This window comes from Variovorax boronicumulans (assembly GCF_019352895.1).
GTDB classification, from domain to species: domain Bacteria; phylum Pseudomonadota; class Gammaproteobacteria; order Burkholderiales; family Burkholderiaceae_C; genus Variovorax; species Variovorax boronicumulans_A.
This window is the reverse complement of the sequence record NZ_JAAAFX010000014.1, coordinates 1-54,724: the sequence shown is the minus strand read 5'-3', so window position 1 is coordinate 54,724 and position 54,724 is coordinate 1. Positions and strand designations below refer to the sequence as shown.

Annotated in this window: 55 protein-coding genes and 1 riboswitch (1 of these 56 cut by a window edge); of the genes, 38 read left to right on the top strand and 17 right to left on the bottom strand. The window is 68.5% G+C overall.

What is annotated here, in order from left to right; all coding sequences use genetic code 11:
* On the top strand, positions 1-88 hold the final stretch of the coding sequence (locus K0H49_RS26600) for an SWIB/MDM2 domain-containing protein (protein WP_219220351.1). Its footprint begins 359 nt before the window's first position; the window shows 88 of its 447 coding nt (coding positions 360-447); its start codon lies off the left edge, out of view; its stop codon occupies positions 86-88.
* A gap of 82 nt (positions 89-170) precedes the next feature.
* Here K0H49_RS26600 and K0H49_RS26595 read toward each other — a convergent pair whose 3' ends face one another.
* Positions 171-1,886, bottom strand: coding sequence for a thiamine pyrophosphate-binding protein (locus tag K0H49_RS26595; RefSeq protein WP_219219324.1), 1,716 nt, complete (start codon positions 1,884-1,886; stop codon positions 171-173).
* Between the two features lie 118 nt (positions 1,887-2,004).
* Between K0H49_RS26595 and K0H49_RS26590 the strand changes: the two genes are divergently transcribed.
* The 10 genes from K0H49_RS26590 to K0H49_RS26545 all read left to right on the top strand — a co-directional run bounded on the left by K0H49_RS26590 (position 2,005) and on the right by K0H49_RS26545 (position 12,390).
* On the top strand, positions 2,005-2,664 hold the full coding sequence (locus K0H49_RS26590) for a TetR/AcrR family transcriptional regulator (protein ID WP_219219321.1): 660 nt from the start codon (positions 2,005-2,007) through the stop codon (positions 2,662-2,664).
* 131 nt (positions 2,665-2,795) lie between these two features.
* Entirely contained in the window at positions 2,796-3,569 is a 774-nt protein-coding gene (locus tag K0H49_RS26585; protein WP_219219319.1) for an ABC transporter permease, read from the top strand.
* 46 nt (positions 3,570-3,615) lie between these two features.
* The gene (locus K0H49_RS26580; RefSeq protein ID WP_219219317.1) at positions 3,616-4,623 is read left to right on the top strand and encodes an ABC transporter substrate-binding protein; all 1,008 of its coding nucleotides are present in this window, start codon (positions 3,616-3,618) and stop codon (positions 4,621-4,623) included.
* A 20-nt stretch (positions 4,624-4,643) separates the two neighbouring features.
* Positions 4,644-5,423, top strand: a complete 780-nt coding sequence (locus K0H49_RS26575; RefSeq protein WP_219219315.1) for an ABC transporter ATP-binding protein — start codon at positions 4,644-4,646, stop codon at positions 5,421-5,423.
* A 64-nt stretch (positions 5,424-5,487) separates the two neighbouring features.
* Positions 5,488-6,915, top strand: a complete 1,428-nt coding sequence (locus K0H49_RS26570) for an enolase C-terminal domain-like protein (RefSeq protein ID WP_219219314.1) — start codon at positions 5,488-5,490, stop codon at positions 6,913-6,915.
* A gap of 172 nt (positions 6,916-7,087) precedes the next feature.
* The gene (locus K0H49_RS26565) at positions 7,088-8,071 is read left to right on the top strand and encodes a tripartite tricarboxylate transporter substrate binding protein (protein WP_219219312.1); all 984 of its coding nucleotides are present in this window, start codon (positions 7,088-7,090) and stop codon (positions 8,069-8,071) included.
* A 49-nt stretch (positions 8,072-8,120) separates the two neighbouring features.
* On the top strand, positions 8,121-9,284 hold the full coding sequence (locus K0H49_RS26560) for a Gfo/Idh/MocA family protein (RefSeq protein WP_183027167.1): 1,164 nt from the start codon (positions 8,121-8,123) through the stop codon (positions 9,282-9,284).
* Between the two features lie 5 nt (positions 9,285-9,289).
* On the top strand, positions 9,290-10,474 hold the full coding sequence (locus K0H49_RS26555; protein WP_219219310.1) for a dihydrodipicolinate synthase family protein: 1,185 nt from the start codon (positions 9,290-9,292) through the stop codon (positions 10,472-10,474).
* An 8-nt stretch (positions 10,475-10,482) separates the two neighbouring features.
* Positions 10,483-11,361 (top strand): sugar phosphate isomerase/epimerase family protein, encoded by an 879-nt coding sequence (locus K0H49_RS26550; protein ID WP_219220349.1) that lies wholly within the window; start codon positions 10,483-10,485, stop codon positions 11,359-11,361.
* 114 nt (positions 11,362-11,475) lie between these two features.
* A complete protein-coding gene (locus K0H49_RS26545; RefSeq protein ID WP_219219308.1) occupies positions 11,476-12,390 on the top strand; it encodes a LysR family transcriptional regulator in 915 nt (304 codons plus the stop codon).
* Between the two features lie 100 nt (positions 12,391-12,490).
* Here K0H49_RS26545 and K0H49_RS26540 read toward each other — a convergent pair whose 3' ends face one another.
* A complete protein-coding gene (locus tag K0H49_RS26540) occupies positions 12,491-12,646 on the bottom strand; it encodes a hypothetical protein (protein ID WP_219219306.1) in 156 nt (51 codons plus the stop codon).
* On the opposite strand from K0H49_RS26540, the gene K0H49_RS26535 reads away from it, so the two are divergent.
* The 11 genes from K0H49_RS26535 (at position 12,645) to K0H49_RS26485 (ending at position 22,736) form a co-directional block, all read left to right on the top strand.
* On the top strand, positions 12,645-13,487 hold the full coding sequence (locus K0H49_RS26535) for a transporter substrate-binding domain-containing protein (protein WP_257625231.1): 843 nt from the start codon (positions 12,645-12,647) through the stop codon (positions 13,485-13,487). The two genes, K0H49_RS26540 and K0H49_RS26535, sit on opposite strands and share 2 nt — an antisense overlap.
* Before the next feature lie 32 nt (positions 13,488-13,519).
* Positions 13,520-14,278: an amino acid ABC transporter ATP-binding protein gene (locus K0H49_RS26530; protein WP_219219302.1), complete on the top strand. Its 759-nt coding sequence runs from the start codon at positions 13,520-13,522 to the stop codon at positions 14,276-14,278.
* A gap of 21 nt (positions 14,279-14,299) precedes the next feature.
* Positions 14,300-14,980 carry an amino acid ABC transporter permease gene (locus K0H49_RS26525; protein ID WP_219219300.1) on the top strand — a complete coding sequence of 227 codons (681 nt, stop codon included), beginning with the start codon at positions 14,300-14,302 and terminating at the stop codon, positions 14,978-14,980.
* A 21-nt stretch (positions 14,981-15,001) separates the two neighbouring features.
* Positions 15,002-15,688, top strand: coding sequence for an amino acid ABC transporter permease (locus K0H49_RS26520; RefSeq protein WP_219219299.1), 687 nt, complete (start codon positions 15,002-15,004; stop codon positions 15,686-15,688).
* A 51-nt stretch (positions 15,689-15,739) separates the two neighbouring features.
* Complete coding sequence (locus tag K0H49_RS26515) at positions 15,740-16,675, top strand: N-carbamoyl-D-amino-acid hydrolase (protein WP_219219297.1); 936 nt, start codon at positions 15,740-15,742, stop codon at positions 16,673-16,675.
* 20 nt (positions 16,676-16,695) lie between these two features.
* Positions 16,696-18,207, top strand: a complete 1,512-nt coding sequence (gene hydA / locus K0H49_RS26510; protein WP_219219295.1) for a dihydropyrimidinase — start codon at positions 16,696-16,698, stop codon at positions 18,205-18,207.
* Positions 18,204-18,893 (top strand): aspartate/glutamate racemase family protein, encoded by a 690-nt coding sequence (locus K0H49_RS26505; protein WP_219219292.1) that lies wholly within the window; start codon positions 18,204-18,206, stop codon positions 18,891-18,893. Before hydA ends, K0H49_RS26505 begins: the two co-directional genes overlap by 4 nt.
* Positions 18,890-19,609, top strand: a complete 720-nt coding sequence (locus K0H49_RS26500) for an aspartate/glutamate racemase family protein (RefSeq protein ID WP_219219290.1) — start codon at positions 18,890-18,892, stop codon at positions 19,607-19,609. The genes K0H49_RS26505 and K0H49_RS26500 overlap by 4 nt, the downstream gene beginning before the upstream one ends.
* A 61-nt stretch (positions 19,610-19,670) precedes the next feature.
* Entirely contained in the window at positions 19,671-20,765 is a 1,095-nt protein-coding gene (locus K0H49_RS26495; protein WP_219219288.1) for a DNA glycosylase AlkZ-like family protein, read from the top strand.
* Between the two features lie 106 nt (positions 20,766-20,871).
* Positions 20,872-21,030, top strand: a riboswitch (FMN riboswitch).
* Positions 21,031-21,121: 91 nt separating this feature from the next.
* A complete protein-coding gene (locus tag K0H49_RS26490; protein ID WP_219219286.1) occupies positions 21,122-21,634 on the top strand; it encodes a 6,7-dimethyl-8-ribityllumazine synthase in 513 nt (170 codons plus the stop codon).
* Between the two features lie 88 nt (positions 21,635-21,722).
* On the top strand, positions 21,723-22,736 hold the full coding sequence (locus tag K0H49_RS26485) for a metal-dependent hydrolase (RefSeq protein ID WP_219219284.1): 1,014 nt from the start codon (positions 21,723-21,725) through the stop codon (positions 22,734-22,736).
* Positions 22,737-22,773: 37 nt separating this feature from the next.
* Here the strand turns inward: K0H49_RS26485 and K0H49_RS26480 are convergent, their stop codons facing one another.
* Entirely contained in the window at positions 22,774-24,021 is a 1,248-nt protein-coding gene (locus tag K0H49_RS26480; RefSeq protein WP_219219282.1) for an MFS transporter, read from the bottom strand.
* Positions 24,022-24,105: 84 nt separating this feature from the next.
* Between K0H49_RS26480 and K0H49_RS26475 the strand changes: the two genes are divergently transcribed.
* Together K0H49_RS26475 and K0H49_RS26470 are read left to right on the top strand one after the other, a co-directional pair.
* The gene (locus K0H49_RS26475) at positions 24,106-24,933 is read left to right on the top strand and encodes an AraC family transcriptional regulator (protein WP_219219281.1); all 828 of its coding nucleotides are present in this window, start codon (positions 24,106-24,108) and stop codon (positions 24,931-24,933) included.
* Positions 24,934-25,019: 86 nt separating this feature from the next.
* Positions 25,020-26,693: a SulP family inorganic anion transporter gene (locus tag K0H49_RS26470; protein ID WP_219219278.1), complete on the top strand. Its 1,674-nt coding sequence runs from the start codon at positions 25,020-25,022 to the stop codon at positions 26,691-26,693.
* A gap of 16 nt (positions 26,694-26,709) precedes the next feature.
* Here K0H49_RS26470 and arfB read toward each other — a convergent pair whose 3' ends face one another.
* The 4 genes from arfB to K0H49_RS26450 are packed head-to-tail and all read right to left on the bottom strand — an operon-like array spanning position 26,710 to position 29,860.
* On the bottom strand, positions 26,710-27,123 hold the full coding sequence (arfB, locus tag K0H49_RS26465) for an alternative ribosome rescue aminoacyl-tRNA hydrolase ArfB (RefSeq protein ID WP_219219276.1): 414 nt from the start codon (positions 27,121-27,123) through the stop codon (positions 26,710-26,712).
* A gap of 28 nt (positions 27,124-27,151) precedes the next feature.
* Positions 27,152-28,336, bottom strand: a complete 1,185-nt coding sequence (locus tag K0H49_RS26460; protein WP_219219274.1) for an acetyl-CoA C-acyltransferase family protein — start codon at positions 28,334-28,336, stop codon at positions 27,152-27,154.
* Between the two features lie 31 nt (positions 28,337-28,367).
* Entirely contained in the window at positions 28,368-29,150 is a 783-nt protein-coding gene (locus K0H49_RS26455) for an enoyl-CoA hydratase/isomerase family protein (protein WP_219219272.1), read from the bottom strand.
* Positions 29,147-29,860 (bottom strand): TetR/AcrR family transcriptional regulator, encoded by a 714-nt coding sequence (locus K0H49_RS26450; protein ID WP_219219270.1) that lies wholly within the window; start codon positions 29,858-29,860, stop codon positions 29,147-29,149. Before K0H49_RS26450 ends, K0H49_RS26455 begins: the two co-directional genes overlap by 4 nt.
* A gap of 143 nt (positions 29,861-30,003) precedes the next feature.
* On the opposite strand from K0H49_RS26450, the gene K0H49_RS26445 reads away from it, so the two are divergent.
* The 6 genes from K0H49_RS26445 (at position 30,004) to K0H49_RS26420 (ending at position 36,964) form a co-directional block, all read left to right on the top strand.
* Complete coding sequence (locus K0H49_RS26445) at positions 30,004-30,855, top strand: ABC transporter ATP-binding protein (protein WP_219219268.1); 852 nt, start codon at positions 30,004-30,006, stop codon at positions 30,853-30,855.
* Complete coding sequence (locus tag K0H49_RS26440) at positions 30,855-31,733, top strand: branched-chain amino acid ABC transporter permease (protein ID WP_183027145.1); 879 nt, start codon at positions 30,855-30,857, stop codon at positions 31,731-31,733. The genes K0H49_RS26445 and K0H49_RS26440 overlap by 1 nt, the downstream gene beginning before the upstream one ends.
* A gap of 330 nt (positions 31,734-32,063) precedes the next feature.
* A complete protein-coding gene (locus K0H49_RS26435) occupies positions 32,064-33,101 on the top strand; it encodes a branched-chain amino acid ABC transporter permease (protein WP_183027144.1) in 1,038 nt (345 codons plus the stop codon).
* A gap of 23 nt (positions 33,102-33,124) precedes the next feature.
* A complete protein-coding gene (locus K0H49_RS26430) occupies positions 33,125-34,312 on the top strand; it encodes an ABC transporter substrate-binding protein (RefSeq protein WP_219219266.1) in 1,188 nt (395 codons plus the stop codon).
* Between the two features lie 7 nt (positions 34,313-34,319).
* Positions 34,320-35,147 (top strand): ABC transporter ATP-binding protein, encoded by an 828-nt coding sequence (locus tag K0H49_RS26425; RefSeq protein ID WP_257625230.1) that lies wholly within the window; start codon positions 34,320-34,322, stop codon positions 35,145-35,147.
* 32 nt (positions 35,148-35,179) lie between these two features.
* Positions 35,180-36,964, top strand: a complete 1,785-nt coding sequence (locus tag K0H49_RS26420) for an AMP-dependent synthetase/ligase (RefSeq protein ID WP_219220347.1) — start codon at positions 35,180-35,182, stop codon at positions 36,962-36,964.
* Positions 36,965-37,007: 43 nt separating this feature from the next.
* Here the strand turns inward: K0H49_RS26420 and K0H49_RS26415 are convergent, their stop codons facing one another.
* The 3 genes from K0H49_RS26415 to clpB all read right to left on the bottom strand — a co-directional run bounded on the left by K0H49_RS26415 (position 37,008) and on the right by clpB (position 40,642).
* Positions 37,008-37,613: a methyltransferase gene (locus K0H49_RS26415; protein ID WP_219219264.1), complete on the bottom strand. Its 606-nt coding sequence runs from the start codon at positions 37,611-37,613 to the stop codon at positions 37,008-37,010.
* A gap of 69 nt (positions 37,614-37,682) precedes the next feature.
* Positions 37,683-38,012: a hypothetical protein gene (locus K0H49_RS26410; protein ID WP_257625229.1), complete on the bottom strand. Its 330-nt coding sequence runs from the start codon at positions 38,010-38,012 to the stop codon at positions 37,683-37,685.
* Between the two features lie 8 nt (positions 38,013-38,020).
* Positions 38,021-40,642: an ATP-dependent chaperone ClpB gene (clpB, locus tag K0H49_RS26405; protein ID WP_219219261.1), complete on the bottom strand. Its 2,622-nt coding sequence runs from the start codon at positions 40,640-40,642 to the stop codon at positions 38,021-38,023.
* 115 nt (positions 40,643-40,757) lie between these two features.
* Here clpB and K0H49_RS26400 point away from each other — a divergent pair, with 115 nt between their 5' ends.
* Positions 40,758-41,747 carry a Bug family tripartite tricarboxylate transporter substrate binding protein gene (locus K0H49_RS26400; RefSeq protein ID WP_219219259.1) on the top strand — a complete coding sequence of 330 codons (990 nt, stop codon included), beginning with the start codon at positions 40,758-40,760 and terminating at the stop codon, positions 41,745-41,747.
* A 49-nt stretch (positions 41,748-41,796) separates the two neighbouring features.
* Here the strand turns inward: K0H49_RS26400 and K0H49_RS26395 are convergent, their stop codons facing one another.
* Complete coding sequence (locus K0H49_RS26395; RefSeq protein WP_219219257.1) at positions 41,797-42,267, bottom strand: molybdenum cofactor biosynthesis protein MoaE; 471 nt, start codon at positions 42,265-42,267, stop codon at positions 41,797-41,799.
* A 254-nt stretch (positions 42,268-42,521) separates the two neighbouring features.
* Between K0H49_RS26395 and dapA the strand changes: the two genes are divergently transcribed.
* On the top strand, positions 42,522-43,400 hold the full coding sequence (gene dapA / locus K0H49_RS26390) for a 4-hydroxy-tetrahydrodipicolinate synthase (protein ID WP_374122432.1): 879 nt from the start codon (positions 42,522-42,524) through the stop codon (positions 43,398-43,400).
* Here the strand turns inward: dapA and moaD are convergent.
* Genes moaD through K0H49_RS26360 form a run of 6 tightly spaced genes read right to left on the bottom strand, consistent with a single transcriptional unit; the run spans position 43,397 to position 49,456 of the window.
* A complete protein-coding gene (gene moaD, locus K0H49_RS26385; RefSeq protein WP_219219254.1) occupies positions 43,397-43,645 on the bottom strand; it encodes a molybdopterin converting factor subunit 1 in 249 nt (82 codons plus the stop codon). The two genes, dapA and moaD, sit on opposite strands and share 4 nt — an antisense overlap.
* A 4-nt stretch (positions 43,646-43,649) precedes the next feature.
* Positions 43,650-44,897 carry a molybdopterin molybdotransferase MoeA gene (locus K0H49_RS26380; RefSeq protein ID WP_219219252.1) on the bottom strand — a complete coding sequence of 416 codons (1,248 nt, stop codon included), beginning with the start codon at positions 44,895-44,897 and terminating at the stop codon, positions 43,650-43,652.
* Positions 44,878-45,435, bottom strand: coding sequence for a molybdopterin-guanine dinucleotide biosynthesis protein B (mobB, locus tag K0H49_RS26375; protein WP_219219251.1), 558 nt, complete (start codon positions 45,433-45,435; stop codon positions 44,878-44,880). The genes K0H49_RS26380 and mobB overlap by 20 nt, the downstream gene beginning before the upstream one ends.
* A gap of 4 nt (positions 45,436-45,439) precedes the next feature.
* Entirely contained in the window at positions 45,440-46,855 is a 1,416-nt protein-coding gene (gene thrC, locus K0H49_RS26370) for a threonine synthase (protein ID WP_219219248.1), read from the bottom strand.
* Positions 46,855-48,180 (bottom strand): homoserine dehydrogenase, encoded by a 1,326-nt coding sequence (locus K0H49_RS26365; RefSeq protein ID WP_219219246.1) that lies wholly within the window; start codon positions 48,178-48,180, stop codon positions 46,855-46,857. The genes thrC and K0H49_RS26365 overlap by 1 nt, the downstream gene beginning before the upstream one ends.
* A 52-nt stretch (positions 48,181-48,232) precedes the next feature.
* Positions 48,233-49,456 carry a pyridoxal phosphate-dependent aminotransferase gene (locus K0H49_RS26360; RefSeq protein ID WP_219219245.1) on the bottom strand — a complete coding sequence of 408 codons (1,224 nt, stop codon included), beginning with the start codon at positions 49,454-49,456 and terminating at the stop codon, positions 48,233-48,235.
* Positions 49,457-49,523: 67 nt separating this feature from the next.
* On the opposite strand from K0H49_RS26360, the gene K0H49_RS26355 reads away from it, so the two are divergent.
* The 6 genes from K0H49_RS26355 (at position 49,524) to K0H49_RS26330 (ending at position 54,388) form a co-directional block, all read left to right on the top strand.
* Positions 49,524-49,910 carry an Mth938-like domain-containing protein gene (locus tag K0H49_RS26355; protein ID WP_219219243.1) on the top strand — a complete coding sequence of 129 codons (387 nt, stop codon included), beginning with the start codon at positions 49,524-49,526 and terminating at the stop codon, positions 49,908-49,910.
* 138 nt (positions 49,911-50,048) lie between these two features.
* On the top strand, positions 50,049-50,525 hold the full coding sequence (locus K0H49_RS26350) for a peroxiredoxin (RefSeq protein WP_183027129.1): 477 nt from the start codon (positions 50,049-50,051) through the stop codon (positions 50,523-50,525).
* Positions 50,526-50,704: 179 nt separating this feature from the next.
* Positions 50,705-52,531 carry a PhoH family protein gene (locus tag K0H49_RS26345; protein WP_219219241.1) on the top strand — a complete coding sequence of 609 codons (1,827 nt, stop codon included), beginning with the start codon at positions 50,705-50,707 and terminating at the stop codon, positions 52,529-52,531.
* A 146-nt stretch (positions 52,532-52,677) separates the two neighbouring features.
* Positions 52,678-53,058 (top strand): VOC family protein, encoded by a 381-nt coding sequence (locus K0H49_RS26340; RefSeq protein WP_219219239.1) that lies wholly within the window; start codon positions 52,678-52,680, stop codon positions 53,056-53,058.
* A gap of 84 nt (positions 53,059-53,142) precedes the next feature.
* Positions 53,143-53,592, top strand: a complete 450-nt coding sequence (locus K0H49_RS26335; protein ID WP_219219237.1) for a GyrI-like domain-containing protein — start codon at positions 53,143-53,145, stop codon at positions 53,590-53,592.
* A 40-nt stretch (positions 53,593-53,632) separates the two neighbouring features.
* Positions 53,633-54,388: a helix-turn-helix transcriptional regulator gene (locus K0H49_RS26330; protein WP_219219235.1), complete on the top strand. Its 756-nt coding sequence runs from the start codon at positions 53,633-53,635 to the stop codon at positions 54,386-54,388.
* Positions 54,389-54,724: the final 336 nt, after the last annotated feature.

The window sequence follows — 54,724 nt, the reverse complement described above, 5'->3', positions numbered from 1 at the left end:
CGCCGATGCCAAGCTGAAGGAAATCTTCGGCAAGCCACAGGTCTCGATGTTCGAACTGGCCGCGCTGATCGGCAAGCACGTCAAGTGAGTTGTCGGCGCCTCGTGCGCTGAAGCAAAAAGCCGGCTCGCGCCGGCTTTTTTTTGGCCTGCGCTCAGCGCAAACGCATCCGTCAGGCCTTCGCCTGTGCCGCCTTGGTGATCGCGCTCAGCGTGACGCGCGTGGTGATCACCTCGGGGTCGAAGGGAATCTCGATCAGGGTGCCGGTGTCGGCGGCCAGCGCCCGCAGCAGCGCCGCCTCGAACTGATCGGTGGCCGTCACGCGTTCGGCCGCATAGCCGTAGGCGCGCGCCAGCGCGCAGAAGTCGGGGTTGCGCAACCCTGTGCCGCTCACATGCCGCGGATAGTCGCGCTCCTGGTGCATCCGGATGGTGCCGAACATGCTGTTGTCGAGCAGCACGATGATGCTCTTGCCGCCGTGCTGCGCGGCCGTGGCCAGCTCCTGCCCGTTCATCAGGAAATCGCCGTCGCCCGCAATCGTGAACGCCACGCGGCCGGTCGTGAGGTTGCAGGCGATGCCGGCCGGCACGCCGTAGCCCATCGCGCCGCTGGTCGGCGCCAGCTGCGTCTTGTGGCCCTTGGCCAGGCCGTGGTAGCGGAAGAAGCGGTGCACCCAGCTCGCGAAGTTGCCCGCGCCGTTGGTGATGGCGGCATCGGCCGGCAGGTGCTGCTGCAGCAGCGCCACGACCGCGGCCATGTCGACCGCGCCACGCGGCGTGTCGGCGGGCAGTCCCGGCAGGGGCTGCGGCACGAGGTTCGCGAGGTAGTCGGCATGCGCGGCCGCGGTCCAGTCCTCCCACGGCAGTTCGGGCGGTGCGCTCAGCACCTCCAGGCTGCGCGCCGCGGCGCTCATGCCGGCGTTGATCGCCAGGTCGGCCTGGTAGACGCGATTGAGTTCTTCCGCGCTCGCATGGATATGGACCAGCGTCTGCTTCGGCCGCGGCGCTTCCAGCAGCGTGTAGCCGCTGGTGGTCATCTCGCCCAGCCGCGGGCCGATGGCGATGACGAGATCGGCCTCCTTCACCCGCGCGGCCAGCTTCGGGTTGATCGCGATGCCGACGTCGCCTGCGTAGAGCGGATGGTGGTTGTCGAAGGTGTCCTGGTAGCGGAAGGCGTTGCCCACCGGCAGCCGCCAGTTCTCGGCGAAGCGCTGCAGCGCCTGCGCGGCCTGCGGCGTCCAGCCGCCGCCGCCCGCGATCACGAAGGGCCGCTGCGCCTTCATCAGCAACTCGCGCAGCGTGCGCAGCGCGCCGGGGTCGCTCCAGGGCTCTACCGCCTCGACGCGCGCCAGCGGGCGGGCCGAAGTCATCGAGCGCAGCATGTCCTCGGGCAGCACCAGCACCACCGGCCCGGGGCGGCCGTTCATCGCGGTCGCGAAGGCACGCGCGATGTACTCGGGGATGCGGTCGGCATCGTCGATGCGCTCCACGCGCTTGGCGAAGCCCTTGGTGCTCGGGCCGAAGAAGCTGCCGTAGTCGACTTCCTGGAAGGCCTCGCGGTCGCGGAAGTCGCTGCCGACGTCGCCGACGAACAACACCATCGGCGTCGAGTCCTGGAAGGCGTTGTGCACACCGATCGACGCGTTGGTCGCGCCCGGCCCGCGCGTGACGAAGCAGATGCCGGGCCGGCCCGTGAGCTTGCCCTGCGCCTCGGCCATGAAGGCCGCGCCGCCCTCCTGCCGGTTGACGATGAAGCGGATGCGCTCGCGGTGCGCATGGAAACCTTCGAGCACCGCGAGGTAGCTCTCGCCCGGCACGCCGAAGGCGTGTTCGACGCCCTGCGCCACCAGACATTCAACGATCAAGCGGCCGGCCTGCTGTGCGCTCATGGGAGGTTCGATGCGAAGGATGAAGGAGCCACAGATTATCGTGACGGCCACGCATGCGGCAGCCACGGCCCGCCCGACCATAATTCCCCGAACGGTTAGTTAGAACACACAGCAGCACATGGCCTCCTCTCCTTCAAAGCCCGCCAAGCCCGCCGCAGCGCCGCGCGCGCGCGACGCCGACAAGTCGCAACTCTCGATCCTGACCGCCGCGCTGGAGGAGTTTGCACAGAGCGGCTTCGCCGGGGCGCGGGTCGACCGCATCGCCGAGCAGGCCGGCGTCAACAAGCGCCTCATCTACTACTACTTCGGCAACAAGGACGACCTTTTCCTGGCCGTGCTCGAGCGCACCTACGCCGACATCCGTTCGGCCGAACAGGCGCTGCACCTCGACGCGATGGACCCGGTCGAGGCGGTGCGCCAGCTGGTGTCGTTCACCTGGCACTACTACCTCGAGCATCCCGAGTTCATCACCCTGCTCAACAGCGAGAACCTGCACCAGGCGGTGCACCTGAAGCAATCGGCACGCATCCAGGAGATGAACTCGCCACTGGTCCAAATGCTGGCCGACGTGCTCGAGCGCGGCCGGCGCGACGAACTGTTCCGCGACGGCGTGGACCCGATCCAGCTCTACATCTCGATCGCCTCGATCTGCTACTTCTACCTCTCGAACAACGCCACGCTGTCGGCGATCTTCGGGCGCGACCTGCGCGCCCCCAAGGCGCTCGCGCAGCGCCTCTCGCACATGACCGAAATGGTGCTGGGCTACGTCCTGCGCTGACCGGTGCCTGACTCTCCGTGCTTACCCTTGGTGTCGTTGACACGGCCCCTGCGCGCACCAACAATTCACCGTTTGGTTACTTAGCTGCGCGGTCGGTTTGACGCGCGCGTCATTCCCGGAGACTTCGCTCGATGATTCGCAGGCTTCTTCTGCTCCCGGCCCTGCGCCCGTTCTTTCTCATCGTCGTGCTGCTGGTGCTCTGGGACCTCGCCATCCGGCTGTTCAAGATCCCGGCCTATCTGGTGCCGCCGCCGCTGGAAGTGGTCAAGCAGCTGATCGCCGAATGGCCGCGGCTGCTGGCTGAGAGCTGGAAGACCACGCTGGCCACGCTGGGCGGCTTCGGGCTCACGATCGTCATCGGCATCCCGATGGCGATGGTCATCGCCTACTCGCGGCTGGTCGAGTCGTATGTCTATCCACTGCTGGTGTTCTCGCAGAGCATCCCCAAGGTCGCGATCGCACCGCTGTTCGTGGTGTGGTTCGGCTTCGGCATCTTTCCCAAGGTCATCTCGGCCTTCCTGCTGGGCTTCTTCCCGGTGGTGGTGTCGACGGTGATGGGCTTCAAGTCGGTCGAGCCCGACATGCTGGACCTGGCGCGCTCGATGGGCGCGAGCCGCCTGCAGACCTTCTTCAAGATCAGCCTGCCGCAGGCCCTGCCCGCGATCTTCAGCGGCCTCAAGGTGTCGGTCACGCTGGCCGTGGTCGGCGCGGTGGTCGGCGAGTTCGTCGGCTCCAACTCGGGCATCGGCTACGTGCTGCAGGTGGCCAACGGCAACTTCGACCTGCCCCTGATGTTCGCGGCCCTGGTGGTGCTGTCGAGCATCGGCGTGATCCTGTTCGTCGCCGTCGACCTGGTCGAGCGCCTGATGATTCCCTGGCACGCCTCGCAACGCCCGGCGCAGTGATTTCCCCGCAAGACAACCAGCAGACAAACCCAACGGAGACCACACCATGAAGAACACCCGCTTCCCCGCATTGATCGCCACCGCCGCGGCGCTGGTGGTGGCCATGGCGCCCGCGCAGGCGCAGACCAAGGCGCCCGAGAAGGTGACCCTGATGCTCAACTGGTACCTCTACAGCGAGCACGCGCCTTTCTTCCTCGGCAAGGAAAAGGGCTTCTATGCCGAGGAAGGCATCGACCTCGACATCCAGGAAGGCCGCGGCTCGGCCGTGACCGCGCAGGCCGTGGCCGCCAAGTCGGCGACCTTCGGCTACATCGACGTCACGACCATGATCAAGGCGGCCGCCAAGGGCGCGCCGCTGAAGTCGACCGGCGTGCTGTTCCAGGTCAGCCCGATGTCGGTGATGGGCTTCACCGAGAAGAACATCAAGACGCCGAAGGACATCATCGGCAAGACCGTGGCCGTCACGCCCGGCGACTCGATGTCGCAGATGTGGCCGCTGTTCCTCAAGATGAACGACATCAAGGCCGACCAGGTGAAGATCGTCTCGGGCGACGGCCAGACCAAGCTCAATGCGGTGATGAACGGCCAGGCCGACCTGCTGCTGGGCTACGTGATGGACCAGGCCATCAAGCTGCAGGACGCCACCGGCAAGCCGGTCACGCCGATCCGCTTCGCCGACTCCGGCGTGAACCAGATCAGCTCCGGCATCATCACCAACAAGGCCTTCCTGGCCGAGAACGGCGACCTCGTGAAGCGCTTCATGCGTGCCTCGACCAAGGCCGCCGAAGCCGCCGAGAAGAGCCCCGAGGCCGCGGTCGATGCGATGCTCAAGGCCAACCCCAAGGCCGGTGTGCGCGACACGCTGATCGTCGGCATGAAGCAGAGCGTGGCGCTCTATCACACCAAGGAAACGGCCAACCAGCGCCCCTTCCGCGTGACCATGAAGAACGTCAACGACTCGCTCGACCTGCTGGTGCAGTACGGCGGCATGGACGCATCGACGCGCGGCAAGCCCGAAGACTACGTCACCCTCGACTACCTCCCCACGAACTGAGCGCTCGCTGCCTGCTGCCCATGTCCTCTGAAGTCCTGATCGAAGCCCGCGGCGTCACCAAGGTCTACCAGACCAAGGATGGCCCGGTCGAGTCGCTGAAGCCGCTCGACTTCGCCATCCGCAAGGGCGAGTTCGTCTCGGTCGTCGGCCCCTCGGGCTGCGGCAAGAGCACGCTGCTCAAGATGGTGGCGGGCCTGCTGCCGATCACCGGCGGCGCGCTCACCCTGTCGGGCAAGCCGATCAAGGGCGCGCAGAAGGACGTGGGCATCGTGTTCCAGAGCGCCGTGCTGCTGGCCTGGCGCACCGTGCTCGACAACATCCTGCTGCAGGCCGAGATGCGCCACCTGCCCATGGGCCCGGCGCGCGCGCGCGCGGCCGAGCTGATCGCGATGGCCGGGCTCAAGGGCTTCGAGGGCAAGTACCCGTGGCAGCTGTCGGGCGGCATGCAGCAGCGCGCATCGATCTGCCGCGCCCTGCTGCACGACCCGAGCGTGCTGCTGATGGACGAGCCCTTCGGCGCGCTCGACGCGATGACGCGCGAGAAGATGAACCTCGAGCTGCGCCGCATCGTCGGCGCCTCGGGCAAGACGGTGATTCTGATCACGCACAGCATTCCAGAGGCGGTCTATCTGTCGGACCGCGTGATCGTGATGAGCGAGCGCCCGGGCTCGATCGCGGCGGTCTACGACATCGACCTGCCGAAGGAACGCCCGCTGGACATCATGGGCTCGGCCGAATTCGGCAGCTACGCCAAGACCATCCGCGCGCACTTCTTCTCCGAGGGCATCCTCGACCACTGACCCACGGCGGGGCCACGCACGCGCCGGCCCGCCGCGATGGCGCGCACCGCGCCGGAGACACACCATGGCCCTCGCCGCGCCCCGCTTCCACATCGAACACATCGCCTTCTCGGAGCGCGACGTGACGCTTCGGTTGCCCTTCCGCTTCGGCGCCGTGACGGTCACGGCCTGCCCGCAGGTCTACGTGCGTGCGCGCATCCGCTTCGAGGACGGCCGCACCAGCGAGGGCTGTTCGGCCGAGATGATGATCCCGAAGTGGTTCGACAAGAACCCGGCGCTGTCGAACGCGCAGAACTTCGAGCAGCTGCGCCAGGCCCTGCGCAACGCGCGCGAGGCCTACACCGCGCCCGGCCCCGCACAGGGCGCCTGGGACCATTTCGCCGAGCACTACGACGACGTGCTGGCCACGGGGCTGCGCCAGGGCCTGCTCCCGCTGGTGGCCAGCTACGGGCCGGCACTGATCGACCGGGCGGTGCTCGATGCGCTGTGCCTGCACCTGGGCTGCAGTTTTGCCGAAGCGATGGCCATGAACGCCGCGGGCATCGACCTTGCGCGCCATGACCTGGCCCCGGACCTGGCGGACTTCGACCTGCCGTCCTTCCTCGCACGGCAGCGGCCGCGCACGCGCATCGCCGCGCGCCACACGGTGGGCCTGGCCGATGCGATCCGCGACGGTGACCTGCCCGCCGACCAGCTGCCCACCGACGGCCTGCCGACCTCGCTCGAGGCCGCCATCGCGCGCTACGGCCACCGGCACTTCAAGCTCAAGCTGTCGGGCGACACGCCGGCCGACCTGCAGCGGCTGGGCCGCATCGCCGAAGTGATCGAGGGCCGCGCCGAACTCGTCACGCTCGACGGCAACGAGCAGTACGCCGACGCGGCCGCCTTCGCCGATTTCCTCGATGCCTTCCTGGCCGCGCCGGCCTTGCGCGGGCTGGTCGAACGCACGGTCTTCATCGAGCAACCCATCGCACGCGCGCATGCGCTGGACCACGCCATGCATGCGACGGTCGAGCGCATGCCGCTCCTGATCGACGAATCCGACGCCACGCTCGACAGCTTCCAGCAGGCGCGCGCGCTGGGCTACACCGGCGTCTCGAGCAAGAGCTGCAAGGGCTTCTACAAGTCGATCGTCAATGCCGCGCGCTGCGCGCAGGGCCGCGCCAGGGGCGAGGCGCTGTTCCTGTCGGGCGAAGACCTGACGATGCAGGCCGGCATCGGGCTGCAGCAGGACCTGGCGCTGGTCGGCTGGCTCGGGCTCGACCACGTCGAGCGCAACGGCCACCACTACGTGAACGGCATGGCGGCGCTGCCCGGCGACGAACAGGCCACGCTGCTGGCGCTGCACCCCGCGCTCTACGCGCACAGCGAGGGCGCGGCGCGCCTGCGCATCGTCGACGGGCAGATCGACCTGGCCTCGCTGGCCGCGCCCGGCTTCGGCACCGGCCGTGCCGGCGCGGGCGTGCGCTGGGACGCGATGCGCAGCCTCTGAGCGCGGCAGCACCCCGCCTCAAACATCGGGTAATCCCTGAGCCAGACCCTGCGCGCGCGGATTGACCCGCGGCCCATCAAGCTGGAAAATTCACCTCAATTCACCAATTGGTGAATTAGCCGGTTCCCCAGCACCCGGAGGGGTGCGTCAGATAAATCAAACGGAGACTTTCATGACCCCCTTTGCCCGCATCGCCGCGGCCGCCTCGCTGGCGTGCCTCACTGTGCTGACCGCCTCCGGCGCCGCCGCCCAGGGCGCCTACCCGAACAAGCCGATCCGCGTGATCGTGCCCTTCGCGGCCGGCAGCACCACCGACATCATTGCGCGCGCCATCACCGACAAGATGGGCCAGAGCATGGGCCAGACGCTGGTGGTGGACAACCGCGGCGGCGCCAGCGGCACCATCGGCCAGCAGGCCGTGGCCACGGCCGCGCCCGACGGCTACACGATCATGTTGCACTCGTCCTCGCACACGGTGAGCCCGTCGACCTTCGCCAAGCTGCCCTTCGACACGCTGGGCGACTTCGCCGGCATCACGCCGGTCGCAACGCTGCCCAACGCGCTGGTGATCTCGCCGTCGAAGAACATCAAGACGCTCAAGGAACTGGTGGCCGCCGCCAAGGCCAAGCCCGGCACCATCAACTACGCCTCGGCCGGCCAGGGCAGCGCCACGCACCTGAACGCCGAGAAGTTCAAGATGGCCGCCGCCATCGACGCCACCAACATCCCGTTCAAGGGCTCGGCCGACGCCGTGACCGAGGTGCTGTCGGGCCGTGTCGACTACTACTTCTCGCCCATCGCGCCGGTGATCGGCCAGATCAGGGAAGGCCACCTGGTCGCACTGGCCGTGGGCTCGCCCAAGCGCGCCGCCGCGCTGCCCGACGTGCCGACCACCGCCGAGGCCGGCGTGCCCGGCTCGGAATTCAACTTCTGGATCGGGATGATGGCGCCCGCCAAGACGCCGCGCGAGATCGTCAACCGCCTGCACGACGAGGTCGTGAAGGCACTCGCCACGCCGGAGGTCAAGGACCGCTTCCTGAAGCTCGGCGCCGACGCCTGGACGCTCACGCCCCAGCAGTTCGACGCCTACATCAAGGACGAAATCGTCAGCAACGCCAAGCTGGTGAAGGCCGCCGGCCTGTCGCCCGCACCGTAAGAAGAACACCCCCGCATACCCACTCCCCCAGCAAGCAAGCAGAGAAACCATGGCTACACAACGACTCGGACTCATCATGCACGGCGTCACCGGACGCATGGGCATGAACCAGCACCTGATCCGCTCCATCTGCGCGATCCGCGCCCAGGGCGGCGTCACGCTCTCCAACGGCGACAAGGTCATGCCCGACCCGATCCTGATCGGCCGCAACGCCGAGAAGATGGAAGCACTCGCCAAGAAGCACGGCATCGCACGCTGGGGCACCGACCTCGACAAGGCGCTCGAGAACCCCGACGACACCATCTTCTTCGACGCCGGCACCACGCAAATGCGCCCCACGCTGCTGGCCAAGGCCATCCGCGCCGGCAAGCACGTCTACTGCGAGAAGCCGATCGCGACCAACCTCAACGAAGCCGTCGAGATCGCCCGCCTGGCCGAAGGCTCGGGCCTCAAGCACGGCGCGGTGCAGGACAAGCTGTTCCTGCCCGGCCTGCGCAAGCTCGACATGCTGCGCCGCGCGGGCTTCTTCGGCCGCATGCTGAGCGTGCGCCTGGAGTTCGGCTACTGGGTGTTCGAAGGCGACCTGCAGCCCATCCAGCGCCCGAGCTGGAACTACCGCAAGGAAGACGGCGGCGGCATGATCCTGGACATGATGTGCCACTGGCGCTACGTGCTGGACAACCTGTTCGGCGAAGTGAAGTCGGTGTCGTGCATCGGCGCCACCCACATCCCCACCCGCTGGGACGAAGAAGGCAAGCCCTACCAGGCCACCGCCGACGACGCGGCCTATGCGACCTGCGAACTGACCGGCCACAACGGCGAACCCGTCATCGCACAGCTCAACATGAGCTGGGCCACGCGCGTGCGCCGCGACGACCTCGTGACCTTCCACGTCGACGGCACCGACGGCTCGGCCGTGGCCGGCCTGTCGAGCTGCCGCGCCCAGTCGCGCGTGGCCACGCCGCGCCCGGTATGGAACCCCGACGAGAAGCAGACCATGAACTTCTTCGACCAGTGGCAGGAGATCCCGGACTCGCAGGTCTACGACAACGGTTTCAAGATCCAGTGGGAACACTTCATCCGCCACGTGGTCGAGAACGAGCCCTACAAGTGGACGCTGCCCGAAGGCGCCAAGGGTGTGCAGCTGGTCGAGGCCGCACTGGAATCGTGGCAGGACCGCCGCTGGGTCGACGTGCCCGCGCTGAAGGTCTGAGCGCCATGGCCCTCTCGATCACCCTTCCCACCGCCGGCGGCACGCTGGCGCCCTACGCCCTGCGCGGCCAGGTGCTGGCCAAGCCCGAGGCGGGCCTGAAGTTCAACCGCATCGCCTACTCGGCGGCGCACGTGGTGGCCGATCCGCTGGCGCAGGTCGACCCGTGGCTGCAGGCCGCGGTCGACTGGGACACCACCATCGCCTACCGCCGTCACCTGTTCTCGCTGGGCCTGGGTGTGGCCGAGGCCATGGACACGGCGCAGCGCGGCATGGGCCTGGACTGGCCCACCTCGCTGGAACTGATCCGCCGCTCGCTCGACGCGGCCAAGGATGTGCCCGGCGCACTGGTGGCCTCGGGCTGCGGCACCGATCACCTCAACATCGACGAGGTGAAGAGCGTCGACGACGTGATCCGCGGCTACGAAGAGCAGATGGCCGCGATCGAAAAGCTCGGTGGCAAGCTGATCGTGATGGCCAGCCGCGCGCTGGCCCGCGTGGCGACGGGCCCGGCCGATTACGAGCGCGTGTACGACCGCATCCTGAGCCAGGCGAAGCAGCCGGTGGTGCTGCACTGGCTGGGCGACATGTTCGACCCGGCGCTGGCCGGCTACTGGGGCACGAAGGACATCGACGCCGCCATGGACACGGCGCTGGGCATCATCGCCGCGCACCCGGACAAGGTCGACGGCATCAAGATCTCCCTGCTCGACAAGGACAAGGAGATCTCGATGCGCCGCCGCCTGCCCTCGGGCGTGCGCATGTACACCGGCGACGACTTCAACTACGCCGAGCTGATCGCCGGCGACGGCTTCGGCGAGGAGGTGATGCACGGCCAGAGCGATGCGCTGCTGGGCATCTTCGACGCCATCGCGCCGGCCGCGAGCACCGCGCTCGGCGCACTGGCCAAGGGCGACAGCGCGACCTTTCATGCCCTGCTCGGCCCGACGGTGCCGCTGTCGCGCCACATCTTCGCTGCGCCCACGCGCTTCTACAAGACCGGCGTGGTGTTCATGGCCTGGCTCAACGGCCACCAGAAGCACTTCACGATGGTCGGCGGCCAGCAGAGCACGCGTTCGCTGCAGCACTTCGCCGAGCTGTTCCGCCTGGCCGATGCGGCCAGCGTGCTGGAGAAGCCCGAGCTGGCGGTGCAGCGCATGAAGACGCTGCTGGCGCTGCACGGCGTGGAATGAGCACGACGATGCGCGACTTCTCGTCCAACCACGACTGGCTCTCGATCAACACCGCCACGGTGCGCAAGCAGTCGGGCGCCGAGGTGCCGCTCGACCGCATCATCGACCAGTGCGCCGAGCGCGGCATCCGCGCGATCAGCCCCTGGCGCGACCAGGTCGCGGCCGTCGGCCTCGACCAGATCGCGCGCCAGTTGAAGGCGCACGACATCGGCCTCTCGGGCTACTGCCGCGGCGGCTTTTTCCCGGCCGCCGACGTGGCGGGCCTGAAGGCCGCGCTGGACGACAACCGGCGCGCCATCGACGAAGCCAAGACGCTGAACGCACCGTGCGTGGTGCTGGTGGTCGGCGCGCTGCCCGGCGCGCTCGAGGGCAAGCCGGCCTACACCGACATCGCGCGCGCGCGCGGCGAGGTGCGCGACGGCATCGCCGCCGCGCTGGAATACGCGCGCGAGGTCGGCATGCCGCTGGCCATCGAGCCGCTGCACCCCATGCAGGCGGCCGACCGCGCCTGCATCAACACGCTCGAACATGCGCTCGACCTCTGCGACGAACTCGACGCGGCCAGGAGCGGGATGCTGGGCGTGGCACTCGACGTCTACCACGTGTGGTGGGACCCGAAGCTGCAGCAGCAGATCGCGCGCGCGGGCCGCGAGCGCCTGCTGGCCTACCACGTGTGCGACTGGCGCCTCCCCACGCGCGACCTGCTGAGCGACCGCGGGATGATGGGCGACGGCGTGATCGAGCTCAGGAAGATCCGCGGCTGGGTCGAGGCCGCAGGCTTCGCGGGCTTCAGCGAAGTGGAGATCTTCTCGAACCTCGACTGGTGGCAACGCACGGGCAGCGAGACGCTGGACGTCTGCATCGAGCGGCACCGCAGCGTGGTCTGAGCGGGCCGGGCGCCTGCGGCACGCACGCAGGCGCCCGCGCTTCGGAGGCTGGCGACCGGGCCGCGGCAGCTCGGTGAACGCGCCGCGCGGGCGTGGTCGTTAAAGTCCCCCTCCATGAATTTTCGTCAAATCGAAGTGTTCCGGGCCATCATGGCCACCGGTTCGGTGAGCGATGCGGCCCGCCTGCTGCACGTCTCGGTGCCCGCCATCAGCCGCGTGCTCTCGCACACCGAGACCCAGCTCAACTTCCCGCTGTTCATCCGCATCAAGGGGCGGCTGTCGCCCACCGCCGAGGCACGCCGGCTCTACCACGAGGTCGAGGACGTCTACCAGGGCGTGCAGCGCATCAGCGACCTCACGCACGAACTCATGGCCCGCCGTTCGGGCCTGGTCAGCGTGGTGTCGAGCCCCGGCATCGGCCACATGCTGGTGCCGATGGCCATTGCGCACTACCACCAGGCCAACCCCGAGACCCGCGTGCATTTCAAGTGCCTCAACCAGGACCTGCTGCGCGAGCGCCTGTTGAGCCGGCACTTCGACCTGGGCATCTCGCTGGAAGCGGTGGACCACCCCAACCTCAGCAGCCAGCCGATCGCACGCTGCCGCATCGTGTGCATCTGCCCGCGCACGCATCCGCTGGCAGCGCGCAACGCGGTCGGTGCCGAAGACCTGCTGCCCTACGACCTGATGTCGTACCCGCGGGGCACCCCCTTCGGCGAGCTGGTGCGCAACTTCTTCGCACCGCTCGACGAAGCGCCACGCATGACGCTGGAAGTCGGCTCGCCGCAGAACGCCTGCGCGCTCACGCATCTCGGCGCGGGCATCGCGCTGGTCGACGAGTTCTCGCTGCAGGCCTGGCCCGACGCACGCTTTCGCATCCTGCCGGTCGAAGGGCTGGAGCCGCTGGTGGCGCACCTGGTCCACCTGCGCACCGACCCGCTCTCGCCGGCCGCCGAAGCCTTCGTGCGGACCCTGCGCAGCGTGCTGATGCAGCGTGGTCTTGCGGCGCCGAAACCGCAGGACAGCTGATCGCCCGTTGGGGGCGCCCACCAAGGGAATGCCCCAATAGCATGCACGCCGCACTTCGGATGGGCACTTTCCACACCCTGCACCGCCCTGGCGCGAGGTGTTAACGCACGCGCAACGACGCCGCACAAAGCATCAATCGACGCGGCCTTTCTCCCTCGAAATAATTCACCGCATCGCCGGAGCACACGATTCCGGTGCCGGTCGCCTGGTGGCCACGCGCCATCCGGTCTGCGATTTTTTCTGGAGAAATGCTCATGTCCCGTCACCTGAAGTTCCTGCTCGCGCCCCTGGCCTTCGCTTGCGCCATCGGCACCGCCGTCGCCCAGACCACACCGCTGCGCACCGGCATCGACCCCAACTTCCCGCCGCACGCCTTTCCGAAGCTGAGCGGCGGCTTCCAGGGCTTCAACGTCGAGCTGGGTGAGGAGATCGCACGCCGCCTGGGACGCAAGATCGAGATCGAGGGCGCGCAGTACTCGGCGCTGATCCCCGCGCTCAATGCGGGCAAGTTCGACTTCCTGATGGCGCCCACCACCGTGTCGCCCGAGCGCGCGAAGTCGGTGCTGTTCACCGAGGGCTACCTGGAGAACAACTTCACGCTGGTCATGAAGAAGGACCGCAACGACATCCAGCGCCTCGAGGACCTCAAGGGCAAGACCATCGCCGTCAACAAGGGTTCGGGCCCCGAGGAATGGGCGCGCAACAACCAGGCGCAGTACGGCTACGAGATCGCCGTCTACGGCACCAACGCCGACGCGGTGCAGGCCGTGATCTCCGGGCGCGGCGACGCCAACCTGGCCGGCGTCACGCCCTCGGCCTGGGCCGCCAAGAGCACGCCGGCCATCAAGACCACCTTCACCATCAAGACCGGTTCGGTCTGGGCCATCCCCTTCCGCCTCGACGACAAGGCCGGGCGTGACCAGGTGAGCAATGTGCTCAAGTGCATGAAGCTCGACGGCTCGCTGCAGAAGATGCACACCAAGTGGTTCGGCGCCGCGCCGGCCGCCGACTCGGCCACCGTCGTCTCGCCGGCCGGCCACGGCATCCCGGGCCTGTTCGGCTACGAGGCCACCACCGCCAAGCCGGTCTGCCAGTAAGCGCCGCGCGCCACCCTGCCCCATTCCCACCGATGAACACCGTGACGTCTTCCTCGCTCCTGCAAGTCCGCGACCTGCACAAATCCTATGGCAGCGTCCCCGTGCTCAACGGCATCGACCTCGATGTGCAGGCCGGCGAACTGGTCTCGGTGATCGGCCCGTCGGGCTCGGGCAAGAGCACGCTGCTGCGTTGCTGCAACCGCATGGAGGACGCGACCCGCGGCGAGGTGCGCGTCGAAGGGCACGACATCTATGCGCCGGGCGCCAACCTGAACCGCCTGCGCGAACGCGTCGGCATGGTGTTCCAGGCCTTCAACCTCTACCCGCACCTCGACGTGCTGGGCAACGTGACGCTGGCGCTGCGCAAGGTGAAGAAGATGGCGCGCGACGCCGCCGAGCACACCGCCATGGAAGCGCTCGCGCGCGTCGGCATGGAGCACAAGGCGCGCGTGCGCCCGACGCAGCTCTCGGGCGGCCAGCAGCAGCGCGTGGGCATCGCGCGCTCGATCGCATTGAAGCCGGCGCTGGTGCTGTTCGACGAACCGACCAGCGCGCTCGACCCCGAAATGGTGGGCGGCGTGCTGCAGGTGATGCGCGAACTGCGCACCGACGGCATGACCATGGTGGTGGTGACGCACGAGATGGGCTTCGCCAAGGCCGCCTCCGACCGGGTGGTGTTCATGGACGGCGGCGCGATCGTCGAGCAGGGCTCGCCGGCCCAGGTGTTCGATGCGCCGACGCATGCGCGCACCGCGGCCTTCATCGCCAGCATCGGCAGCCGCGCGCTCTGAGCGCCCCAACGGGAACGCCGCATGCAGTTCGACAAGCTCGCCTTCACCTTCTTCAACGGCGACATCGCCGCACGCTACCTGCCCCAGATCCTCGACGGCGCACGCGTGACCATCGAGCTGGGCCTGGCGGTGATCGCCGCCGGCCTGGCGCTGGGCATGCTGCTGGCCTACCTGCGCAGCCTGCCGGTGCGCGGGCTGCCGCTGCTGGTGTCGACGCTGGTCGACATCTTCCGCGCGCTGCCACCGCTGGTGCTCATCATCCTGCTGTACTTCGCGCTGCCCTTCCTGGGGCTGTCGCTGGGGGCCTTCGCGTCGACCTGGCTGGCGCTGACGCTGGTGCTCGCGGCCTTCTCCGAAGAGGTGTTCTGGGCCGGCATCGAGGCGCAGCCGCGCGGCGTGATGGAGGCCGCGCGCTCCACCGGCCTGACCCACACGCAGGCCATGGTGCACGTGCTGCTGCCGCAGTCCTGCCGCCTGATGGTGGCGCCGCTGACCAACCGCGTGATCGCCATCACCAAGGGCACGGCCTACGGCTCGGTGGCCGGGCTCAACGAGATCCTGAACCAGGCCACCTCGGCCACCAGCTTCGCGGGCAACCCCACGCCGCTGATGCTGGGCGCGCTGGGCTACCTCGTGATCTTCCTGCCCGTGGTGATCGCCGGGCGCTACATCGAACGACGCTACGGCGCGGGTCGTCACTGAAGCCGCCGAACGGAGCCTCTCATGGAACTCATCCTCCAATACTTCTTCAACCTCGACGTGGTGCGCGAAGTCACGCCCTACGTGCTGCAGGGCCTGCTCAACACGCTGCTGCTGTCGGTGTGGGTGATCCCGCTCGGGATGGGCGCCGGCATGGTGCTGGCGGTGACCGGCTTCGTGGTCCGCAACCGGCTGGTGCGCGCGCTGCTGGTGATCTACATCGATTTCTTCCGCGCGTTTCCGCCGCTGGTGCTGCTGATTTTCCTGTACACCGGCCTGCCCTACCTCGGCCTGGAGCTCTCGCCCATGGCCTGCGTGGCGCTGGGCTTCATGCTGAACAACTCGAGCTACTTCGGCGAGATCCTGCGCGCCGGCCTCGAGTCGGTGCCGCGCGGCCAGCGCGAGGCGGCGCTGTCGACCGGCATGGGCCGGGTCGGCAGCCTGGTGTACGTCGAGATTCCGCAGGCGGTGCGCAACGTGTTCCCCGACCTGGTGAGCAACATGATCGAAGTGGTGAAGCTCACCACCATCGCCAGCGTGGTGTCGGTGCCCGAGATGCTCTATGCCGCGCGCTCCGCGCAATCGATGCTCTACAACCCCACGCCCATCGTGCTGGCCGCGCTGATCTACCTGGCGCTGCTGTGGCCGCTGGTCGTGCTGCTGGGCCGCCTGGAAAAACGCCAGCGCCGCGCCCAGCCCCGGGCCGCATGACGCGGCCCGCCCTCCCCCGAACAACCACCCACGCTAACTGAGGAAGCAATGATGACAACGAAACGCACATTGGGTCTGGCCGTCGCCCAGATGGGCCCGGTGCACCTGTCGGACACCCGCGAGGCGGTCGTCCGCCGCCTGGTCGAGATGATGCGCGATGCCAAGAGCCGCGGCGCCGAGATGGTCGTGTTCCCCGAGCTCGCGCTCACCACCTTCTTCCCGCGCTACTGGATGGAGGAGGCCGAGGCCGAGGCGCGCTTCTTCGAGGCGACCATGCCCAACGCCCAGGTGCAGCCGCTGTTCGACGAGGCCAAGAAGCTGGCGCTGGGCTTCTACCTCGGCTATGCCGAACGCACGCCCGAAGGCAAGCGCTACAACACCTCGATCATCGTGGACCGCACCGGCGCCATCGTCGGCAAGTACCGCAAGATCCACCTGCCGGGCCATTCCGACCACAAGCCCGACGCGCCCTTCCAGCATCTGGAGAAGAAGTTCTTCGAAGTGGGCGACCTGGGCTTCCGCGTGTTCGACACCATGGGCACGCGCTTCGGCATGTGCCTGTGCAACGACCGCCGCTGGCCCGAGACCTACCGCGTGATGGCGCTGCAGAGCGCCGAGGTGGTGGTGCTGGGCTACAACACGCCCTCGCTCAACATCCACTGGAACGAGCCGGTGCACCTGCGCACCACCACGCACCTGGTGTCGCTGCAGGCCAATGCCTACCAGAACGGCATCTGGGTGGCGGCCGCCGCCAAGTGCGGCTCGGAAGACGGCCACCACATGATCGGCAGCTCGGCCATCGTGGCGCCCACGGGCGAGATCGTCGCGCGCTCGCTCACCGAAGAAGACGAAGTGATCAGCGTGAAGGCCGACATGTCGCTGGGCGAGTACTTCCGCCAGCACGTCTTCAACTTCGCCAAGCATCGCCGCCCCGAGCACTACGGCCTGATCGTCGAGCGCACCGGCGCCGGCGAGCCGCTGGTCTGAACGCACACACGGAACTGCGCATGGACACCACCATCGCTTCGCTGATCGGCGAAGAACGCTTCGACCTGACGATTCGCGGCGGCCGCATCGTCACCGACGGCCGCGTGATCGAGGGCGACCTCGGCGTGCGCGACGGGCGCATCGCGGCCATCGGCGGCTCGCTGCCGCCGGGCCTGCGCGACGTCGACGCCACCGGCCGCTGGGTGCTGCCGGGCGGCATCGACAGCCACTGCCACGTCGAGCAGCGCTCGGGCATGGGCATGATGTGCGCCGACGACTTCTACTCGGCCACGGTGTCGGCCGCCTTCGGCGGCACCACCACCATCCTGCCCTTCGCGGCCCAGCATCGCGAAATGTCGGTGCCCGAGGTGCTGGCCGACTACAGCCGACGCGCGGCCGAGAAGGCGGTGATCGACTACGGGTTCCACCTGATCCTGGCGAACCCCGACGCCGCCACGCTCTCCACGGACCTGCCCGCGGCCATCCGCGACGGCATCACCTCGCTCAAGGTCTACATGACCTACGACCGCATGAAGCTCGAGGACATCGAGCTGCTCGACGTGCTGGCGCTGGCCCGCGCCGAGGGCGCGCTGGTGATGGTGCATGCCGAGAACAACGACATGATCCGCTGGATCGCGCAGCGCCTGATCGACCGCGGCCACACCGCGCCCAAGTTCCACGGCGTGGCACACGACCCGCTGGCCGAGACCGAGGCCGCCTACCGCGCGATCGCGCTGGCGCGCCTGGTCGACGTGCCGCTGCTGCTGGTGCACGTGGCCGGCGGCGAGACCGTCGAGGTGATCCGCCAGGCCCAGCTGCTGGGCGCCAACGTGCTGGCCGAGAGCTGCCCGCAGTACCTGTTCCTGACCGCGGACGACATGGACCGCCCGGGCCTGGAAGGCGCGATGTTCTGCTGCTCGCCGCCCGCGCGCGACGCCGACGCGCAGGAGGCGATCTGGCGCGGCCTGATCGACGGCACGCTGGCCACCTATTCGTCGGACCACGCACCCTACCGCTTCGACGAGACCGGCAAGCTGCCCAAGGGCGACGCCACCACCTTCAAGGAAATGGCCAACGGCGTGCCGGGCATCGAACTGCGCATGCCGCTGCTGTTCAGCGAAGGCTTCCTCAAGGGCCGCATCGACATCCACCAGTTCGTCGCGCTCACCGCCACCAACCACGCGAAGCTCTACGGCCTGGCGCCGCGCAAGGGCGCGATCGCGCTGGGTGCCGATGCCGACATCGCGGTCTGGAACGCCGAACGCGAGACCACCATCACGGCGGCGATGCTGCACGACAACGCGGGCTACACGCCCTACGAAGGTCGCACCATCCAGGGCTGGCCCGAGGTGGTGGTGAGCCGCGGCCGCGTGGTGATCGAGGACAACGCGCTGCATGCCGAGCGCGGCAGCGGCGCCTACCTGCGCCGCGGCGCCCCCGACCTGCCGCGCCGCACGCCGGCCGCCGGTGCGGAACGCCCGCACGGCCGCGTGCTCAAGGCGCTGATCGGACTCGGGGAGAACCAGGCATGAGTGCGCCTTCCACCGTTCCGCGTGTTCGGGTGCTGAACCCCAACAGCAGCGCCAGCGTGACCGAGGCCGTGGCGCGCGCCTTTCGCGCGACCGTGCCGCCCGCGCGGTGCGACTTCGACTGCGTCACCGCGCACGACGGCCCGCCGGGCATCGTGACGCAGGCCGACTTCGAGCGGGGCGCGCGCATCGCGGCCGACGACGTGGCCGCGCATGCGAGCGAGGCCGACGCCTTCGTGCTGGCCTGCTTCAGCGATCCCGGCATCGCCGCGGCGCGCGCGCGCTGCGACAAGCCGGTGATCGGCCTGGGTGAGGCGGGCATGCGCGCCGCCATGGCCCGCGGTGCGCGCGTGGGCGTGATCGCCATCGCCAGCGCCGCGATCCCGCGCCACCTGCGCTACTGGGACATCCTGGGCGTGCGCGAGCGCGTGGTGGCCGAGCGTCCGCTCGACCTGCCGGTGCACCTGTCGGGCGACGCCGCCCATGCACTCGAACCCATGATCGCGGCGGCCCGGCTGCTGGTCGACGCGGACGGCGCCGACGTCGTGCTGCTCGGCTGCGCCGGCATGGCCGACCTGCGCGCACCGCTCGAAGCCGCGCTGGGCGTGCCGGTCATCGACCCCTGCGAGGCCGCGGCCGAACTCGCGGCGGGTCTCGCGCGCCGGCAACGCGGCGGTGCCGCGGCATGAACGCGGTGCCGCAGCGCCTGGGCGTGCTCGGCGGCATGGGGCCGCTGGCCGGCGCCGCCTTCGCGCTGCGCATGGTGCAGCTGACACCCGCCGACAGCGACCAGCAGCACATCCCGGTGCTGCTGTGCAACGACCCCGCGATCCCCGACCGCTCCTCGGCCTGCATGGGCACCGGCCCGAGCCCCCTGCCGGCCATGCTGCGCGGCATCGAAACCCTGGTGGCGGGCGGTGCCGACTGCATCGCGATCCCCTGCAACACCGCCCACCTGTGGTTCGACGAACTGCAGGCCGCCAGTCCGACACGGCTGCTGCACATCGTCGACTCGGTGGTGGCCGACCTGCGCCGCCAGGGCGTGACCGAGGGCAGGGTCGGCATCCTGGGCACGCCGGCCACCATCGCCATGGGGCTCTACCAGCGCTACCTGCGCGCCGCCGGCTACGAGCCCATCGAACCTTCGCCCGAAGAGGTGCAGCGCCTGTGCGTGCCCGCCATCGCGGCAGTGAAGGCCAACCGCATCGACGCGGCTTTCGCACCCGCCGCCGAGGGTGTCCGCCTGCTCGCACAACGCGGTGCGAAGGCCGTGGTGCTCGGTTGCACCGAACTGCCGCTGGCGGTACCGCCGGGGCGGCGCGCCGAGCTCGGCATCGTGCTCACCGATTCGATCGATGCGCTGGCGCGCGAGGCCATCGCGCTGATGCGGCCCGGCACGGCCTAGAAACCCGGGACATCCGGCGCGGGAACGACGGGCGCGTGCCGCCTGTGCTGCAATGCACCGCATGGCTGAGCCCACCCTCGACGACCTGCGCCGCTACGCGGTGGCGCGCACCCTCTTCTCCCCGACCACGCTGCCCGCCGCGATCCGCAAGCTCGGCTTCGTGCAGGCCGATCCGATCCGTGCACCCGCGCGTGCCCAGGACCTGACCTTGCGCCACCGCGTGAAGGACTACCGCGCGGGCGACCTCGAAAGCCGCTACAGCCGGCTCGCCATCGAGGAGGACTGCCTGGTCAACTACGGTTTTTTGCCGCGCGAGCATCTGGCGCTGATGCACCCGCGCGAATCGACACGGGCCTGGGATGCCGACACCCAGCGCAAGGCCGCCGAGGTGCTGGCCTACGTGCAGGCCCACGGCCCGGTGCATCCGCGCCAGGTCGAGCTGCACTTCGCGCATGGCCGCGTGACCAACTACTGGGGCGGCTCGAGCAACGCCACCACGCACCTGCTCGACGGCCTGCACTACCGCGGCCTGCTGCGCGTGGTGCGGCGCGACAGCGGCACCCGCGTCTACGCGGCCGTGGCGCATGCGCCGGCCGACGACAGCCCCGCGGGCCGCGCACAACGCGCCGCGGCGCTGATCGCGCTGGTCGTGCGCAAGTACGCGCCGCTGCCGGCCGCCAGCCTGACCTACCTGGTGCGTCTGCTGGGCTATGGCGCACCCCACCTCGCGGCGCAGACCCAGGCCGCGCTGCGCATCGCGCGCGACGAAGAACTCGCGAGCTGCCGCATCGACGGCACGACCTGGTACTGGCCCGCCGACGAGACGCCGGCCTCGAAGCGCCACGCGCCCGACGATGCGCTGCGCCTGCTCGCGCCCTTCGATCCGGTGGTCTGGGACCGCCGGCGCTTCGAACTGCTCTGGGGCTGGACCTACAAGTTCGAGGCCTACACGCCCGCGCCGCAGCGCCGCTTCGGCTACTACGCATTGCCGATGCTGTGGCACGAACAGGTGATCGGCTGGGCCAACGTGAGCGCACCCGGCGGGTCCTTGCAGCCGAGCTTCGGCTATGCCGCCACGCCACCGCGCGGCGCGGCCTTTCGCGCGGCGCTCGACGACGAACTGCAGCGCATGACACAGTTCCTGGCGCCGCGCTGAGCACCCCTCGGAAAAATCCCCTGCGTCCGAAGGTCTGGCGCGCCGGCGACAACATGGCCCTCAGCCGGCTCCTAGAATCGGCGCGTGGTCCGGTTCGCCGGGCGACAAGCGTTCTCAGGGCGGGGTGCAATTCCCCACCGGCGGTGATGGCGACTCGTTCGCACAAGCCCGCGAGCGCCTGCGGCACACGACGTGTGCGGCAGGGTCAGCAGATCCGGTGTGATTCCGGGGCCGACGGTCACAGTCCGGATGAAAGAGAGCGCGAACCGTCGGCGTGGCCGCGCGTCCTTTCTGGCGCGCGCCGCGGCTGCGGCTTCGTGCGCCCTGATTCAGGAAAACTGCTTCAAAGGCACACCATGAGTCAGATCAACGACCTTCCCCTCTCCGCCGTCGCCGCTTCGGACAACGCCGAAGCGCAGCGCGTCGCCTTCATCGAGGCGCAATGGCATTCGGACATCGTCCACCAGGCGCGCGACGCCTTCCTCGCCGAGATGCAGCGCCAGGGTTTCCCGCGCGAGCGCATCGACGTGCTCGACGTGCCCGGCGCCTTCGAGATCCCGCTGCATGCCAAGCGGCTCGCGCTGTCGGGCCGTTACGCCGCCATCGTGGGCTGCGCGCTGGTGGTCGACGGCGGCATCTACCGCCATGAGTTCGTCGCCAACACCGTGGTCAGCACGCTGATGTCGCTGCAGCTCGAGACCAATGTGCCGATGCTGTCGGCCGTGCTCACGCCACACCACTTCCACGAACATGTGGAGCACCGCAAGTACTTCCATGCGCACTTCGCGGTCAAGGGCACCGAGGCCGCCGACGCCTGCCTCAAGACCCTCGAAGGCCTGCGCCAGGTCGAGGCGCTGATCGCGGCCTGAGCCTGGAACCGATCCCGGGGCGCGATCCCACACGGGGTCGCGGCCCGATGCGCCGGGGGTGGGCCTGCGCGGTCACTACGATCGCGCCATGGATTCCCTCACCCAGATACTTCTAGGCGGCGCGACCGCTGCGGCCATTGCGCCCGCGCGCCATCGCCGCGCGGCGCTGCTCGCGGGCGCCGCGCTCGGCACGCTGCCCGATCTCGACAGCTTCCTGCTGCGGCCGTTCACCGACGACCCGGTGGCGCTGATGACCATGCACCGCAGCTTCAGCCATTCGCTGCTGGTGCTGCCCTTCGTGGGGGCGCTGATCTGGTGGCTGTTCCGGCGTTTCGGCCATGGCCGCACACGGGCCGAGCCCGCGCGCTGGTTCTGGGCCATGCAGGCGGCACTGCTCACCCATCCGCTGCTCGATGCCTTCACGGCCTACGGCACGCAACTGTGGTGGCCGCTGCCGTCGGCGCCGGTGTCGTGGTCGAGCATCTTCATCATCGACCTCGGCTACACGCTGTGGCTGCTGCTCGCCTGCATCTTCGCCTGGTGCCTGGCCGAGAAGGCCTCGGCCCAGCGCGCCCTGGTCGCCGGCCTGGTGCTGAGCAGCGCCTACCTCGGGGCCTCGCTGCTGGCCCAGCAGCAGGTCGAGCGCGCCGCCGCGCGCACGCTGGCCGCCATGGGCCTGGCCGATGCGCCGCGGCTCGCAACGCCCACACCCTTCAACATCCTGCTGTGGCGCGTGATCGTGATGACGCCCACCGGCTACCTGATCGGCGAACGCTCGCTGGTGGCCGACCGCGGGCCGATGGTGTTCGACCCCCATGCCTCGAACGTGAAGGCGCTCGCGGACGCACGCGAGGTGCCCGCGGTGCGGAGCTTGCAGTGGTTCAACGGTGGCTTCATGCGCGCGCAGGTCGATGCCGGGGGCGCGTTGGTGCTGTCCGACCTGCGCATGGGGCAGGAGCCGAGCTACAGCTTCCAGTTCGAGGTCGCGCGCCGCGTCGACGGCCGCTGGCAGGCGGTGCCGCCGAAGCAGTTCGCATGGAAGGCGCCGACCGATGGCCTCGGCGCGCTGTGGCAGCGCATCTGGACCGAGCCGTCCCCGTAGGCCCGCGGCGCGGCGATCAGGCCCGTCCAGGCCCCGCTCAGGCCGAAGCCGGCACCAGCGCCTCGCGCCGCACGCGGCGCACGTTGAAGGCGCTGGCGATCAGCACGCCCTGCACGATCGCCAGGCCGACGATCACTTCGGTGTAGCGGCCGCCGTCCATCAGCCGGCCGAAGATCAGCGGCGCCACGGCCTGGCCGATGTCGAGCCCGGCATAGACCACGCCATACACACGGCCGGTGGCATTGGCCGGCGTCGAGCGCTTGACCAGCAGGTCGCGCGAAGGGCCGGCGATGCCGGAAGCGAAGCCCATGGCACCGAACAGCACCGGCACCAGCACCGGCGCGAAATCGGCGAAGGCCAGCACCAGCGCCAGCGCGGCCGCGATGCCGAAGCCCACGCCCACGATGCGCTCGCAGCGCGACGGGTCGGACGCCAGGAAACCGCCGACCACCATGCCGGCCGCGCTGGCCACCATGTAGACCGTGAGGCACACCGCCACCAGCGTCAGCGGCACCGCATGCAGATGGCCAGCCGCCACGGGGGCGAAGGTCTGCACCACGCTGATCACCATGGCATAGAAGAAGAAGAAGCCGAAGCACATCCAGACCGCGGGGATGCGCAGGAAATCGAACTGGCCCGCCGCACCCGGCACCTGCCCCGTGGCCTTCTGCACCGCCTTGACGTCGAGCGAGAACACGCCGCGGTAGAGCCACAGCACCAGCAGCACCGCCAGCGCCAGCGCACCGGCTGCCGCCAGCGCGACGCGCCACGAGTACGCCATGGCCAGCGGCACCACGAAGGCCGGCGCCAGCGCCCAGCCCAGGCTGCCGGTGATGCCGTGCACGCTGTAGGCATGGCCCAGGCGCGTGGGCGCGACCTTGCGGTTGAACAGCGTGTAGTCAACCGGATGGAACACCCCGTTGCCCACGCCCGCCACCACCGCGCTGGCCAGCAGCATCCAGTAGCTCTGCGCCATCGCGTAGCCGAAACCGGCCAGGCCCAGCAGCCCGAGCCCGACGAACAGCACCGGCCGTGGGCCGAGCTTGTCGACGATGAAGCCCGAGGCCGCCTGCACGATGCACGAGACCACGAAGAACACCGTGAGCACCGCGCCCAGTTCGGTGTAGCTGACGTCGAAGGCGTCCTTGAGCCAGGGGAACAGCGGCGCCAGGATGAGCTGGCTGAAATGGCTGATCGCATGGGCCAGGCCGACCAGGCCGATCAGCTGGGCATCGGTGCGCAGGGTGGTCGCAGGCGGCGCGCCGGCAGGGGAGGAGGTGGACATGGCAGGAGCGGAAAAAAGGTCCGCCTATCGTAGGTCGCCAACGCACGGCAGAATGGCGATATAAGGACAACATTTGTCGAAATCATGACAGTTGCGAATCCCTCGTCACCCGCCACCGTGGTGGGGCCGCTCACGCCGCACCTCTATGCGCCCGACGCGGTGCGGCCGCTGCGCGCCAAGGAGCAGTTCCTCGAGGCCGACACCTTCGTCGAGCTGCATGTGCACCCCTGGCCGCAGCTCACCTTCTCGACCCGCGGCGTGGTCCGGCTGAGCACCGAGGACGGCAGCTACATCGTGCCGCCCTCGCGCGCGCTCTGGGTGCCGGCGGACATGCCGCACAGCATCACGCTGATCGAGGATGCGGAACTGCGCACCGTCTACATCCACCGCTGGCTGGCGCCGGGCTGGGAGAAATGCGAAGTGCTGGAGATCAGCCCCTTGATGCGCGCGCTGATGCTCGCGCTCGACACCACGCCCGATGGCCAGCCGCCCGCCGACCCGCATGCGCCGCAGCGCGAACGCATGATCGCGCCGCTGCTGATCGACGAGATCGAGCGCGCCACCCAGATCCGCATCGACGTGCCGCTGCCCGCCGACAAGCGCCTGCGCCAGCTCTGCGAGGCGCTGCTGCGCAACCCGGCCGACCGCGCCACGCTGGCCGAGCGCGCGCAGGCCATCGGCGCGAGCGAGCGCACCGTGGCGCGGCTGTTCCGCGACCAGCTGGGCATGAATTGGCAGCAGTGGCGCCAGCAGGCCGTGATGGCGCATGCGCTGCCGCTGCTGGCGCGCGGCATGGCGGTGAGCCAGGTCGCGACCGCCAGCGGCTACGCCACCGACAGCGCCTTCTGCGCCATGTTCAAGGCCGCCACCGGCCGCTCGCCCACCGCCTTCCAGCACCGCAAGCGCGCCTGAGCCTTCAGGGCAGGACACGCGCTTCCGTATCATCGGCCGGTGCACTTCCTCTCATCCGGTCACGGCCCCCGCAGGCCCCACATGCCATGGCACTGAACCGCGCGCGGCTCGCCATCTGGCTCCCCTTTCTCGGCTGGCCGCGCCCCGACCGTGCCACGCTGCGCGGCGAGATCATGGCCGGCCTCACGGTCGCGATGCTGGTGCTGCCGCAGGGCGTCGCCTACGCCGCGCTGGCCGGCATGCCGCTGGTCACGGGCATCTACGCCTCCTTCATTCCGGCGCTGGTCGGCGTGCTGTTCAGCGCCTCGGCGCGGCTGTCGGTCGGGCCCACCGCGCTCACCAGCCTGCTGGTCGGGGCCTCGCTCGGGCCGCTCGCGGTGCCGGGCGGCGCCGACTGGATCTCGCTGGCCGTGTGGCTGGCGCTGATGTCGGGCGTGCTCCAGTTGCTGATGGGCGTGATGCGTTTCGGCTGGCTGCTGAAGCTGGTCAACTCGCCGGTGCTGATCGGCTTCACGCAGGGTGCTTCGGTGCTGATCGCGCTGTCGCAGCTGCCCGCGCTGCTGGGCTTCACCGGCCGGCCGATGGCGCAGTGGCTGTCGGGCCCGCCGCCCGACTGGACCGCCATGGGCTTCGGCCTGTGCACCATGGCCATCCTCTGGACCGCCAAGCAGCGCTGGCCGCGCATGCCGGCCGCGATGCTGGTGGTGGGCCTGGGCGCGGTCGTCAGCGCGGCGCTGGGCTATGCGCTGCGCGGCGGCGCGGTGATCGGCGCGCTGCCCACCGGCCTGCCGGCGCCCTACCTGCCCGGCGCCATTTCGCTGACGACCTTCGGCGCGCTGCTGCTGCCGGCGCTGATGGTCACGCTGGTCAGCTTTCTCGAGACGGCCTCGAGCGCCAAGGTCGACAACAGCCGCTCGGGCAAGCTCTGGAACGAGAACCAGGACCTGATCGGCCAGGGCCTGGCCAAGATCGCCTCGGGCCTGTGCGGCGCCTTCCCGACCAGCTCCTCCTTCTCGCGCTCGGCCATCAACCTCTATGCAGGCGCCAAGACCGGCTGGGCCACCATCGTCTGCGTGGTGCTGATCGGCGTGGCGCTGCTGTGGCTCATGCCGCTGCTCTACCACGTGCCCCAGGCCGTGCTGGCCGGGCTGGTGGTGACGGCCATCCTGGGCCTGGTGCGTCCGGCCGCGTTCGTGGCGCTGTGGCGCGTCTCGCGCATCGAAGCCGGCACTGCGATGGCCACCTTCGCGCTGACCATCGCCACCGCACCGGCGATCTACTGGGGCGTGCTGGCGGGCCTGGCGATGAGCCTGAGCCACTACATGTACCGCCACCTGCACCCGCGCATCATCGAGGTCGGCCTGCACCCGGACGGCCGGCTGCGCGACCGCCACCTGTGGAACCTGCCGCCGCTGCGCGCCGACGTCTGCGCGCTGCGCATGGACGCCGAACTCGACTTCGCCTCGGCCAGCACGCTCGAGCGCGCGGTGTCCGAACAGCTTGCGGCCCATCCGGGCATCGGCACGCTGTGCCTGTTCGCGCAGCCGATCAACCGCATCGACATCACGGGCGCCGAAGTCTTCGGCAGCATCCGCCAGACGGTGGAGTCGCACGGTCTATCGCTGTGGGTGATCGGGCTCAAGCTGCCCGCGCAGACGGTGCTGGAGAAGGCCGGGCTGCTGGCGCCGGGACCGATGCTGCGGGTCTACGGCACGGATGCGGAAGCGCTGGCCGCACTGGCCGCGCCGCCCGAGGCCTGAGCCGCGGTCGGCGTGCTCAGTCCTGCACGCGGCCGCGTGAGCTCTTGATTTCCGAACGCTGGCTCTTGCCTTCGAGGCGTCGCTGCTTCGAGCCGTAGGTGGGCTTGGTCGCGCGGCGCACGCGCGGCGGCGCGGCCACGCTGTCGACCACCGCCTGCAGCCGCGCGAGCGCGTCGTTGCGGTTCATCTCCTGCGTGCGGTGCTGCTGGGCCTTGAGCACCAGCACGCCTTCCTGCGTGATGCGGCTGTCGCGCAGCGCCAGCAGCCGCTCCTTCACGTCGGGCGGCAGCGAGCTCGCGAGGATGTCGTAGCGCAGGTGCACGGCGCTCGACACCTTGTTCACGTTCTGCCCGCCCGCGCCCTGCGCGCGGATCGCGCTCAGTTCGACCTCGTCGGGGTCGATGGGAAAGGAAAGCGGGCGCGGAATCATCCGCGCATTGTCCCGCAACAGGACGCGTTCAGACCCGTTCGAAGATTGCGGCGATGCCCTGGCCGCCGCCGATGCACATCGTGACCAGCGCATAGCGCCCGCCCGTGCGGTGCAGTTCGGCGATCGCCTTGGTCGTGATGATCGCGCCGGTCGCGCCTACCGGGTGGCCCAGCGAGATACCCGAGCCGTTGGGGTTGACCTTGGCCGGGTCGAAGCCGAGCTCCTGGATCACCGCGCAGGCCTGCGCCGCGAAAGCTTCGTTGGATTCGATCACGTCGAGGTCGCTCACTTTGAGGCCGGTGCGCTCCAGCACCTTGCGCGTGGCCGGCACCGGGCCGATGCCCATGTAGGCCGGCTCGACGCCCGCGTGCGCATAGCCCACCAGGCGCGCCAGCGGCTTCAGGCCCAGCGCCTTCACGCGCTCGCCGTTGGCCAGCACCACCGCGGCCGCGCCGTCGTTGATGCCCGAGGCGTTGCCGGCCGTGACCAGGCCGTCCTTCTTGAAGGCCGGCTTCATCTTCGACAGCGACTCGACCGTGGTGTCGGCGCGCACATGCTCGTCGGTGTCGAACAGCACCACGCCCTTGCGCGTCTTGACCTCGACCGGGACGATCTGCTCCTTGAAGCGGCCGGCCGCGATGGCGGCGGCGGCGCGCTGCTGGCTCTGCGCGGCCAGCGCGTCCTGCATCTCGCGCGAGATCTTGTAGCGCGCGGCCACGTTCTCGGCCGTGATGCCCATGTGCATCTTCTCCCACGGGTCGTGCAGGATGCCCAGCATGTAGTCGACCAGCACCGCATCGCCCATGCGCGCGCCGAAGCGCGCGGCGGTGTCGAAGTAGGGGCCGCGGCTCATCGATTCCGAGCCGCCGCCGATCGCGATGCCGCAGTCGCCCAGCGCGATCGCCTGTGCCGCCGACACGATGGCCTGCAGGCCCGAGCCGCAGAGGCGGTTGACGTTGAAGGCCGGCGTCTCGATCGGGCAGCCCGCGTCGATGGCCGCCACGCGGCTCAGGTAGGCGTCCTTGACGTCGGTCGGGATCACGTTGCCCATCACGACGTGGCCGATGGCATCGGCGGCGACGCCGCTGCGCTCGATCGCGGCCTTGACCGCGGTGGTGGCGAGCTGGGTGTTGGGCACGTCCTTGAGTGCGCCACCGAAAGTGCCGATGGCGGTGCGGGCGGTGCCGACGACGAAGATGTCGGGGAAAGTCATGAGGTTTGCTCCTGCTGCAAGTTGAAAGGGTTCAGTGGCCGGTGAAGGCCGGCTTGGTCTTCGCGAAGAAGGCGTCAATGCCGATCTTGAAATCATCGCTGCTCGCGCATTCGCGGAACGCGGCCGATTCGGCGTCGAGCTGGCCTGCGAGGTCGCGTTCGAAGGAGGTGCGCATCAGCCGGCGCAGGCGCCCCAGCGCCACGGTCGGGCCCTGGGCCAGGCGGCGTGCGAAGGCCAGCGCCTCGGCTTCGAGTTCGGCGGCCGGCACCACGCGGTTGATCAGGCCCATGCGCTCGGCCGCGGCCGCGTCGAACATGTCGCCCAGCATCGCGATCTCGAGCGCGCGGCGCAGGCCCACCAGCCGCGGCAGCGCCCACGAGGCGCCGACGTCGCAGCTCGCGCCGATGTTGACGTAGGCCAGGTTGAAGCGCGTGCCCTCGGCAGCCAGCACGAAGTCGGCCTGCAGCATCAGGCTCAGGCCCGCACCCGCGGCCACGCCGTGCACCTGCGCGATCAGCGGCGCGTCCATGCCTGCCAGCACGGTCAGGGCCTCGTGCAGCGGGCCGATCAGGTCGGCCGCGCCCTGCACCGGGTCGGCCTGCAGCACGGCCAGGTCGCCGCCGGCCATGAAGCCCTTGCCCACGCCGCTCATGAGCACCGCGCGCACGCTCTTGTCGGCGGCGAGCTCGCGCGCCGCGGCCAGGAAGGCGATGGCCATCGGCACGTCGATGGCGTTCAGGGCCGAGGGCCGGTTGAAGCGCAGCGTGGCGATGTCGCCGTCGCGGCCCACCTGGAGGGGGGAATCGTTGTTCATGCTTGTCCTTCTTTCTTCTTGCGGACCCGCGGGGCGGCGGGTGGGGAGGCGGTCTTGCGCGCCGCGGGCGCGGGGCGCTGCAGCACGCCATTGAGCAGCAGCGCGATGCCCTGGTCGGCGATCTGTTCGGGCGTGAGTGCGCCGTCGTCACGGTACCAGCGGCCGACCCAGCTCAGCGCGCCGGCCAGCATGAAGGCGGCCATCTTCGGGTCGCAGGGCGCGAGCGAGCCCTCGGCCACGCCGTCGGCGATGAGCCGGCGGAACTGGTGGTCGATGCCGGCCTTGAGCCGGCGCAGCTCGGTCTTGAGCGGCTCGGGCAGCGGGTCTTCGCCGATGCGGATCACGCACATGCCGAAGTCCTGCGTGACCACGCCGGTGTAGATGCGCATGCAGGCCTGGAGCTGGTCGATGGCACTGCCACCCGCATGGCGCACCGCTTCGATGCCCTCGTGCATCAGGTCGAGCGCGGTGCGCACGCACTCCAGCAGGATCTGGTCCTTGCTCTCGACGTAGTAGTACAGCGTGGGCTTGCTCACGTTCAGGCGCTCGGCGATGTCGTCGAGCGAGGTGGCGTGGAAGCCGCGTTCGTTGAAGAGCTGCGCGGCCGTCTGCAGCACCGCGTTGCGCTTGACCTCGCGTTGCAGCGCGCGCGCGCTCGCGGGTTCCCACGGAGAGGTGGCAGCTTTGGAGCGAAGGACGGAAGAGGCCATGTTGCAAAGGTCAGCGCGGGAAAGTCCGGATGCCGCAAGACGCGGGCAGCGGCGACATTACCGACGAGTAGAAATTCTACGGACAAGTAGATTTTCGCGCTTTGCACGCAAACCCTCGCCGCTTTTCACACCTTCTTTCATCCATGCAACAGGCCCTTTCCGCTTCCGCCGATGCACCCGTGCTGCAGGTCGAGGCGTTGACGCTGGCCTTCGGTGGCGTGAAGGCGCTCACGGGCGTGGGCTTCAGCGTGCAGCCGGGTTCCATCACCGCGGTGATCGGGCCCAACGGCGCGGGCAAGACCTCGCTGTTCAACACCATCTCGGGCTTCTACCGGCCGTCGGCGGGCCGGGTGCTGTTCGAAGGCGCCGACATCACGCGCACGCCGGCACCGCAACGCGCCAAGCTGGGCCTGGCGCGCAGCTTCCAGAACATCGCGCTGTTCCGCGGCATGACGGTGCTCGACAACATCAAGCTGGGCCGCCACGCGCATCTCAAGACCAATGTGCTGGAGGCGCTGTTCTACGTGGGCCGCGCGCGGCGCGAAGAGGCCGAACTGCGGCGCGACGTGGAGGAACGCATCATCGATTTCCTCGAGATCGACCACATCCGCCACGCACCGGTGTCCGCCCTGCCCTACGGCCTGCAGAAGCGCGTGGAGATGGCCCGCGCGCTGGCCATGCAGCCCAGGGTGCTGATGCTCGACGAACCCGTCGCGGGCATGAACCGCGAAGAGACCGAGGACATGGCGCGCTTCATCCTCGACGTGCGCGACGAATGGGGCGTGACGGTGCTGATGGTCGAGCACGACATGGGCATGGTGATGGACCTGTCGGACCATGTGGTGGTGCTCAACTTCGGGCAGGTCATCGCGCAGGGCGCGCCGGCCCAGGTGCAGGCCGACCCCGAGGTGATCCGCGCCTACCTGGGCGCGGGCGACGTGGGCGACCTGCGGCGCAAGCTGCGCGGCGAACAGACGGTCGCGGGAGTCGCGTGATGGATTGGGCCTACCTGTTCGAGATCAGCCTCACGGGCGTGGCCAGCGGCGGGCTCTATGCGCTGGCCGCGCTGGCCTTCGTTCTGGTCTACAAGGCCACGCGGGTGGTCAACATCGCGATCGGCGAGATGCTGATGATCGGCGCCTACCTGTTCTTCACCTTCTCCGCGACCTTCTCGCTGCCGATCTGGGCCGCGGTGATCGGCGCGGTGATCGGCACCGGCCTGCTGGGCGCGATCGTCGAGCGCACCATGATCCGGCCGCTGCTGGGCGAGCCGCCGATCTCGGTCTTCATGGTGACCGTGGGCCTGGCCTCGGTGCTGGTGGGCCTGGTCGAGATCATCTGGACCGCGGACCAGCGCCGGCTGCCCGAGTTCCTGCCCAACACGCCGATCATGGTCGGCGAGGCCTTCCTCGCGCCCAAGGTGGCCTACGGCGCGCTGATCGCGGCCGGCCTCATCGGCGCGGTGCTGCTGGTGTTCCGCTTCTGGCGCGGCGGCGTGGCCCTGCGCGCCACGGCCTCGGACCAGGCCGCCGCGTATTCGATGGGCATCAACGTGCCGCGCGTGTTCTCGCTGGCCTGGGTCGCCTCGGCCATGATCGCCGCGGTGGCCGGCATCATGGTCGGCGCCATCGGCGGCATCTCGTCGACCATGGGCGTGTTCGGCCTGTCGGTGCTGGTGGTGGTGATCGTCGGCGGGCTCGACAGCGTGCTGGGGGCGTTGATCGGCGGGGTGTTCATCGGGCTGGTGGAAGCACTCGCGGGGACCTTTCTCGGGGGCGAGTACAAGTTGCTCGCGACCTTCATCGTGCTCGTGTTGGTGTTGATGGTGCGGCCCTACGGTTTGTTCGGCACGCATGAGATCGAGAGGCTTTGAGATGACCTTTCGCAACGCAATTCAATGTCAGGGACGCGATCGCGCCGACGGCGTACTCTGCTCCGCGAATGTCCCCCGGCCTGCGGCCTCCTCCTTTATTTCGCTGCGCAGAGCACGCCATCGACACGATCGAGGGGCCTTCAGGTGGATCGACGGCCGCACGACCCCAGCGCATCCACGTGCGCAGGGTACCGGGTGCTCCCCGCAGCGAAATAAAGGAGGAGGGGGCGAAGCCCCCGGGGGACATTCGCGGAGGGGAGTACCCGGTGGCCTGTGCACGCGCCCCGAACAGACGCACCCCGAACAGAAGCTTGAACGGCGGGTAAGAACATGCGCATAGGCACCCTCAAGGAAAGCTACATCGCCGATGCGGCGCTGTTCGACTCACGCACGCAGAAGACCTGGCTCGCGATCGGCGCGGCGCTGCTGCTGCTCTTTCCCTTCATCGCCAGCGACTACTGGCTCTACCTCGCCTGCCTGGTGGCGATCAACGTGGCGAGCGCGAGCGGGCTCAACATCCTCACCGGCTACACCGGGCTGGTGAGCCTGGGCCAGGCCGCGTTCATGGGGCTGGGGGCGTACACGGTCGCGATCCTCGAGACGCGGCTGGGCACGCATTTCCTGCTGAACCTGCTGGCGGGCGGCACGGTGGCGATGCTGGGCGGCTTGATCGTCGGCATTCCGTCGCTGCGCGTGAAGGGCCTGTACCTGGCGATCGCGACCATCGCGGCCTCCTTCATCACGCATTTCCTGTTCGCCAACCTCAAGCTCACGGGCGGCACCACCGGCCTGTCGGTGCCGCCGGCGCAGTTCTTCGGCCTTCCGCTCGACACCTCCTTCCGGCTCTACTGGGTGATCGTGCCGGTGATGCTGCTGATGGTGCTGGGCGCGGCCAACCTGTTCCGCACCCGCGTGGGCCGGGCCTTCATCGCGATCCGCGACCGCGACATCTCGGCCGAGGTGCTGGGCATCCCGCTGCTGCGCTACAAGCTGCTGTCCTTCGGGCTCTCGTCCTTCTATGCGGGCGTGGCGGGCGGGCTCTGGGCCTACTTCTTCCGCGTGGTCACGCCCGAGAGCTTCCCGCTGCTGATGTCGATCTTCTTCCTGGCCGCGATCATCGTCGGCGGCATGGGCTCGATCCTCGGCGGCATCCTGGGTGCGATCTTCATGACCATGGTGCCCGAGCTGCTCAAGCTCATCGTCGACCTGCTGCCGGGCGGCACCGAGATGACGGTGTTCCTCTCGCCGGTGCGCACCGTGGTGTTCGGTCTGTTGATCGTCGGATTTCTGGTGTTCGAGCCGCACGGGCTCGCAGAAGTGTGGCGGCGCACGCGCCGCTTTTTCCATCTGTGGCCTTTCAGGAATTGAGCCACCCCTCACAGGAGACAAGCATGCACAAGACACTTCAGCCCTCTCTGCGCCGCCGTGCGCTCGTGCTCGCCGCTTCGGCCGCGCTCGCCGCACCCTTCGCGGCAAATGCCCAATCCAACGAGGACATCGTCATCGGTGGCTCGATCCCCATGACCGGCGTGTTCGCCTTCGCGGGCGTGGGCATCAACGCCGGCATGGCCGACTACGTGAAGATGGTCAACGACGCGGGCGGCATCAAGGGCCGCAAGCTGCGCTACGTGCCCGAAGACACGGGCTACAAGGTCGACGTCTCGGTCGCGGCCTACAAGAAGATCACCAGCCAGAACAAGGTCAACCTCTACTACGGCGACTCGACCGGCTTCGCCAAGACCATCAACCCCGAGCTCGACCGCAGCGGCCAGATCCTGATGGCGGGCGCCTCGTTCGCGACCGAACTCAACGACCCGGTCAAGTTCCCCAACCAGTTCCTGGTCGGGCCCGACTACACCGAACAGATCGGCATCCTGCTCAAGCACATCGCCAAGGAGAAGCCAGGCGCCAAGGTCGCCTTCGTGTACTCCGACTCCGAGTTCGGCCGCGACCCGATCGAGGCCAGCGAAGCCGCCGCCAAGAAGCTGGGCCTCTCGGTGCCGGTCAAGCTCATGACGCCGGCGGGCAGCGTCGACGTTTCGACCGAGGTCATCAAGCTGCGCCGTGCCGCGCCCGACTACACCATCTTCCACGGCTACATCCTCGCGCCCATTCCCGAGTTCGTGCAGCAGGGCAAGCAGATGGGCATGACCAGCAAGTGGATGGGCACCTTCTGGACCATGGACAGCTCCACCGTGATGAAGATGGGCGAAGGCGCCGACGGCTTCATGGGCGTGATGCCCTACCGCTACTACTACGACACCTCGGCCAAGGCGCCGATGCTCGACAAGATCCGCGCGCTGCGCCCCGAGTACCAGAGCACGGCCTACACCCAGGGCTTCCTCACGGCGATGCTCTTCACCGAAGCGGCCAAGCGCACGCTCGACGCGGGCAAGCCGCTCGACGGCAAGAACCTCAAGGCCGCGCTCAACACGATCAAGGACTTCGACACCGGCGGCCTGATCGGCACGCCCATCACCATCAGCGGCAACTCGATCCCGGTCGGGCGCGTCTACAAGGCGGACATGAAGGCGCAGAAGATGGTGCCCGCGTCCGACTGGATCTCCTTGAGCAAGTAAGCCGACGATGCAAGCGGGCGCGGTCATGGCGGGCGAGACGGTCCTGAGTGTCAACAACATCGAGGTCGTCTACAACAAGGTGGTGCAGGTGCTGCGCGGCCTGTCGCTGGCCGTGCCGCGCGGCGAGATCGTCGCGCTGCTGGGCAGCAATGGCGCGGGCAAGTCGACCACGCTCAAGGCCATCTCGGGCCTGCTCGCGCTGGAAGACGGCGAGGTCGAGGCCGGCCGCATCGAGTTCAACGGCCAGGGCACGGCCGAGCGTGCGCCGCAGCAACTGGTGCGCGACGGCCTGTGCCATGTGATGGAGGGCCGGCGCGTGTTCGAGGACCTGACGATCGAGGAGAACCTGGTCGCCGCCACCTACGCCCTCACCGGCCGCCCCGATGCCAGGCCCGACTTCGATGCGGTCTACAGCTACTTCCCGCGGCTGCACGAGCGCCGCAAGGGCCTGGCCGGCTACCTCTCGGGCGGCGAGCAGCAGATGCTGGCCATCGGCCGCGCGCTGGTCGCGCAGCCCCAATTGATCCTGCTCGACGAGCCCTCGCTGGGCCTGTCGCCCAAGCTGGTCGAGGACATCTTCACCATCATCGCGCGCATCAACGCCGAGCGCGGCGTGTCGATGCTGCTGGTCGAACAGAACGCCACGGTGGCACTCGCCGTGGCCCACCGCGGCTACATCATGGAGAACGGCAAGATCGTCATCGACGGCAGCGCCGAGCGCCTGGCTTCGGACCCCGACGTGCGCGAGTTCTACCTCGGCGTGGGCGGCAGCGGCGAAGCGCGCAGCTTCCGCGACATCAAGCACTACAAGCGCAGGAAAAGGTGGTTGTCGTGAGCGCCTCGCTGCCCAACCTCACCCTGCCGCAGATGCTGCGCGAACAGGCCCGCCTGCAGCCTGCCAAGGTCGCGCTCCGGCAGAAGGACTTCGGCATCTGGAAGCCGCTGACCTGGCAGGCCTATGCGCAACGCGCCGAGCACGTGGGCTTGGGCCTGCGCGCGCTGGGCCTCACGCCGGGCGGCCACGTGGGCGTGCTGTCGGAGAACCGCACCGAGTGGGTGCTGGCGCAGATGGGCGCGGGCATGGTCGGCGGCATTGCGGTCGGCGTCTACCCGACCAGCCCGGCCAGCGAAGTGGCCTACGTGGTCGGCCACGCGGACATCGAGCTGATCGTCTGCGAGGACCAGGAACAGACCGACAAGGTGATCGAATCGCTGGCCCTGCTGCCGCGGCTGCGCCGGATCGTGGTGATCGAGACCAAGGGCCTGCGCAACCTCGACGCCGCGCACCGCGACAAGGTCACGACCTTTGCCGAACTCGAGCGCCTGGGCGCGGCCTCGGCCGCGCAGGGCGGCGGCGCGATCATCGACACCGCCCTGGCCGCGCAGACGCTCGACGACATCGGCCTGATGATCTACACCTCGGGCTCCACCGGCAAGCCCAAGGGCGCGATGCTGTCGTACCGCAACATCCGCGGCGTGGTGCCGGGCATCGTCGACCGGTTGGGCCTCGACGGCGACACCACGCACCTCTCGTACCTGCCCTTGTGCCACGTGGCCGAGCAGATGCTCACGGCCTTCGCGCCGCCCTACCTGGGCTCGCAGGTGCACTTCGGCGAATCGATACGCACCGTGCAGGAAGACCTGCGCGAGGTGGCGCCCAGCATCTTCCTGGGCGTGCCGCGCATCTGGGAGAAGCTGCACGCGTCGATCAGCATCAAGCTGCAGGAGACCGGCCGCCTGCAGCGCGCGATCTTCCAGCGCGCCTGGGCGCACTGCGAGGCGTTGACGGCCAAGCCACGCGCGCAGTGGTCGGTGGCCGATCGCCTGGCCCACGCCGCGAGCTACTGGCTGGTGCTGCGCGCGCTGCAGAACTTCATCGGCCTGCGCCGCGTGCGGGTGGCACTCACCGGCGCCGCGCCGATCGCGCCCGACGTGGTGCGCTTCTTCCGCACGCTGGGCGTGCCGCTGGTCGAGGTCTACGGCCTGACCGAATCGAGCGGCATGGTCACGGGCCACCGGCGCGATGCCGTGACCGTGGGCACGGTCGGCCCGCCCACGCTGGGCACGGCGCACCGCATCGGCGAGAACGGCGAGCTGCTGCTCAAGGGCGAGATGGTGTTCGCGGGCTACTACAAGAACGCCGAAGCCACGGCGCAATCGATCCGCGACGGCTGGCTGCACACCGGCGACGTGGTGCGCGAAGAGGCCGGCGGCCAGCTGCGCATCGTCGATCGGCTCAAGGACATCATGATCACCGCGGGCGGCAAGAACCTCACGCCCTCGGAGATCGAGAACACGATGAAGGGCAGCCCGTACATCAAGGAATGCGTGATCGTGGCCGAGGGCCGCAAGTTCGTCGGTGCGCTGATCCAGATCGACTACGAGACGGTCGGCAAATGGGCCGAGGCACAACGCATCCCCTTCACCAACTTCCGCTCGCTCACCGAGCACGTCGACGTACTGCGGCTGATCGGCGACGAAGTGGCGCGCGGCAACGGCAAGCTGGCGCAGGTCTCGCAGATCCGGCAGTTCCACCTGCTGGCCAAGGAGCTGGACCACGACGACGGGGATGTCACCGCGACCATGAAGGTGCGGCGCTCGAGCATCTACAAGAACTACGCGGGCGAGATCGAGCGGCTCTACAGCCGATGAGATCCGGCTCTTTCGCGACGGGCAAGCGCGGCCCGACGCGGGCTCACTCCGCGGCGCTTTCCAGCGAGAAGAGCGGCACCTCGGCGCTTCGGTTGAGCCAGACGCCGCCGCCCAGCTCCTTGAACTTCCGCGTCAGCCCGCGTCGGTACAGCTCGGCGCGGTGCCGGAAGAGCAGCGGATCGGTGAGGTCTTCATCGACGACGTCGTTTTCGTAGTCCTCGAGCGTCACGGCCTCGACGTAGAGCGCGCCCTGGCTCAGCACCCCGAGGTTGCGCAGGGCACGCTTGAGGTCGGCCGGGGTCAGGTAGGCCAGGACCCCCTGGCAGATGACCAGGTCGAAGGGCTCCCGGGCCTGGTAGTCCACCACCGAGCCGCGCTCCCATCCGTAGCGACCACACAGGTATTCGCTGATCTCGACGCCCTGGTAGGTCGCCTGCGGAAAGTGCTGCGCCACGATGTCGCGCCAGATCCCGATGCCGCAACCGACATCCAGGACGCGCCGCACAGGCACGCGCAGGTACTTCAGGTAGGAACTGACGAAGGCACCCAGCCGCTCGACATGCAGCCGGTCCGCCACCTTGGTCTTCTTGTCGAAGTAGTAGCGCGCGTAGTACGACGCATCGAAGAGGGCGGCATCAGCGGATTCCATGGGCGGATCGTACCCGTACGCGCCACGCGCCCTTCGTGATGCCGAAGGGCGAGGGCCTGTTCACAGCCCCTAATTTCCGCGCGTCGCGGGCCGGGCCGACACGTCGGTCACCTCGCCCGCATCGCCCAGCGCGATCGGGCTGCGCGTCGATTCGCCGCGGGCCCGTGCGCCGACCACGTCGGCCGCGGTGGGCTCGGCCGGTGCCTGCGCGGCGCGGAAGCGGTCGAAGCCGCTGCGCGGGTTGAAGCGCATGACCCAGGGCGTCACGGGCTTGCCGGTGAGCTTGGCCCAGCCGTAGCGCAGGCCCCAGACCGCGGCCAGCAGCAGCACGGCCACCGCCAGACTGACCGCGAAGATCAGGCCCAGGCAGAAGAGGATGAAGCGAAGAACGAAATTCATCATCGTCATTAGGCCAGAGCCTCGGCCGATGGTTCCCCACCGTGGCTGAACGAGAACTGCCCGGGCGACTGGATCGGGTCGGTTTCGACCCGGATCGTGTCCTTGGGCCCGAAGCTGCCGTCGAGCAGCAGCTTCGAGAGCGGGTTCTCGATGCGCTGCTGGATCGCCCGCTTGAGCGGCCGCGCACCGAACACCGGGTCGAAGCCGACCTTGGCGATCTCGGCCAAGGCCGCCGCCGACACGTCGAGGAACAGGTCCATCTTCGCGAGCCGCGCCTGCAGCACCTTGAGCTGGATGGCCGCGATCGATTCGATGTTCTTCGCGTCGAGCGCATGGAACACCACCGTCTCGTCGATCCGGTTGAGGAACTCGGGGCGGAAGTAGTTCTTCAGCTCGTCCCAGACCGCGTCCTTGATCTCCTCGCCGGGCCGGCCCACCATCGCCTGGATGATCGGCGAGCCGATGTTGCTGGTCATCACGATCACGGTGTTCTTGAAGTCCACGGTGCGGCCCTGGCCATCCGTGAGGCGACCGTCGTCGAGCACCTGCAGCAGCACGTTGAACACGTCGGGGTGCGCCTTCTCGACCTCGTCGAGCAGCACCACGCTGTAGGGCTTGCGGCGCACGGCTTCGGTCAGGTAGCCGCCCTCCTCGTAGCCCACGTAGCCCGGCGGCGCGCCGATCAGGCGGGCGACCGAGTGCTTCTCCATGAACTCGCTCATGTCGATCCGGATCAGGTGGTCCTCGCTGTCGAACAGGAAGCCCGCGAGCGCCTTGCAGAGTTCGGTCTTCCCCACGCCCGTGGGGCCGAGGAACAGGAAGGAACCCGTGGGCCGACCCGGATCGGACAGGCCCGAGCGCGAGCGGCGGATCGCGTTGGCGACCGCACCGATGGCTTCGTCCTGGCCGACCACGCGCTCGTGCAGCTTGTCTTCCATCACGAGCAGCTTGTCGCGCTCGCCCTGCATCAGCTTGGCCACCGGGATGCCGGTGGCACGCGCCACGACCTCGGCGATCTCCTCGGCGCCGACCTGGGTGCGCAGCAGCGTGGGCGCGCTGGACTTGCCCTTGGTGGTCTCGCTCTCCTGCGTTTCCTTCAGGCGTTTCTCGAGCGCCGGCAGCTGGCCGTACTGAAGCTCGGCAACCTTGTTGAAGTCGCCCTTCTGCGTGAACTCGGCGATCTGGAAGCGCATCCTGTCGATCTCTTCCATCACCTCCTTCGAGCCCTGGGCCTGCGCCTTCTCGGCCTGCCAGATCTCGTCGTAGTCGGCGATCTCCTTCTGCAGCTTGACGATCTCGTCCTCGATCAGGCCGAAGCGCTTCTGCGAAGACTCGTCCTTCTCGCGGCGCACGGCTTCGCGCTCGATCTGCAGCTGGATCAGCCGGCGGTCGAGCCGGTCCATGACCTCGGGCTTGGAGTCCATCTCGATCTTGATCTTGGCCGCGGCCTCGTCGATCAGGTCGATGGCCTTGTCGGGCAGGAAGCGGTCGGTGATGTAGCGGTCGCTCAGCTCGGCCGCGGCCACGATGGCCGGGTCGGTGATCTGCACGCCATGGTGCACTTCGTACTTCTCCTGCAGCCCGCGCAGGATCGCGATGGTGGCCTCGACCGAGGGCTCGCCCACGATGATCTTCTGGAAGCGGCGCTCCAGCGCGGCGTCCTTCTCGATGTACTTGCGGTATTCGTCGAGCGTGGTCGCGCCCACGCAGTGCAGCTCGCCGCGCGCCAGCGCGGGCTTGAGCATGTTGCCCGCGTCCATCGCGCCTTCGGCCTTGCCGGCACCGACCATGGTGTGCAGCTCGTCGATGAAGACGATGGTCTGGCCCTCGTCCTTCGCGAGCTCGTTGAGCACGGTCTTCAGGCGCTCCTCGAACTCGCCGCGGAACTTGGCGCCGGCCAGCAGCGCGGCCATGTCGAGCGACAGCACGCGTTTGCCCTTGAGCGACTCGGGCACCTCGCCCGCGACGATGCGCTGGGCCAGGCCTTCGACGATGGCGGTCTTGCCCACGCCGGGTTCGCCGATCAGCACGGGGTTGTTCTTGGTGCGGCGTTGCAGCACCTGGATGGCGCGGCGGATCTCCTCGTCGCGGCCGATCACCGGGTCGAGTTTGCCGAGGCGTGCGCGCTCGGTCAGGTCCATGCAGTATTTCTTGAGCGCCTCGCGCTGGCCTTCGGCATCGGCGCTGTTCACGCCCTGGCCGCCGCGCACCGCATCGATGGCCGACTCCAGGCTCTTGCGCGTCAGGCCGTTGCCGCGCGCGAGCTGGCCGACGTCGGCCTTGCTGTCGGTCAGCGCCAGCAGGAAGAGCTCGCCCGCGATGAACTGGTCGTTGCGCTTGATGGCTTCCTTCTCGGTGGCCTGCAGCAGCTTGTTGAGTTCGGGGCCGACCTGCACCGCATCGTGGCCCTGCACCTGCGGCAGCTTCTTGATCGCGGCCTCGGCGGCCTGCCCCAGTGCGCTCACATTGACGCCGGCGCGCTCCAGCAGTGCACGCGGGCCGTCGTCCTGGCGCAGCATGGCCGCGAGCAGGTGGACCGGCTCGATGTAGGCGTTGTCGTTGCCCAGCGCCAGCGACTGTGCATCGCCGAGCGCTTCCTGAAATTTGGTGGTGAGTTTGTCTTGGCGCATGGTGGTGTTTCCTGCATACAAAATAGGGCTGTTCGCGCGCCATTCAAGAGCGCGGGCGAATTCAGGCACGGCTATTGCTGCCGGAGCCTCTCACCACAATGGATTGGAGTCGATCATGGTTTTTTCAACGCAGCGTGTTCAGCCGGCCCGCCGGGCGCTGACGCTCGGCCTTTTCGCAGCGGCCCTGGGCCTGTCGAGCCTGGCCCAGGCACAGACGCCGATCCGGCTGCTGGTGGGCTTCCCGGCCGGTGCCGGCAGCGATGCCATTGCACGCGCTCTGGGCGAAAAACTCAAGGACGAACTGGGTGCCCCGGTGGTGGTCGAGAACCGCGCCGGCGCAGGCGGCCAGATCGCGGCCCAGGCACTGAAATCGGCCCCCGCCGACGGCCACACGCTGTTCCTCACGCACGACCACAGCATCTCCATCCTGCCGCAGGTGGTCAAGAGCCCGGGCTTCAACCCCGCGACCGACTTCGTGCCGGTGGCCGGCTTCGCCACCTTCGCCAACGTGCTGGCGGTCTCGGGCGGCACGCCGGCCAGGAACATGGACGAGTACGTGAAGTGGGTGCGCACCCAGAAGGACGGCAAGGAGACCATCGGCGTGCCCGCGCCGGGCTCGATCCCCGAGTTCCTGGTCAAGCTGATCTCCGACAAGTACAAGCTCGACCTGCAGGCCGCGCCCTACCGCGGCAGCGCGCCGCTGACGGCCGACATGCTGGGCAACCAGATCACCGCCGGCATCGCCTCGGTGCCCGACTTCATCGAGAACCACAAGGCCGGCAAGGTGCGCATCGTGGCCGTGATCGGCGCCAAGCGCCAGCCGCTGCTGCCTCAAGTGCCGACCTTCACCGAACTGGGCTTCGCGAACCTCGACGACTACCCCTACTACGGCATCTTCGCGCCCGTGGGCACGCCACAGCCGGTGATCGACCGCTTCGGCACCGCGCTGCAGAAGGTGCTGGCGATGCCGGACGTGAAGCAGAAGCTCACGGCCATGGGCCTGAACGTGGCCTATGAGCCGCAGGGGCAGTTCGCGGGGCGTGTGCGCACCTACACCCAGGCCTGGGAACGCATCATCCAGGCCAGCGGCTTCAAGCCCCAGTGAGGTCGTGCCCCATCTCCCGGAGGGAGAGGGAAAACGGAGCCCGGAAGAATCAGGTGTTGGGCGCCTGGATACCCCAGCGCGCCAGCGCCTGGTCGTCGGCCACCCGCGCATCGACCCAGCGCGCGCCCTCGGGCGTCTGCTCCTTCTTCCAGAACGGCGCCTGGGTCTTGAGGTAGTCCATCAGGAACTCGCAGGCCTGGAAGCTCTGGCCGCGGTGGGCCGAGACCACCGCCACCATCATGATCTGGTCCCGCGGCTGCAGCAGGCCCACGCGGTGCACGATGCGCGCGCCGAGGATGTCGAAGCGGCGCTGCGCCTCGTCGATCATGGCTTCGATGGCCTTCTCGGTCATGCCGGGGTAGTGCTCGAGTTCCATCGATGCGACCGCGCTGCCATCGTTGCGGTCGCGCACCGTGCCGACGAAGCTGCAGACGGCGCCGACACGCGGATCTTCCGCGCGCAGCGTCGCGATCTCCTGCGCCAGGTCGAAATCATGGGTCTGGATGGCAACGCGGGTCATCGGCGGATTGTGGCATCGCGTTAGACTCGCCACCATGCCCTGCCGCGCCGCGCACACCCTCCAGCCTTCGTCCGAAGGCCAGGCGTGCGCACGCTGCAACGGCAAAGCCAAAAAACCACAGCTCGTCTGACCGGAGCTGCGGTTCCGTCGTCGGATGAGCGACGGGACCGGCAAGGCTCAGGCTGCAGCCCATGGCACGCGCACATCCGACGATGGTTTTCCCATCGGTCGCTTCCTGCACCAAGGAGCATTGCGTGTCCTCTTCTTCTGTCGCCCCCTCCGATTTCTCGGGCCTCTGGGTTCCCCTGATCACGCCCTTCCGTCACGACGGCACGGTCGACCATCCCTCGCTCGCGGCCCTCGTGCGCCGGCTCGCGCCCACGGGCATCGCCGGCTTCGTGGTCTGCGGCTCGACCGGCGAAGCCGCCGCGCTCGACGAGGACGAACAGCTGGCCGTGCTGGCCACCGTGGCCGCCACCGCGCCCGCGCTGCCGCGCGTGATGGGGATCTCCGGCTATCACCTGGGCCAGACGCTGGGCTGGGTGCGCCGGCTTGCCGACAATGGCCTCCACGGGCTGCTGGTGCCCGCGCCCAGCTACATCCGCCCCTCGCAGCAGGGCCTGGTCGGCTGGTTCAGCGCGATCGCCGATGCGAGCAGCGTGCCGCTGATCGTCTACGACATCCCCTACCGCACCGGCGCCACGCTGTCGCTGGACACGCTGCGCACGCTCGCGGCCCATCCGAACATCCAGGCGCTCAAGGACTGCGGTGGCGACATGGCCAAGACCCGCGCGCTGATCGCCGACGGCGCGCTGCAGGTGCTGGCGGGCGAGGACGCGCAGATCTTCTCGACCGTGGCCGAGGGCGGCGCGGGCGCGATCGCGGCCAGCACGCATGTGGAAACGGAAAAGTTCGTGCAGCTGCTGCGGCTGGTCGGCGAGGGCCGGCTGGCCGAGGCGCGGCCGATGTGGCAGGCGCTGCAGCCGCTGATCGCGCTGCTCTTCGCCGAGCCCAACCCGGCGCCGCTCAAGGCCTGGCTGGCCGATGCGGGCGTGATCGCGGACGGCCACCTGCGCGCGCCGATGACGCCGGTCAGCGATGCGCTGCGCGAACGGCTGCTTGCCTTGCGCTAGCCGCCCGTCACAGGCGGAAAGAAGGCGACCTCGCAGCCCTCGTGCAGCGTGGCCGATTCGACGCTCATGGCCTGGTCCAGCGCCATGCGCACGGCCTTGCCACGGGCCAGGGCCGTGGCATGCGGCGCGCCGCGTGCGATGAGTTCGTCGCGCAGCTCGGCCAGCGTGGCGGCCTGGGTGTCGACGGTCTCGCCGCCGCCCAGGGCCTCGCGCACCGAGGCGAAATAGCGGATCGCGATCTTCATGGCCTCAGCCCAGCAGCGTGGCGAAGGAGATGAACTGCACCGTGTCGCCCCTGTGGATCGGCCGACCCGCCGGGTTGTCGACCACGCCGTCGCCCCACACCGCGGAGGTCAGCACGCCCGAGCTCTGGTTGGGGAACAGGTCGAGCCCGCCTTCTGCATTGCGGCGCGCGCGCAGGAACTCGCGCCGGCGGTCGGCGCGCGGCCAGTCGAAGTCGGCGCGCAGGGCCACCGGCTGCGGCGCCACCTGCGTCGCGCCCTGCAAGGCCAGCAGGAAGGGGCGCACCAGCAGCACGAAGGTCATGAAGCTGGAGACCGGGTTGCCAGGCAGGCCCGTGAGGTGCGCCTGGCCGATGCGGCCATAGGCGAAGGGCTTGCCCGGCTTGATCGCGAGCGACCACAGCTGCAGTTCGCCCAGCGCCTCGACCGCGCCCTTGATGTGGTCCTCTTCGCCCACCGACACGCCGCCGGTGGTGATGATCAGGTCGTTGTCTTCGGCCGCGCTGCGCAGCGCCTCGATGGTCGCGTCGCGGCGGTCGGGCACCAGGCCCAGGTCGTGGACTTCGCAGCCCAGGCGCTGCAGCAATGCGCGCATGAAGAAGCGGTTGGAGTTGTAGATCGCGCCGGGCTTCATGGCCTCGGGTGCCACCTCGCCGGGCATCACGAGTTCGTCGCCGGTCGACAGCAGCGCCACGCTCGGCCGCCGCGCCACCAGCAGGCGATCGAGGCCCACGCTGGCCGCCAGGCCCAGCGCCGCCGGGCCCAGGCGCGCGCCGCGCGCCAGCACCACGTCGCCGCGCGACACGTCCTCGCCGGCACGGCGGATCCACTGGCCCGCAGCGGGCACGGTGTCGATGCGCACGCGGCCCAGCGTGCCCTCCTCGGGCTGCGCCGTGGCCTCTTCCTGCATCACGACCGCATCAGCGCCCTCGGGGATCTGCGCGCCCGTGAAGATGCGCGCCGCGGTGCCGGCCGCGAGCGGCGTGCCCACGCTGCCGGCCGGAATGCGCTGCGCGACCGTGAGCAGTGCGCCGGCGCTGGCGCAGTCCGCCGCGCGCACCGCGTAGCCGTCCATCGAGCTGTTGTCGCGCGGCGGCACCGTGAGGCCGGACACCACGTCCTGCGCCAGCACGCGGCCGTCGGCCTCGAAGGTCGACACGCTCTGCGCATCGAGCGGTCGGGCCTTGGCGAGCAGGCTCGCCAGCGCTTCGTCGAGCGGCGTGAGCCGGGGGCGTTCAGCGGAAGGAGAGCTCATGGTTCTCGGCCTTGTAGTCGAAGCGTTGCGCGTTGTCGAGCAGCCATTGCACGATGCCCTCGGCATCGTCGAGGTCGAACACCGGCCGCAGCGTCGGCTCCGGCAGTGCATCGGGGCGATCGGTGGCGAGCGCGACGATGAAAACGTCGTCGGGGTACTGTGCGGGCCGCTCGCCCTTCGGCGAGCCGCTCTCGCGCAATACCTCGATCTTGAGCAGGTCGCTGTGCTTGAAGCCTTCGACCAGCACCCAGTCGACGCCGTCGTAGAGCTCGGCGATCAGGTGGTGTACCGACAGCTCCGACGGCTGCTCGAACTCGCGCATCAGCGCCAGCCGGCGGTCGGACGCGACCACCACCTCGAAGGCACCGGCCTCGCGATGGCGGTAGCTGTCCTTGCCCGGATGGTCGACGTCGAACTTGTGGTGCGCATGCTTGACCACCGACACCCGCTGGCCCTGCCGCTTCAGCACGGGGATCAGCCGCTCGACCAGGGTGGTCTTGCCGGCGCCCGAATACCCGGCGAAGCCGATGACGTGCATGCCGCTAGTCGCAGTGTTCTGCGATGTAGGCTTTGACCGCTTCCGCATCGGCGGGCAGCCTGACCACGCGCTTGGGCAGGTCCTCGATGCCCTCGAAGCGGGCCGGCCGCTCGGGCTCGTGGCCCAGCGCCTCGACGATGGTGGCGGCGAACTTGATCGGCAGCGCGGTCTCGAGAATGATCATCGGCACGCCGGGCGACAGGTGCTCGCGCGCGGCCTTCACGCCATCGGCGGTGTGGGTGTCGATCAGCACGGCGAAGCGCTTGTCGGTGTCGCGGATCGTGGCCAGCCGGTCGGCATGCGTGCTGCGGCTGCTCACGAAGCCGAAGCGCTCGGCCGCCTGCACGAAGGCCGGGTCGGCGCTCAGGTCGAAGCGCCCGGTGCGGCCGAGTTCGCCTTCGAACAGCGCGCGGGTCTTGGCGCCGTCGCGGCCCAGCAGGTCGAACACGAAGCGCTCGAAGTTGCTGGCCTTGGAGATGTCCATCGAGGGGCTCGAGGTCTCGTGCGTGTCGGCGGCCGCGCGCACGCGGTAGACGCCGGTGCGGAAGAACTCGTCGAGCACGTCGTTCTCGTTGGTGGCCACCACCAGCGTGCGGATCGGCAGGCCCATCATGCGCGCCACGTGGCCCGCGCAGACGTTGCCGAAGTTGCCCGAGGGCACGGTGAAGCTCACCGGCTTGTCGTCGCTCGAGGTGGCCTGGAAGTAGCCCGCGAAGTAGTAGACGACCTGCGCCAGCAGGCGCGCCCAGTTGATCGAGTTGACGGTGCCGATGCGGTACTTGCGCTTGAAGCCCAGGTCATTGGACACGGCCTTGACGATGTCCTGGCAGTCGTCGAACACGCCCTCGATGGCGATGTTGTGGATGTTGGCGTCCTGCAGGCTGAACATCTGGGCCTGCTGGAACGGGCTCATGCGGCCGTCGGGCGAGGTCATGAACACGCGCACGCCCTTCTTGCCGCGCATCGCGTACTCGGCCGCGCTGCCGGTGTCGCCGCTGGTCGCGCCCAGGATGTTGAGCTGCGCGCCGCGGCGGCCCAGTTCGTACTCGAACAGGTTGCCCAGCAGCTGCATCGCCATGTCCTTGAAGGCCAGCGTGGGGCCGTTGGACAGGCCTTCCAGGTACACGCCGTCCTCGAGTTCGCGCAGCGGCACGATCTCGTCGGAGCCGAAGACCTCGGCCGTGTACGTCTTCGCGCACAGCGCCTTCAGTTCCTCGGTGGGAATGTCGTCGATGTAGAGCGAGAGGATCTCGTAGGCCAGCTCGGCATAGGGCAGCCCGCGCCACTTGGCCAGCGTGGCCGCATCGACCTGCGGGTAGTGCTCGGGCAGGTACAGGCCGCCGTCGGGCGCCAGGCCCTCGAGCAGGATGTCGCAGAACTGGCGGCGCTCGATATCGCCGCGGGTCGAGAGGTAGCGCATCAGGACAGCTCTTCCTTGCGCAGGCGCACGATGGGCGCGAGCACGGTCGGCAGGGCCTGCAGCTCGACCATCGCGTCGTCGAGCGTGCCTTCACGCGTGTCGTGCGTGAGGATGATCAGGTCGGTCTGCGTCGAGCCTTCGCCGCCCACCTCGTCGGCTTCGCGCTGCAGCACCGCATCGATGCTGATGCCCGCGCTGGCCAGCAGGCCCGTGACCTTGGCCAGCACGCCGGCCTCGTCGGCCACGCGCAGGCGCAGGTAGTAGCTGGTCACCACCTCGCGCATGGGCACGATCTTGAGGTCGTCGCTCATCGCGTTGGGGTGGAAGGCCAGGTGCGGCACGCGCTGCGCGGCATCGGCCGTGTGCAGGCGCGTGATGTCGACCAGGTCGGCGATCACCGCGCTGGCGGTGGGCTCGCTGCCCGCGCCCTTGCCGTAGTAGAGCGTGGTGCCCACGGCGTCGCCGTGCACCACCACGGCGTTCATCGCGCCCTCGACGTTGGCCAGCAGGCGCTTGGCCGGCACCAGGCTGGGGTGCACGCGCAACTCGATGCCGCCGGCGGCGCGGCGCGTGATGCCCAGCAGCTTGATGCGATAGCCCAGCTGCTCGGCGTACTTGATGTCCTGCGCGGCCAGCTTGGTGATGCCCTCGACATGCGCCTTGTCGAACTGCACCGGGATGCCGAAGGCGATTGCGCTCATCAGCGTGACCTTGTGCGCGGCGTCGACGCCTTCGATGTCGAAGGTCGGGTCGGCCTCGGCATAGCCCAGGCGCTGCGCTTCCTTGAGCACGGTGGCGAAGTCCAGGCCCTTGTCGCGCATCTCGGACAGGATGAAGTTGGTGGTGCCGTTGATGATGCCGGCGATCCACTGGATGCTGTTGGCCGTCAGGCCTTCGCGCAGCGCCTTGATGATCGGGATGCCGCCGGCGACGGCGGCTTCGAACGCGACCATCACGCCCTTCTGCTGGGCCGCGGCGAAGATCTCGGTGCCGTGCACCGCGAGCAGCGCCTTGTTGGCCGTGACCACGTGCTTGCCGGCCGCGATGGCCTCGAGCACCAACTGCTTGGCGATGCCGTAGCCGCCGATCAGCTCGATCACGATGTCGATGTCCGGGTTGGCGATCACGGCGCGCGCATCGTCGACCACCTGCACGGCTTCGCCCACGGCCGCGCGGGCGCGGGCGGTGTCGAGGTCGGCCACCATGGTGATCTCGATGCCGCGACCGGCGCGGCGCTTGATTTCCTCCTGATTGCGCTGGAGCACGTTGAACGTGCCGCTACCGACGGTGCCGATGCCGAGCAGGCCGACCTGGATGGGTTTCATGGATACAACTTCAGTCAAAACGAAAGGGGACGGAGGGCCGTGCGATGCGCACTCAGGCGAAGCGGGCGCGGTAACGCTCGAGGAACTTGGCGATGCGGTTGATGGCCTCGCGCAGGTCTTCCTCGTGGGGCAGGAACACGATGCGGAAATGCTGGTTGTCCGGGAAGTTGAAGCCCGATCCCTGCACCAGCATCACGCGCGTCTCGCGCAGCACCTGCATGAAGAATTCGCGGTCGTCCGCGATCGGGTACATCACCGGGTCCAGCTTGGGAAACATGTAGAGCGCGGCCTCGGGCTTGACGCAGCTCACGCCGGGAATGGCGGTGATCAGTTCGTAGGCCAGGTCGCGCTGGCGGCGCAGGCGGCCGCCCGGCTTCACCAGGTCCTTGATGCTCTGGTAGCCGCCGAGCGCGGTCTGGATCGCCCACTGGCCCGGCACGTTCGAACCGAGCTTGAGGTTGGCCAGCATGTTCAGGCCTTCGATGTAATCGGTCGCGTCGCCCTTCGGGCCCGACACGATCATCCAGCCGGCACGGTAGCCGCAGGAGCGGTAGGCCTTCGACAGCGAGTTGAAGGTGATGGTGAGCACGTCGGTCGACAGGCTGGCCATGGCCGTGTGCTTCGCGTCGTCGTAGAGCACCTTGTCGTAGACCTCGTCAACCAGCAGCACCAGGTTGTGCTCGCGTGCGATCGCGACCATGCCGCGCAGCAGGTCGTCGGGGTAGAGCACGCCGGTCGGGTTGTTGGGGTTGATCACGACGATGCCGCGCGTGCGGGGCGTGATCTTGGCGCGGATGTCGGCCAGGCTGGGCAGCCAGCCCTTGTCTTCCTCGCAGAGGTAATGCACGGGCTTGCCGCCGGACAGTGACACGGCGGCCGTCCACAACGGGTAGTCGGGCATCGGCACCAACAGTTCGTCGCCGTCGTCGAGCAGTGCGTTGGTCGCCATCACGATCAGCTCGCTCGCGCCGTTGCCGAGGTAGATGTCGTCGAGCGTGACGCCTTCGATGCCCTGCTGCTGCGTGTAGTGCATCACCGCCTTGCGCGCGGCGAAGATGCCCTTGCTGTCCGAGTAACCCGCCGAGTCCGGCAGGTTGCGGATCATGTCCTGCTGGATCTCTTCGGGCGCATCGAAGCCGAACGGCGCCATGTTGCCGATGTTGAGCTTGATGATCTTCTGACCATCCTCTTCCATCTGACGGGCCGCGTCGACGATCGGGCCGCGGACGTCGTAGAGAACATTGGCCAGTTTGGCCGACTTCTTGAGCTGCTTCAAAGTCCCTCCAGAGGGTGCCTGCACAGGGGAAAACCTATAATTTGACCACAGTTCCCCGGCCCTACAGATGAAGCTTCAACCCGACAAATCCGATGTTCAGACCCTCACCGCGCACGGGCCGGGCTGGGTGGCGATCAACAACGAGCGGGTCGAACACAGCGTGGTGCTGGGCTCGCGCGGCGAGCGTTTTGCCTGGGAATGCACGAATTTCGAAGACCTGGGACCCGAGCATTTCGCACAATTGGCGGCGCTGGGCGCCGAACTGGTGATCTTCGGCAGCGGCCAGCGCATCCGCTTTCCGCAGCCGGTCTGGCTGCGCCCGCTGATGGCACAGCGCACCGGCGTGGAAACCATGGACACCGCCGCCGCCTGCAGAACCTACAACATCCTGGCAAGCGAGGGGCGCCATGTGGTGGCGGCCCTGCTGGTCGAGCAGCCAAAAGCTGGCAATTAGAGGCCATTTCGAGCTAAAATCCCGGGTTGCGAACGGCGATCCGCCCTCAGATCCCCTCTCAGTCAAGCAACGACCAATCTTCCATCGTTTTCGGCCTTGCAGCCGCGCGAATGGAAACCAACGGAGAAAACAAGTTTCATGGCGATCGTTGTCAACAAACCCATTCCCGAATTCGAGTCCAATGCCACCGGCGGGCTCAAGGTGTCGAACACCTCACATCTCGGGCACGTTCTCGTGATGTATTTTTACCCCAAGGACAACACGCCAGGTTGCACCACCGAAGCCATGCAGTTTCGGGACCGCTACAAGGATTTCGTGAAGGCCGGCGCCACTGTTTTCGGTGTTTCGCGTGACAACATGAAGTCACACGATGAATTCAAGGCCAAGCTCGAACTGCCCTTTGAACTCATCGCCGATACCGAAGAGAAGATGTGCCACATGTTCGGCGTGGTCAAGAACAAGATCATGTACGGCAAGAAGGTCAAGGGCATCGAGCGCAGCACCTTCCTGATCGGCGCCGACGGCATCCTCAAGGCCGAATGGCGCGGCCTCAAGGTGCCGGGCCATGTCGACGACGTTCTGAAGGCCGTCAAGGCCCTGAAGAAAGCCGCCTGACGCGCGCCGTTTTTTGCGGTCCTGTTGGCGGCACACCACGTCACACCGATGTGGCACGCACGGTGTGCATAATGGCTTCATGCCGTTGAGCTCCACGACCGCATCCCCCGAACAAAGCCGCCCTGGTCTTCAGGCGGCTTTTTCGTTTTCCGGCTTCACTTTTGCGAGCACACTGCCCCATGCCCTTGCCTCCCGCTCCCACGAAACGCGCAGCCCTCCTCTCGCCTGACGCGATCGACGCGCCGGCCGTGGCCACCAAGGCGCCACGCCGCGGCGGTCGGACGACGGAAAACGCACGCGGCAACGGACCGCGCGCCCTGGAACTGTTCGACGACCACAGCCAGGGCGCAGCCGCCCCGCGCGCGGCCACGCCGCCCGCGCCTGAAGTGGCCCGCCAGATCGAGACCAAGCCGCGCCCCGCGCCACAAGCCGAGGTCGCAGCACCCCACGTGACGCAGGCACGCACCGAGCGCGCACCGGAGCGCACGCCTGCTCCCGCGCCTGGGGCCTCCGCGCCCGTCGCATCGAGCCCGGCGCCGCGCGCACGCGGCGGCGCGCAGGAAGCGGCCCGCCCACGGCGTGCCAAGTCGACCGGCCCGACCAAGTTGTTCGTGCTCGACACCAACGTGCTGCTCCACGATCCGATGTGCCTGTTCCGCTTCGAGGAGCACGACGTCTTCCTGCCGATGATCGTGCTGGAAGAACTCGACGGCCACAAGAAGGGCACGACCGAGGTCGCGCGCAACGGACGCCAGACCAGCCGCACGCTGGACGCGCTCGCCGGTGCCAAGGACGCCGACATCGCCAAGGGCCTGAAGCTCGACACCACCGGCCATCGCGAGGCCGGCGGCAAGCTGTTCTTCCAGACCTCGCCGCTCGACTACACGCTGCCCACCAGCCTGCCCCAGGGCAAGGCCGACAACCAGATCCTGGGCGTGGTGCAGGCCCTGCGCAACCAGTACGCGCAGGACCGTCCCGGCCAGCCCAAGCAGGAAGTCGTGCTGGTCTCCAAGGACATCAACATGCGCGTCAAGGCGCGCGCGCTGGGCCTCGCGGCCGACGACTACCAGAACGACAAGACGCTGGAGGACGGCGACCTGCTCTACGCCGGTTCCTATGCCTTGCCGAGCGACTTCTGGACCCGCCAGAGCAAGACCGTCGAGAGCTGGCAGAGCGGCAGCAGCACCTTCTACCGCATCAGCGGGCCGATCGTGCCGAACCTCTACATCAACCAGTTCGTCTTCTTCGAGGCGCCGGGCGAGCCGAGCATGTATGCACGCGTCACCGAGATCCGCGACAAGACCGCGGTGCTCAAGACGCTCAAGGACTACGCCTCGGGCAAGAACGCCGTGTGGGGCGTGAGCACGCGCAACCGCGAACAGAACTTCGCGATGAACCTGCTGATGGACCCCGACATCGACTTCGTCACGCTGACCGGTACCGCCGGCACCGGCAAGACGCTGATGGCGCTGGCCTCGGGCCTGACGCAGGTGCTCGACGACCGCCGCTACACCGAGATCATCATGACCCGCGCCACGGTGAGCGTGGGCGAGGACATCGGTTTCCTGCCCGGCACCGAGGAAGAGAAGATGGGCCCGTGGATGGGCGCGCTGGACGACAACCTCGAGTTCCTGGCCAAGGGTGACGGCGGCGGCGCCGGCGAATGGGGCCGCGCGGCCACCAACGAGCTGATCCGCAGCCGGATCAAGATCAAGAGCATGAACTTCATGCGCGGGCGGACCTTCCTCAACAAGTACGTGATCATCGACGAGGCGCAGAACCTCACGCCCAAGCAGATGAAGACGCTGATCACGCGGGCCGGCCCGGGCACCAAGATCATCTGCATGGGCAACCTGGCGCAGATCGACACGCCCTACCTCACCGAGGGCTCCTCGGGCCTGACCTTCGCGGTCGACAAGTTCAAGGGCTGGCCGCACAGCGGGCACATCACGCTGGCGCGCGGCGAGCGTTCGCGGCTGGCGGACTTCGCGAGCGAAGTGCTCTAGGCCAAAGCCACGTGACAAGGCCCGCCTGCTCCTCGGAGCATGGCGGGCTTTTTTTCGCCCGCGCTGACAGGCTCCTGACAAGACGTTGTCAGGAGGCGGTCCGCACCATCGGGGCTCCTTCAACAGACACGAAAAGAGAGCCCCCCATGTCCACGCAGAACATCATCAGCTGGTTCGAGATTCCGGTCGCCAACCTCGACCGCGCCCAGGCCTTCTATGAAACCGTGCTGGCCCGCAAGCTGCGCCGCGAAGAGTTCGGCGGCGCGGGTGCGCTGGCCGTGTTCCCCTATGACAGGCCCGCCACCGGCGGCGCGCTGCAGGCGGGCGCCAGCGCCGCCGCGCGCACCGGCAGCAGCATCCGCATCTACCTGGACTGCATGCCCAGCATCGACGCGGTACTCGCGCGCATCGAGCCGGCCGGCGGCCAGATCGTCGCCCCTAAGTCGGCCCTGCCGCCCGGCATGGGCTTCATCGCCCACGTGCGCGACACCGAAGGCAACGAAGTCGGCCTGCACGCGCTGGCCTGATCCGCCGTGGCCCGGCGCCACGGATCGCCGAGGCCAGGAAGATCGAACCGACAATGCTCGCACTTCCTTGAGCAGGAGAACAAGATGGAACCCACCCGCCAACACCAGGGCGCCTTTCGGGTCGCAGGCCTTGCGGTCCGCACCACCAACCGCGAAGAAGCCTCGCCGGCCACAGCCCGCATCGGTGCGCTGTGGAGCCGCTTCTTCGGCGAGCAGACCGCTGCATCGACGCCGAACCGCACCAGCGACGCCCGGATCTTCGGGGTCTATTCGGCCTACGCATCCGACGCCCATGGCGCCTTCGACCTGACCGCCGGCGTGGCCGTCTCCAGTGGCCCACAAAGCGTGGCCATCGAGGCCGGCGACTACCTCGTGTTCACCGCCCAGGGCCAGATGCCGCAGGTGGTGATCGCCACCTGGCAGCGCATCTGGCAGTACTTCGAGGCCCATCCGGAGATCGTGCGCAGCTACCGCAGCGATTTCGAGGCCTACGAAGGACCCGATACCGTCTCGGTCCACATCGGCGTGGCGTGAACGTCGATGTTCCCTTGAAAAAGCCCGCGCAGGCACGCTGATGCGCCGCGCCGACCGCCTCTTCCAGCTCGTGCAGCTCATTCGCGGCCGCCGCCTCACCACGGCCGCCTTTCTCGCGCAGCGCCTCGAGGTGTCCGAGCGAACGGTGTACCGCGACGTGGCGGACCTGCAGCACCAGGGCGTGCCCATCGAGGGCGAGGCTGGTGTCGGCTACCGGCTGGGTGCGGGTTTCGAGCTGCCACCGCTGATGTTCACGCAGGACGAAGCCTCCGCGCTCGTGGCGGCGGCCCGTATGGCGCAAAGCTGGGTCGACCCCGCGCTGGCGCGCGACATCGAGAGCAGCTTGGGCAAGATCCTCTCGGTGCTGCCGCCGGCGGCACGGGTCTCTGCGGAGGCGCTGGCACTTTATGCGCCCGCCATGGGCCTGGACGACGCGCTGCGCAGGCGGCTGCAGACCCTGCGCGAGAGCGTGCAGTCGCACCACAAGCTCCTGCTGAGCTACCGCGACGTGTCGGGCGACGCCAGCGAGCGCACCGTGCGGCCGCTCGGCTGCTTCTACTGGGGCAAAGTCTGGACCCTGTCGACCTGGTGCGAGCTGCGCAATGACTTCCGCGGCTTTCGCGTGGATCGCATGGAAGCGATCGAGGTATTGCCGGCGCTTTTCCGCGATGAACCGGGCAAGACGCTGGCCGACATGCTGCGGCAGCTGAAAGCCGAGAAAGTGCAGGGAAAGATCGTGCCGCGGACGCCGCAAGAGGCGCCAGCTTGGGCAGACAGAGGGAGCACCACGGGCTGAATGCGCTCACCATTGCGCCGACTGTTCGACGAAATAAGCATCAGCAGCGCCTTCAGCGATGCCATCGGCTCGATGGATTTCATCTGGAATGATGTGTGAGCAGCTGCGCACAGGCCGCTGATTGGGCACCCGCACGGTCTGCCACAAGCGGCATGGCCTCGTCACGCTTGAGCAGCGCCGGCCATACGCCCAATCGCATGGAATGCCAATGGAAAAGCATTTCGCTTCCCCCAAAAAGAAAAGCCCCAACCGGTTGGTTGGGGCTTGTCTAGGGCTGTAAGAGCCTGACGATGACCTACTTTCACACGGGAACCCGCACTATCATCGGCGCTGACG

Excerpts from the sequence above, each read along its gene's own strand:
- K0H49_RS26595 (WP_219219324.1), bottom strand. The coding sequence starts at position 1,886 with ATGAGCGCACAGCAGGCCGGCCGCTTGATCGTTGAATGTCTGGTGGCG.
- K0H49_RS26590 (WP_219219321.1), top strand. The coding sequence starts at position 2,005 with ATGGCCTCCTCTCCTTCAAAGCCCGCCAAGCCCGCCGCAGCGCCGCGC.
- K0H49_RS26585 (WP_219219319.1), top strand. The coding sequence starts at position 2,796 with ATGATTCGCAGGCTTCTTCTGCTCCCGGCCCTGCGCCCGTTCTTTCTC.
- K0H49_RS26580 (WP_219219317.1), top strand. The coding sequence starts at position 3,616 with ATGAAGAACACCCGCTTCCCCGCATTGATCGCCACCGCCGCGGCGCTG.
- K0H49_RS26575 (WP_219219315.1), top strand. The coding sequence starts at position 4,644 with ATGTCCTCTGAAGTCCTGATCGAAGCCCGCGGCGTCACCAAGGTCTAC.
- K0H49_RS26570 (WP_219219314.1), top strand. The coding sequence starts at position 5,488 with ATGGCCCTCGCCGCGCCCCGCTTCCACATCGAACACATCGCCTTCTCG.
- K0H49_RS26565 (WP_219219312.1), top strand. The coding sequence starts at position 7,088 with ATGACCCCCTTTGCCCGCATCGCCGCGGCCGCCTCGCTGGCGTGCCTC.
- K0H49_RS26560 (WP_183027167.1), top strand. The coding sequence starts at position 8,121 with ATGGCTACACAACGACTCGGACTCATCATGCACGGCGTCACCGGACGC.
- K0H49_RS26555 (WP_219219310.1), top strand. The coding sequence starts at position 9,290 with ATGGCCCTCTCGATCACCCTTCCCACCGCCGGCGGCACGCTGGCGCCC.
- K0H49_RS26550 (WP_219220349.1), top strand. The coding sequence starts at position 10,483 with ATGCGCGACTTCTCGTCCAACCACGACTGGCTCTCGATCAACACCGCC.
- K0H49_RS26545 (WP_219219308.1), top strand. The coding sequence starts at position 11,476 with ATGAATTTTCGTCAAATCGAAGTGTTCCGGGCCATCATGGCCACCGGT.
- K0H49_RS26535 (WP_257625231.1), top strand. The coding sequence starts at position 12,645 with ATGTCCCGTCACCTGAAGTTCCTGCTCGCGCCCCTGGCCTTCGCTTGC.
- K0H49_RS26540 (WP_219219306.1), bottom strand. The coding sequence starts at position 12,646 with ATGAGCATTTCTCCAGAAAAAATCGCAGACCGGATGGCGCGTGGCCAC.
- K0H49_RS26530 (WP_219219302.1), top strand. The coding sequence starts at position 13,520 with ATGAACACCGTGACGTCTTCCTCGCTCCTGCAAGTCCGCGACCTGCAC.
- K0H49_RS26525 (WP_219219300.1), top strand. The coding sequence starts at position 14,300 with ATGCAGTTCGACAAGCTCGCCTTCACCTTCTTCAACGGCGACATCGCC.
- K0H49_RS26520 (WP_219219299.1), top strand. The coding sequence starts at position 15,002 with ATGGAACTCATCCTCCAATACTTCTTCAACCTCGACGTGGTGCGCGAA.
- K0H49_RS26515 (WP_219219297.1), top strand. The coding sequence starts at position 15,740 with ATGACAACGAAACGCACATTGGGTCTGGCCGTCGCCCAGATGGGCCCG.
- hydA (WP_219219295.1), top strand. The coding sequence starts at position 16,696 with ATGGACACCACCATCGCTTCGCTGATCGGCGAAGAACGCTTCGACCTG.
- K0H49_RS26505 (WP_219219292.1), top strand. The coding sequence starts at position 18,204 with ATGAGTGCGCCTTCCACCGTTCCGCGTGTTCGGGTGCTGAACCCCAAC.
- K0H49_RS26500 (WP_219219290.1), top strand. The coding sequence starts at position 18,890 with ATGAACGCGGTGCCGCAGCGCCTGGGCGTGCTCGGCGGCATGGGGCCG.
- K0H49_RS26495 (WP_219219288.1), top strand. The coding sequence starts at position 19,671 with ATGGCTGAGCCCACCCTCGACGACCTGCGCCGCTACGCGGTGGCGCGC.
- K0H49_RS26490 (WP_219219286.1), top strand. The coding sequence starts at position 21,122 with ATGAGTCAGATCAACGACCTTCCCCTCTCCGCCGTCGCCGCTTCGGAC.
- K0H49_RS26485 (WP_219219284.1), top strand. The coding sequence starts at position 21,723 with ATGGATTCCCTCACCCAGATACTTCTAGGCGGCGCGACCGCTGCGGCC.
- K0H49_RS26480 (WP_219219282.1), bottom strand. The coding sequence starts at position 24,021 with ATGTCCACCTCCTCCCCTGCCGGCGCGCCGCCTGCGACCACCCTGCGC.
- K0H49_RS26475 (WP_219219281.1), top strand. The coding sequence starts at position 24,106 with ATGACAGTTGCGAATCCCTCGTCACCCGCCACCGTGGTGGGGCCGCTC.
- K0H49_RS26470 (WP_219219278.1), top strand. The coding sequence starts at position 25,020 with ATGGCACTGAACCGCGCGCGGCTCGCCATCTGGCTCCCCTTTCTCGGC.
- arfB (WP_219219276.1), bottom strand. The coding sequence starts at position 27,123 with ATGATTCCGCGCCCGCTTTCCTTTCCCATCGACCCCGACGAGGTCGAA.
- K0H49_RS26460 (WP_219219274.1), bottom strand. The coding sequence starts at position 28,336 with ATGACTTTCCCCGACATCTTCGTCGTCGGCACCGCCCGCACCGCCATC.
- K0H49_RS26455 (WP_219219272.1), bottom strand. The coding sequence starts at position 29,150 with ATGAACAACGATTCCCCCCTCCAGGTGGGCCGCGACGGCGACATCGCC.
- K0H49_RS26450 (WP_219219270.1), bottom strand. The coding sequence starts at position 29,860 with ATGGCCTCTTCCGTCCTTCGCTCCAAAGCTGCCACCTCTCCGTGGGAA.
- K0H49_RS26445 (WP_219219268.1), top strand. The coding sequence starts at position 30,004 with ATGCAACAGGCCCTTTCCGCTTCCGCCGATGCACCCGTGCTGCAGGTC.
- K0H49_RS26440 (WP_183027145.1), top strand. The coding sequence starts at position 30,855 with ATGGATTGGGCCTACCTGTTCGAGATCAGCCTCACGGGCGTGGCCAGC.
- K0H49_RS26435 (WP_183027144.1), top strand. The coding sequence starts at position 32,064 with ATGCGCATAGGCACCCTCAAGGAAAGCTACATCGCCGATGCGGCGCTG.
- K0H49_RS26430 (WP_219219266.1), top strand. The coding sequence starts at position 33,125 with ATGCACAAGACACTTCAGCCCTCTCTGCGCCGCCGTGCGCTCGTGCTC.
- K0H49_RS26425 (WP_257625230.1), top strand. The coding sequence starts at position 34,320 with ATGCAAGCGGGCGCGGTCATGGCGGGCGAGACGGTCCTGAGTGTCAAC.
- K0H49_RS26420 (WP_219220347.1), top strand. The coding sequence starts at position 35,180 with ATGCTGCGCGAACAGGCCCGCCTGCAGCCTGCCAAGGTCGCGCTCCGG.
- K0H49_RS26415 (WP_219219264.1), bottom strand. The coding sequence starts at position 37,613 with ATGGAATCCGCTGATGCCGCCCTCTTCGATGCGTCGTACTACGCGCGC.
- K0H49_RS26410 (WP_257625229.1), bottom strand. The coding sequence starts at position 38,012 with ATGAATTTCGTTCTTCGCTTCATCCTCTTCTGCCTGGGCCTGATCTTC.
- clpB (WP_219219261.1), bottom strand. The coding sequence starts at position 40,642 with ATGCGCCAAGACAAACTCACCACCAAATTTCAGGAAGCGCTCGGCGAT.
- K0H49_RS26400 (WP_219219259.1), top strand. The coding sequence starts at position 40,758 with ATGGTTTTTTCAACGCAGCGTGTTCAGCCGGCCCGCCGGGCGCTGACG.
- K0H49_RS26395 (WP_219219257.1), bottom strand. The coding sequence starts at position 42,267 with ATGACCCGCGTTGCCATCCAGACCCATGATTTCGACCTGGCGCAGGAG.
- moaD (WP_219219254.1), bottom strand. The coding sequence starts at position 43,645 with ATGAAGATCGCGATCCGCTATTTCGCCTCGGTGCGCGAGGCCCTGGGC.
- K0H49_RS26380 (WP_219219252.1), bottom strand. The coding sequence starts at position 44,897 with ATGAGCTCTCCTTCCGCTGAACGCCCCCGGCTCACGCCGCTCGACGAA.
- mobB (WP_219219251.1), bottom strand. The coding sequence starts at position 45,435 with ATGCACGTCATCGGCTTCGCCGGGTATTCGGGCGCCGGCAAGACCACC.
- thrC (WP_219219248.1), bottom strand. The coding sequence starts at position 46,855 with ATGCGCTACCTCTCGACCCGCGGCGATATCGAGCGCCGCCAGTTCTGC.
- K0H49_RS26365 (WP_219219246.1), bottom strand. The coding sequence starts at position 48,180 with ATGAAACCCATCCAGGTCGGCCTGCTCGGCATCGGCACCGTCGGTAGC.
- K0H49_RS26355 (WP_219219243.1), top strand. The coding sequence starts at position 49,524 with ATGAAGCTTCAACCCGACAAATCCGATGTTCAGACCCTCACCGCGCAC.
- K0H49_RS26350 (WP_183027129.1), top strand. The coding sequence starts at position 50,049 with ATGGCGATCGTTGTCAACAAACCCATTCCCGAATTCGAGTCCAATGCC.
- K0H49_RS26345 (WP_219219241.1), top strand. The coding sequence starts at position 50,705 with ATGCCCTTGCCTCCCGCTCCCACGAAACGCGCAGCCCTCCTCTCGCCT.
- K0H49_RS26340 (WP_219219239.1), top strand. The coding sequence starts at position 52,678 with ATGTCCACGCAGAACATCATCAGCTGGTTCGAGATTCCGGTCGCCAAC.
- K0H49_RS26335 (WP_219219237.1), top strand. The coding sequence starts at position 53,143 with ATGGAACCCACCCGCCAACACCAGGGCGCCTTTCGGGTCGCAGGCCTT.
- K0H49_RS26330 (WP_219219235.1), top strand. The coding sequence starts at position 53,633 with ATGCGCCGCGCCGACCGCCTCTTCCAGCTCGTGCAGCTCATTCGCGGC.